This is a genomic window from Sphingobium sp. L-44 (assembly GCF_056859495.1).
Window position 1 is genome coordinate 1 of the sequence record NZ_JBSXOQ010000032.1, and the last position, 56,925, is coordinate 56,925.

Below are 56,925 nucleotides of genomic sequence, written 5' to 3' on the forward strand. Positions count from 1 at the left end.
TGCCAAGGGCTGAAATAGTGGCTCCCCGAGTAGGATTCGAACCTACGGCCATTCGATTAACAGTCGAATGCTCTACCGCTGAGCTATCGGGGAGCAGCCCCGCTTGCGCCGGGCAGGCCGCGCATATGCAGCGGCTTGTCCTAAATGGCAAGCGTGAAATTGCAGAAAATTACGCGATGAATTGTTCGGCCGCGATCCGGTCGTCCAGTGTATGTTCGGGGTCGAACAACAAAGTCAGCGGCGTGGCGCGGTCGATCTTGACCTCCACCTGGGCGACGTCGCGAACTTCGCGCTGGTCGGCGACGGCACTGACCGGGCGCTTGACCGGATCGAGCACGGTAAAGCGAATCGCGGTATTTTCCGGCAGGATGGCGCCACGCCAGCGGCGCGGCCGGAACGGGCTGATCGGGGTCAGGGCAACCAGGGCGGAGCCCAGCGGCAGGATCGGGCCATGGGCGGACAGATTATAGGCGGTGGACCCGGCGGGGGTGGCCACCAGCACCCCGTCACATACCAACTCCGGCAGGACGGGGCGATCATTGACCTGCACTTCCAGCTTGGCGGTCTGGCGGGTTTCGCGGAGCAGCGAGACTTCGTTGATCGCCGGAATGGAGAAACGCTCACCATCAACCGTGTCGACCACCATGCGCAACGGGTTGACCTTGAAGCTCTTGGCCTTCTCCAGCCGCTGTTCCAGCCGTTCCAGACGCCATTCGTTCATCAGGAAGCCGACCGTGCCGAGGTTCATGCCGAAGACCGGCAATATGCGGCGGGATTCCAGCATGGCGTGCAGCGTCTGCAGCATGAAGCCGTCGCCGCCCAGCGCAATGACCGTGTCCGCCTGTTCCAGCGGCACGAAATCATAGGCGGCGCGCAACCGCTCTTCCGCTGCCCGTGCAGCCTGGGTCGGGGACGCGACGAGGGCGCGCCGGGGTTCGCTGTTCATCCGCCGGTGACGCTCATATGTCGCTGGACCGCCGCAGTCGGAGCGCCGGCGCCGATCCGGAAATCATGGGCGGCAGGCTTGCGCCGCAGTGCGCGATCGACCAGCGGCTCGACCGCGGCGAGACCGCCGCTGCGCAGCGCGGCCTTGAAATCGACATGGTCGTCATGGCCCAGGCACATGTAGATCTTGCCCTCGCAGGTCATGCGCATGCGATTGCAGTCGGCGCAGAAATTGCGGGTGAGCGGGGTGATGAGGCCAAGGCGGATGCCCAGCCCCTCGACATCATGATAGCGCGCCGGACCACCCGTGCGCGCCGCGATCGGGGTGAGGGCATGATGGGCGTCGATCGCCTGCGCGACATACGACAGCGGCAGATAATGGTCGGTGCGATCCTCGCCGGTTTCGCCCAGCGGCATGGTCTCGATCAGGGTCAGGTCGAAGCCCTGGCTGTCGCACCAGCGCAGCATCGGCAGGATCTCGTCGGCATTGATATCCTTGAGCGCGACCATGTTGATCTTGACCGCAAGGCCCGCCGCGCGCGCGGCATCCAGTCCGCGCAGCACGGCCGTCAGGTCGCCGCCACGGGTGATATGGGCGAAGCGATCGGCCTGCAGGCTGTCGAGGCTGACATTGATGCGGCGGACGCCGGCGTCGTGCAGCACCTCTGCATGATCGGCCAGGCGCGTGCCGTTGGTGGTCAGCGTCAGTTCCTGAAGGCCGGCATCCAGATGGCGACCGATTCGACGGATCAGGTCGATGATGTCGCGGCCCACCAGCGGTTCGCCGCCAGTCAGACGGATGCGGCGCACGCCGCGCGCAATGAAGAGATCGGCGAGCAGCGCGATTTCCTCCAGCGTCAGAACCTGATTTTTCGGCAGGAACTGCATTCGCTCCGCCATGCAGTAGCGGCAGCGCAGGTCGCATCGATCCGTAACGGAAATCCGCAGATAATCGATCCGGCGGCCAAGGCCGTCGGTCATGGAAGTTGCGGCAGGATCGACCATGGCCATGTCCCTAGCTAGGCCATGGGCATGGCGGGCGCAAGCTGGCCGGTTGCGGGGCGGTGAAGAGGTCGGTAACCGGTTGCTGTTACAAGAGCGGCATGCGCCTTGTCAGGGAGTCGATAAAAGAGTGAGCGGGCAGGCCGCCCCGGACGGGCAGCGCAGCATCTTCATCCTGTCGCCCGGCGACCGCGACCCCCTGTGCCGTGCCGCGCAGGAGGTGGGCTGGCGTGCGATCGGCGCGCGGCGTGCCACGGATGCGCCGCAACGTTTTCTGCGCAGCGATGCCCAGATCGCGCTGGTCGACATGCGCGGTGGGACGGCGGCCAAGCTGATCGCGCCTTTGGTGCCGGCGGTGGATGCGGGTGGCTGCGCGCTGGTGGTGCTGGTCGATGCGGCGGCGGTCGCGTCGCTGCCGCAATTGTTCGATGCCGGCGCGACCCATTTTCTGGTGGCGCCGGTGACGCAACCCCTGTTGCAGGCGACGCTGGCATCGGCGCAGCGACTGGTCGAGCGGCTGGGCGGTGGCGCGATGCAGAGCCAGCGGGCGCAGCGCATCCGCCGGGGCGACGCGCTCTATTGGGAGATGGACCGCGACGGCGCAGGACTGCGGCTGAGCGAGAGTCTGGCCCGGAATCTGGGCATAGAGGCGTGGCAGCCGACGCCATCGACCTTGATCCACCGGCTGGCGCGCAATGAACGCAAGGCGGTGCTGAACGCGCTGGAGGGGATGATGCAGTCGGGGCGTCCGGCGGCATTCGCCCATGCGGTGCCGGGGCGGCCGGGCAATCGGCTGGTGCATCATCTGCGCTTCGTCGACGGCACGGTGGCGGCCGATGTGGAGTGGCTGTCCGACGCGCAGGACCAGGATGTGGCGAGCCGCGACAATCTGACCGGGCTGCGTTCGCGCCAGGCGGCGCTGGACTGGCTGGATCGCCGGTCGGGGCTGCCGACGACGGTGGTGCTGTTGTCGATCAGCCAGTTCGATCGCATGAATGCGGCCTATGGCCAGGTGGTGGGCGACGCGCTGCTGGGGCGCATTGCGCGACGGATCGAACAGATTGTCGACAGCGTGGCGGGCCATGCGATGGTCGCGCGGATCGCCGGGACGGAGTTTCTGGTCGGCCTGACCGGCGAGCCGGCGGCGGCGGAGCGGGCGACCTATCTGGCGCGGCAGCTGATCGAGGCGATCAGCCGGCCGTTCAGTGCGGGCGACCATCTGATCCGTTTGATTGCGCGATGCGGTATCGCGCAGGCGCGGGCGGAGGATGATGCGACCCAGTTGCTGCGGCGGGCCGGGGCTGCACTGGCCGATGCGCGACAGGGCGGGGGTGAAGGCATTCGCATCTTTTCCGCCGAGAAGCGCAGCCGCCAGCTCGACGCCGACCAACTGGAAACCGACCTGCGGCTGGCGCTGCACCGGGGCGAGATCGGCATCGTGTTCCAGCCGCAATATCCGGTCTATGACCATCGCATCAGCGGGGTCGAGGCGTTGGCGCGGTGGAACCACCCGATCTATGGTCCGCTGGGGGCCGGCATATTGTTCGGCACGGCGGAACGGTCCGACTATATGCTGCCGCTGTCGGCGCATATTCAGGCCGAGGCATTGCGGCAGGCGGCGGCCTGGCCGAGCGCGCTGTCCAATCTGCGCCTGTCGATCAACGTCACCGCGGCGGATATTTCGCAGCCGGGGTTCATGGCTGATTTCCTGGGCCAGGTGGATCGCAGTGGTTTTCCCCGGTCGCGGCTGACGGTGGAGATTACCGAAAGCGGGCTGATCCATGATGTCGACGCGGCGGCGGCGCTGCTGACGGCATTGCGGTCCGAAGGGCTGGCGGTGGCGATCGACGATTTCGGCACCGGCTATTCGAGCCTGGCCTATTTGAAGGGCCTGCCGCTCGACTATCTGAAGATCGACTCCAGCCTAGCCCAGGATATCGCCGGGTCGGCGCGCGACCGGATCATCGTGCGCGGGGTGATCCATATGGCGAAGTCGCTGGGCCTCAACGTCATCGCCGAAGGGGTGGAGACGGAGCAGCAGCTCGACCTGCTGGCACGGGAAGGCTGTGATTATTATCAGGGCTTCCTGCGCTCGGCCGGCGTCTCCACGCCCGAACTCATATCCCTGGTGCTACAGGGTTAGGCCGACCTTCCCGATGAGGGCCGAGCCGGCGTGGCGCGCGTCGCGGTCGGCGATGTCGGTGTCGCTGTAGCGCAACTCCGCCGACCAGCGGCCGCGATACCAGACGATGGCAGCGCCATAATCCCAATAATCGCCGCCCGGCCGCAGCCGTTGCGATGCGATCGGATCGCGATCCGACCCGGAACTATGGCCGACCCGTGCCGAGGCGGTGAGCGGCGTGCCCGGAATGGCGAAGGAGGCGGCGGAGGACAGATAGAGATTGTCGCCGCCGATCGCCGACTGGCGCGGCGCAAATTGGGCGCCGATGTCGATGCTGGCGGGACCGATCAGGAAGCCGGCGCCGGCGCCCAATTCGCCATAGCCCTGATGATCGGCGCCGGGAAAGAGATGGTAGCGCGCGTCGAGCGACAGCCGCCACCCGCCCAGTTGATGGACATAGGAAGGGCCAAGATCGATCACGGCGTTGGCGCCGCCATGGCGATCGCTGCTCCAGAGGCTGGTCGCGGCGCCATCGAGCGACAGGCCCTGCGCGACCGGCACGGACAGGCTGCCGCGCAGCACCGGATCGCCATCGCTCCAGCTCAGACCGCGGCGGCGCTCGTCGCTGGCGACCTCGACCGTGGCGCTGGGGCCGCTGGCATATTGGGCGGCGGCCGGTACGGCATGGAGGGCGAGGCCAAGCCCGCCCAGCCATGCCAGGCCGATGGTCCGATCAGTTCGATGCAAGATTGCGCACCGAGTCCAGTTCGGCCAGCAGCGGCGCGCGATCGGCTTCTGCCACGGCGATCAGGTGGGCTTCGATCTTGTCCTGATACTGGGCCATGTTGCGTTCGCCCGACTGACGGCCGGTGGTGCAGGCGCCAGCCTCGCTACCCGAAAAGCGCTTGTCGCTCGACACGGTGCGGGCGAGCGCCGGGCCATGGTCCAGCTTGCGGTCGACGACGATCGTCGCGGTCCACTGGCAGCGCTGATTGTCCATGCGGTTGGGCGTCCTGGCGCCGATGGTCTTTGTGCGGATGTCGGCACGGGCGGTGTAGGTGGCGCCGACCTGGTTGCCATGATGCTCGACCGACACATTGTGGGTCGCGGCGGCGGCAAGCGCCATAAGGATCAAACTCATTTCATTCTCCTGCTGTGACGCCGCGCTTTGTTGCCCGGTCGTCACGAAGGCATGTAGGTTTCTACTGTTGCTGCTTCTTTTCCGGTTGATGATGAATGGCGACATGAGGGTCGGATGGGGAGGCAGCCGACGCGACAGTTGAAAGTACATAGTGTCGATGCCGTGCGCATTTGGGCGTTTTTTCCCGAGAAGGCGACAGCCACGCGCCGACGAAGCGACAGTGGCGCGCCTGTAACGCAGCTGTGACGCGACAGTGAAGCGACAATGAGGCGACAGCAAAGCGACGATCATGGGCGATGATCTGGTGTGTTGCGGGGGTGGCGGGACCGGGTCGGTAATGCGGGCAAGGCGATGGGCGTGTGCTGTTTCATCCGACAGGATAGAGCAGGGAAAATCCAAATAGGAAAGATGTGGTCGATGGCCTGGCTGGCCGGGCGGGAGGGAAGCTGCTAGGCGCGCTCATTCCAAATTCGAGGCGGGAAACCATTGATGATTCAACCGGGTGTGACGTTCAAAGACAATCTCCAGCTGCTGCCGCCGATTGACGGCATTGCCCGCATCGACCTGAAAGACGCGAGCGGCAAGGTGGTCGCCAGCATCGAGAACCAGCCGGGCAAGCAGGGCTCGCTGGCGGTCTATCATTATCTGCAGAAGGTGTTTGGCACGCTCGACGCGGCCGCTGCCGAACATGGGCTGGCGGTGTTTGCCGAACATACGGCGGACGCTCGCAACCGGCCGGGCGCGCACCCCAATGTCGATCGGCTGATCGCGATCGTGGAAGGTGGCGACGCGCTGGCGATCGGGGTGGTCGCGGGCTGAACAAGGCGGGTAAATCATTTCCTTGATGCGCCATTTCTTTTGCCGCTGTCGGGGCATGGCGCAGGGCCTGCCAAGTCGGGCGGGTGAAATCGGATGAGGACAGACTGATCCGAAAGACCCTCACCCTCCCACGCCTGCGGCGCGGGGCCCTCCCTCTCCCGTGAACGGGAGAGGGTAATTGGCAATGGCCGGGAGGGGTGGATTGCGGACAGTCCGCCAATGCAGCAAAATGTAAAGAAGCCGCCACTGCCGGATAAGGATTTAGCGTGCTTCCTACATTCAATCAGGGCCGAGCCGCAGTTAGACGAGCAACAATCTTTGCTACTATCATTTTTGCGTTGTCGACAGTCATGCTGTTGCTGGGACTATGCTCACGATTTGGCCCCGTGGTTGCCCGTGCGGTGATCCATCCGATAGCAGTGACAATGGGCCTTCAAGACGGCGACGAAGGCCTAATAGTGCTTGCTATAATCGCTGCGGTCAGTGCGTCCCTAACGCTCATTGGCTGGGCGGCGGTTCGCATTTTCACGGAACGGTGATTATTGTCTGCGTCTAACGAAACGACCAGCACCGATTTCCGGCAAAAAATGGTCGCTTCTTGCTGGGCAGCTTTTCCACCCAGGAGCGGACCGACCGCTATCGGGTGTGCCTGGCGCCGATCGGCGCGATGAGTGTCTATCAGGGGCGGTTTCCTGCCATTCCCCTCCCGTTTACGGGAGGGGCGCGAGACTTAGGCGCGAAGCGCATTAGTCGCAGCGGGGTGGGCTCTCGCAACGTCCAACCCACCCCCTAACCCCCTCCCGTTTACGGGAGGGGGAACATGTCTGTTTTTGATCGTTTTCAGGCCATCCTCCCTTGCAAGGGGAGTTCAAGGGAGACCCGTGTTTCCCTTGAACTGGCCCAAGGCCAGACGGAGGGGTATCTCCCTCTCGATAGGGCGACACCCCTCCACCACTTCGTGGTCCCCCTCGCAGGGGAGGAATTTACAGCCGCTGCTGGTCGTTTTCTCCCCGCAGGGTGGGGGCAGGATGCGGCTTACCCTGCCGCCTTGGCCAGCCCTTTCGACAATTGCAGCGCGCCGTTGAGGCGGGCGGCGGGATCGGGCCAGGCGCGGGTGACAACCACCTTGCTGTCCGGGCGCAGGCGGGCGACGCCGTCGAGGCGCTGGACATAGGCGACCAGGCCTGCGGGGTTGGGGAAGCGATCCTCGAAGAAGCTGACCAGCGCACCCTTTGGCCCGACATCGATCTTGGCAATATTGGCCTTGAGGCAATTCTGCTTGATCTCGATGATCTTGAGCAGGTTCTGGGTCGGGGCAGGCAGCTTGCCGAAGCGGTCGATCAGTTCGGCGGCGAAGGCCTCCAGACCCTGGCGGTCCTCCAGTTCGTTGATGCGGCGATAGAGACCCATGCGCAGGTCGAGATCCGGCACGAATTCTTCTGGGATCATGATCGGCGCGTCGACGCTGATCTGGGGCGAGAAGCTGTCGCGGCGCGCTTCGAGGCCGGCGCCGCCGGCCTTGGCGTCCATGATCGCGTCCTCCAGCATCGACTGGTACAGCTCGAAGCCGACTTCCTTGATATGGCCCGACTGTTCGTCGCCGACGAGGTTGCCGGCGCCGCGAATGTCGAGATCATGGCTGGCGAGCTGGAAGCCGGCGCCCAGCGTGTCGAGATCGGACAGAACCTTGAGCCGCTTTTCCGCGGTCTCGGTGATGATGCGGTTGGCGGGCGTGGTGAAATAGGCATAGGCGCGCGTCTTCGACCGGCCGACGCGACCGCGCAGCTGGTAGAGCTGGGCGAGGCCGAAGCGGTCGGCGCGGTGGATGATGAGGGTGTTGGCGCTGGGGATGTCGAGGCCGGATTCGACGATGGTGGTGGAGAGCAGGACATCATAGCGCTTGTCGTAGAAGGCGGACATGCGCTCCTCGACATCGGTGGCGCTCATCTGGCCATGGGCGACGATCGGCTTCACCTCGGGCACTTCGGTGCGCAGATACTCCTCGACCTCGGTCAGGTCGGAGATGCGCGGCACGACGAAGAAGCTCTGGCCGCCACGATAATGTTCGCGCAGCAGCGCCTCGCGGATGACGACGCCGTCCCAGGGCATGATGTAGGTGCGCACCGCCAGGCGATCGACCGGCGGGGTCTGGATGACCGACAGTTCGCGCAGGCCCGACATCGCCATCTGGAGCGTGCGCGGGATGGGCGTGGCGGTGAGGGTCAGGACATGGACGTCGGTCTTCAGGGACTTCAAGCGTTCCTTGTGGGTGACGCCGAAACGCTGTTCCTCGTCGACGATGACGAGGCCGAGGCGCTTGAACTCCAGCCCCTTGGCCAGCAGGGCGTGGGTGCCCACGACAATGTCGATCGTGCCGTCGGCCAGGCCCGCCTTGGTGGCCTTTGCCTCCTTGTCGGGGACGAGGCGGGAGAGGCGGGCGATTTCCAGCGGGAAGCCGCGGAAGCGCTCGACGAAATTCATGTGATGCTGGCGCGCGAGCAGGGTGGTGGGGCAGATCACCACCACCTGCATCCCGGCCATGGCAGCGACGAAGGCGGCGCGCAGGGCGACCTCGGTCTTGCCGAAGCCGACATCGCCGCAGACGAGCCGGTCCATCGGGCGGCCGGCGCCGAGATCCTCGATGACATCGCCGATCGCGCGGTCCTGATCGTCGGTTTCCTGATAGGGGAAGCGGTCGACGAAGGCGGGATAGCCGGCGGCGTCGGGCTCGGCGATCTCGGCCGGACGCAGGGCGCGTTCGGCGGCGGTCTTGAGCAGTTCGCCCGCAATCTCGCGGATCCGCTCCTTCATCCGCGCCTTGCGCCGCTGCCAGGCTTCGCCGCCCAGCTTGTCGAGGCTCACGCCCTCGCTGTCGGAGCCGTAGCGCGAGAGGACTTCGAGATTTTCGACCGGCACATAGAGCTTGTCGCCGCCGGCATAGGAGAGGGCGACGCAGTCATGCGCGGTCTTGCTGACCGGGATCTGCGTCAGCCCCTCATAGCGGCCGATGCCATGGTCCATATGGACGACGAGGTCGCCGGGCGAGAGGGTGGCGAGTTCGGCGAGGAAGGCGTCGGCGCTCTTCTTGCGCTTGGCGCGACGGACCAGGCGATCGCCCAGCATATCCTGTTCGGTGAGGACGGCGACGTCGGGCGCGGTGAAGCCATGGTCGAGGCCGAGCACGGTGAGGACGGCGCTGCCGCCGGCCGCGGTGCCGAGTGCTTCCTGCCAGCTGTCGGCGGCAGCGAGGCGGGCGACGCCATGATCGGCGAGCAGGCCCGACAGACGCTCGCGCGCGCCGGCCGAATAGCTGGCGATCACCACCTTCTTCTTCGTGCGGCGCAGGGCGTCGATATGCTTTCCGACCGCCTCATAGACATTGACGTTCTGCGCGCGTTCGGGCGCGAAATCGCGCGGGCCGTCGACGGCGAAGTCGAGGACGGTGGCGCTTTCGGGCTCGTGGAAGGGGGTGGTGGCATGCATCGGCCAGCTGGCGGCGGCGGCGTCCCACTCGATGGCGTCGAGATAGAGGGCGTGCGGCGCGAGCGGGCGATAGGCGCCGGGATCGGCCGATTTTGCGGCGATGCGGTTGGCATGATAGTCGCGGATCGCCTCGAACCGGGCGTCGGCTGCGCCGACCACGCCATGGTCGCGGACGATGATCGCGTTTTCGCCCAGATGCTCGGTCAGCGGAACCAGCTTTTCCTCGAACAAAGGCAGCCAATGTTCCATGCCGGCGAGGCGCCGGCCCTCGCTCACCGCCTGATAGAGCGGGTCGCCGGTCGCGGTCGCGCCGAAGGTCTCGCGATAGCGGCCACGGAAGCGCTTGATCGTGTCTTCGTCCAGCAGCGCCTCGGACGCCGGGAGCAAGGTGAAGCCGTCGACGCTGCCGGTGGTGCGCTGGTCGGTCGGGTCGAAGCGGCGGACCGTCTCGATCTCGTCGCCGAAGAAGTCGAGCCGCAGCGGCTGGTCCTCGCCGCCGGGGAACAGGTCGACGATGCCGCCGCGAATGGCGAACTCGCCGCGATCATGCACCGTGTCGGTGCGGACATAGCCGTTGGATTGCAGCATGTCGGCGAGGCGCGTGATCGCGATCCGCTCCTTGGGGGCGAGGCGGGCGACCAGCTGGCGGACGCGGAACGGGGTGAGGGTGCGCTGGGTCAGGGCGTTGAGGGTGGTGAGGACCAGCTGCGGTCCCTTTGGTTTTGCCTGCAGCGCATGGAGGCCGGCGAGGCGCGCCGACGCGGTGCGCAGCGAGGGGCTGGCCCGGTCATAGGGCAGACAGTCCCAGGCGGGGATTTCGATGAGCTCGATCTCTGGCGCGAAATAATGGGCGGTGTCGGCGACCGCGCGCATCAACTGTTCGTCGGAGGCGACGAAGACGGCGCGGGTGGTTGCCGCGCGGGCGATGTCCGCCAGCAGCCAGGGCTGGAAGCCGGCCGGCACGCCGGACAGAGTGAGCGGCGCCTTCGCCTTCAGGATTTTCTGGAGATCGGTCATTGTCGTCTCTGTTCCCCTCCCGCAAGCGGGAGGGGCTAGGGGTGGGCAAATGCAACAGAGGTGGCGCAGGCCCACCCCTAACCCCCTCCCGCTTGCGGGAGGGGGAACTTGTCAGTTCTCGATCTTGACGAAATCGAGCTTGAGGAACTGGTCCATCATCGGGCCCTTCCATTCGTCCGGCACGGGGATGGTGCCGAGCGCCCAGCCGATGATGTCGGCATCCTGTTCGTCCATGAAACGCTCGAACCAGGCGATCTGCTCCTCGTTCCAGCTCGCATGATAGCGTTCGAAGAATCCGCCGACCGTATAATCCGCCTCGCGCGTGCCCCGGTGCCAGGCGCGGAATTTCAGGCGACGCATCAGCGGGTTGTCGTTCACAATTTGTTCCTTTAACGGACGTGCCGAAACAGCCGATCGGATATTTGAATGACCGTCCCGGCTGCGTTAGAGAAGCCTCAGATAGCCATGCGACCCGATATTCTCAATCCGCTCTTTGCCGAAATCTCCGCGCTCAAGGGCATTGGCCCGGCGCTGGCCCGTCCGCTCGAACGGCTGGGGCTGGCGCGGGCGGTCGATGTCGCCTTTCACCTGCCGGTCAATTATGTCGACCGGAAGCTGATCGACGAACTGGACATGGCGGACGCCGGCAAGGTGATCGGCATCATGCTGACACCGGTCGATTATCGCGCCAGCGGCAATGCGCGCGCGCCGTTCCGGGTGCAGGCGGTGGACGCCCATGGCAACGCCGTCTCCCTTGTCTATTTCGGTCGCAACAGCGCCTGGCCGCGCAAGCTGCTGCCGCTCAACGAACCGAAATTCGTGTCGGGCAAGCTGGAAGCCTATGGCGACAATCTGCAGATGGTCCATCCCGACTATGTGCTGCCGCCCGAGGAAGCCGACACGGTGCCGGCGCGCGAGAGCGTCTATGGCCTGTCGGAAGGGCTGACCAACAACCGGATGCGCGACCTGGTGGGGCAGGCGCTGGCGCGTGCGCCCGAACTGCCAGAATGGATCGAGCCGAGCCTGCTGGCGAGCAAGGGCTGGCCGGCCTGGCGCGCGGCGCTGGAGCGCTTCCACGCCGACCCGACCGACGCGCAGGCGCGCGAGCGGCTGGCCTATGACGAGATTTTCGCCGGGCAACTGGCGCTGATGCTGGTGCGGCAATCGTCGCGGCGGCGGCGCGGCGTGCCGATCAGCGGCGACGGGCGGCTGCGCGCGATGCTGAAGCTGCCTTTCGCCCCGACCGGTGCCCAGCGCCGCGCGATCGGCGAGATCGAGGGCGACATGGCGCAGGCGACGCCGATGCTGCGGCTGCTGCAGGGCGATGTCGGATCGGGCAAGACGCTGGTGGCGCTGATGGCGCTGCTGAATGCGGTCGAGGCCGGGATGCAGGGGGCGATGCTGGCGCCGACCGAAATATTGGCGCGGCAACATTATGAGACGCTGCGCAAGATGGCGTCGGGTCTGCCGATCGAGATCGCGATCCTGACGGGCCGTGAAAAGGGCAAGGTGCGCGAGGCGACGCTGATGGGGCTGGCCGATGGCAGCATCCACATCCTGGTCGGCACGCATGCGATTTTCCAGGAGAAGGTGCAGTATAAGGCGCTGGGGCTGGCCGTGATCGACGAGCAGCATCGGTTTGGCGTGGCGCAGCGGATGATGCTGGCGAGCAAGGCCGAGCGATCCCCGCATCTGCTGGTGATGACGGCCACGCCGATCCCGCGCACGCTGACCCTGACCTATTATGGCGAGATGGACGTGTCGCGGCTGGACGAGATGCCGCCGGGCCGCCAGCCGATCCAGACGCTGGTGATGTCGGCCAACCGGCTGGACGAGGTGGTCGAGGGGCTGGCCCGCCATGTCGAGGGTGGCGGGCAGGCCTATTGGGTGTGCCCGCTGGTCGAGGAGAGCGAGACAAGTGACCAGGCGGCGGCCGAGATGCGCGCCGAGACGCTGCGCCAGCGCTTCGGCGACCGGGTGGGGCTGGTCCATGGCAAGATGAAGGGGCCGGACAAGGATGCGGCGATGGAGGCCTTCGCCGCCAATCGCACCCAGATATTGGTCGCGACCACGGTGATCGAGGTCGGCGTCGACGTGCCCAATTCCAGCCTGATCGTGATCGAGGGGGCGGAGCGCTTTGGCCTGGCCCAGTTGCACCAGTTGCGCGGCCGCGTGGGGCGCGGCGACAAGCCGTCGGTCTGCCTGTTGCTGCGCGGCAATGCGCTGGGCGAGACGTCGCGGGCGCGGCTGGCGCTGATGCGCGAGACCAATGACGGTTTCCGCATCGCCGAGGAGGATCTGAAGCTGCGCGGCGCGGGCGAGGTGCTGGGCACGCGCCAGTCGGGCGAGGCGGAACTGAAGATCGCGACGCCCGAACATGTGTCGGCATTGGTGGACGCCGCGCGCGACGACGCCCATCTGCTGATCGACCGCGACGGCGGGCTGGACAGCGAACGCGGGCAGGCGGCGCGCACCTGCCTCTATCTGTTCGAGAAGGATGCGGCGGTGGGGTTGCTGCGCGGGGGGTGAGCGGCGCGGCCGTTCCCTTGACAGTATTGCTCGCATAGGACACCCCGTGGCGATGACGCCAGAACCGATCCGAAAGATGAGCCGACGCGGCATTGTGGTCGAGATCGTGGCCTTTGTCGGCTTCGCGCTGTTGGCCAAATATGGGATGAGCCTGATCTTCTGGCGCTACGCTGGCCCCGTGTCGCTGCTGCTGACGCTAGCCTTGTTGACGCTGTATATGCGCGGTCGGGGCCTGCGCTGGTCGGCGATGGGGCTGATCCCGTTGCCCGGGTGGAAGGCCAAGCTGATGGTCCTGCCCAAGGCGGGGCTGACGCTACTAGCCTTTGCGCTGGTTGTCGCGCTGGTGACGATCGTCGGGCCGGCGATTGGACTGGCGTTCCTGGCGAAGGAATCCGCTGGCGTAGCCGATCGCTGGGGCGCGGTGGCGGGGAGCCTGCCGCATTTTCTGTTGTGGATCGGTATCGTGTGGAGCGCGGCGGCCTTTGGTGAGGAGATGTTTTTTCGCGGCTATCTGATCACTCGGTTGCAGGCGCTGTTTCCAGCCGGCCGCGTGGGCGCCATGCTGGCTGTCCTTCTGTCCGCACTGATCTTTGGCTATGGCCATTTCTATTATCAGGGATGGCGAGGGGCATTCGTGACGGGCGGGATCGGGCTGGCGTTCGGGACGATGTTCCTGCTGTTCAGGCGCAATCTGTGGCCGTTGATCCTGTTGCACGGCGTCATCGACACGCTGACCTTCACCGCCATATTCATGCGATGGAAGTAGCGAGCGACCAGGGCTTCATCCTGTAGGGCGTAGCGACAATCTCTGCTGCATCTGCGAAACAAAATGCAGGGCGGTCGCGTTGCCTTTGGCATGACCGACATCAGCCTGACCCATATCACACCGATGGCCGCGCTTTCGATCGCGCTGTCGGTGGTCGTCGCCTTCGTCGTCCATTGGGCGCTTTACTGGATCGCGCTGCGGCTGGTGAAGCGCGCGCGGATCGAGCCTTTGTTGTTGCCGGCCATCTTCCAGCCGACGCGCTGGCTGGTGGTGCTGCTCGCGCTGGGGGCTGGGCTCAAGTCGATCGAGATGGGGCCGCGGATCGAGGATATCTGGTCGATCGGGGCGCGGATGATATTCGCGCTGCTGGTCGGCTGGCTGATCTTTCGCGCAATGCGGGCGGGCAAGGCGATGCTGGAGGCGCGCGCCGATATCAGCGTCGAGGATAATCTGAAGGCGCGGCGGCAGCGCACCAAGATCAGCATCCTCTATCGCATCTGCCAGTGCATCGTCGGCTTCTTCGTGATCGCGATGATGTTGATCGCCATTCCGGGCGTGCGGACGATCGGCGTGTCGCTGATGGCGTCGGCGGGCCTCGCCGCGCTGGCCGTGGGCGCGGCGGCGCAACCGGCGCTCAAAAATCTGATCGCGGGCATCCAGATGGCCTTTTCAGAGCCGATCCGGCTGGACGATGTCGTCATCATCGAAGGGGAATGGGGGCGGATAGAGGAGATCAGGCTGACCTATGTGATCGTGCGCATCTGGGACGACAGGCGCATGGTGGTGCCGGTATCCTATTTCCTGGAAAAGCCGTTTCAGAACTGGACCACGAAGACGTCGGACCTGCTGGGCACCGTCTTCCTCTATGTCGATCCGACCGCCGATATCGAGCGGATCCGCGCGCGTTTCGTCGAGGCGGTGAAAGCTAACGGCCGCTGGGACGGGCGGGTGGCGATCCTGCAGGTGACCGATCACCGCGCCGATGCGCTGGAACTGCGCGGGTTGCTGTCGGCGCGCAATGCCGGGATCGCCTTTGACCTGCGCTGCGAGGTGCGCGAGGCGATGCTGACCTTCCTGCGGACGGAGATGCCCGAGGCGCTGGTGCGCGGGCGTCAGACGCTGGAGAGGGATGAGGCCTTTACCAGGCGGTCCGGCGTGGCGGGATGAGCGCCATCATGGCGTCATAGCCCGCGGTCGGGATCGGCTCGACAAATTCGAGCCCGATGCGGCCTTCCTCGCTCCAGCGGACGAGGGCGCGACGATCCTTGAGCACCGGCAGCCAGATCAGCACCCGGCCGCTCAGCGTGAGCAACTCTTCCGTGCGGCACATCAGGCCGAGTGGCGAGATGTTGATGATCCGCACGCCATGGGTGCGGCCGTCCGCTGTGATATGGCTGACCATGTCGACCAGGTCGCGCGCCACCCGCCGCTGATCGACGGACGGGTCGCGCGACCGCATGACATGGCCGAGATTGGCGAAAACCGAGGGGGACATGGGTTTCAGCCTAGCGGGCGGAAAGTGGAGGCTTTCCTACCTGGTAGCGTTAACTAGGCTGAAACCCTGTTTGTCCTCAGGCGGTGACGAGACCGTGCTTCTTGGCGCCGAAGCTGAGCTTGTCGCCGGCCTTGAGCGTGGCGGCCGGGTCGGTGACGACTTCGCCATTCACCTTGATCGCGCCCTCGGCCAGCTTGCGGCGGACTTCCTTGTTGGAGGTCGCAAAGCCAAGACCAGTGGTCGCCTGGATGACGGTCAGCCCCTCGGCGCCCAGCGCAACGGTCGGCAGATTGGCGTCCGACGCGCCTTCCTCGAAAGTCTTGCGCGCGGTTTCGGCGGCCAGAGCGGCGGCTTCGACGCCACGGCAAAGCGCTGTCGCCTCGTTCGCCAGGATCTTCTTGGCCTCGTTGATCTCCGCGCCCTGCAGCGCGGCGAGGCGGTTGACCTCGTCCATCGGCAGGTCGGTGAACAGGCGCAGCCGGTTGAACACGTCGGCATCGGCGGTGTTGCGCCAGAACTGCCAATAATCATAGTCGGACAACTGATCCTGGTTCAGCCAGACGGCGCCGCCCACGGTCTTGCCCATCTTGGTGCCGTCGGCATTGGTCAGCAGCGGCGTAGTGAGGCCGAACACCTGCGTGCCATCGACGCGGCGGGCCAGTTCGACGCCGTTGACGATATTGCCCCACTGGTCCGATCCGCCCATTTGCAGGCGGCAATCGCTGCGGCGCGACAGTTCCAGGAAGTCATAGGCCTGGAGGATCATGTAATTGAATTCGAGGAAGCTCAGCGACTGCTCACGGTCGAGGCGCAGCTTGACGCTATCGAAGCTCAGCATTCGGTTGACCGAGAAATGCTGGCCGATGTCGCGCAGGAAGGGGATATATTCGAGCTTGTCGAGCCAGTCGGCATTGTCGACCATGATCGCGTCGGTCGGGCCGTCGCCGAAGGTCAGGAAGCGTTCGAACACGCGCTTGATGCTGGCGACATTTTCCTGGATCAGGTCGACGGTCAGCAGCTTGCGCGCTTCATCCTTGAAGCTGGGATCGCCGATCTTGCCGGTGCCGCCGCCCATCAGGACGATCGGCTTGTGACCCGCCTTTTGCAGCTGGCGCAGCATCATGATCGACACGAGATGGCCGACATGGAGCGACGGCGCGGTCGGGTCGAAGCCGATATAGCCCGGCACCACCTGTTTGGCGGCCATGGCATCAAGCCCTTCCGCGTCGGTCAGCTGGTGGATGTAGCCGCGTGCTTCGAGCAGGCGGAGGAGATCGGACTGATAGTTGCTCATGACGCGCGCCTGTAGCATTGGGGCAGCAACTGGAAAAGAGGCGGAGTTTTCGATCATGTTGGCAATCGGTCTGATGTCCGGCACCTCGCGCGACGGGATCGACGCCGCGCTGATCGAGACGGACGGCGAGGGGCAGGCCGAGGCAATCATTTTCCACGCCCAGCCCTACAGCGATGATTTTCGCGAGCGTCTAGCCGCCGCCTGCGCGCGGGCGATGGCGATGGACGCGCCGGGCGAGGATCCGCTGATCCGCGCGGTGGAGATGGACCTTACCAATTTCCACATCGATGCGATTGCCGACATGCTGGGCCGCAGCGGCCATGTGGCGGAGGATATCGGGGTGATCGGCTTTCATGGCCATACCGTTGCCCACCGGCCTGAGCGGCGCTGGACCTGGCAGATTGGTGACGGCGCGGTGCTGGCCGGCGCGTTCGGCATTCCCGTGGTCGCCGATCTGCGCAGCGCCGATGTGCGCGCGGGTGGGCAGGGCGCGCCGTTGATGCCGGTCTATCATCGGGCATTGTCCGACGGGCTGGCAAAGCCGGTCGGCATTCTCAACCTGGGCGGGGTGGCTAACATCACCGCGATTGGATCGGACGGCAGCCTGGTCGCTTTCGACACCGGGATGGCGAGCGGCCTGATCGACAACTGGATGCAGGCGCATGGGGACGCGGCCTATGATGCGGGCGGCGCGACCGCTGCGCGGGGCCAGGTGGACGAGGCGCGGCTGGCGGCGATGATGGCCGATCCCTGGTTCGCGGCGCCACCGCCCAAGAGCATCGACCGCGAAGCCTTCACCATCGCGCCGGTCGAGGGATTGTCGCTGGCGGACGGGGCGGCGACGCTGACCGCCTTTTCCGCGCAGGCTGTGGCGCGCGGCGTCGACCATCTGCCCGAACGGCCGGCGCGCATCTATGTGGCGGGCGGCGGGCGTCATAATGCGACGCTGATGGCGATGCTGGCGGCGCGTACTGGCGCCGATGTCCGGTCGGTGGACGAACTGGGCTGGGATGGCGACGCGCTGGAGGCGCAGGGCTTTGCCTATATGGCGGTGCGGCACCTCAATGGCCTGCCGATCAGCTTTCCCGGCACCACCGGCGCGCCTGAGCCGATGACCGGCGGCGTGCTGTTCCAGCCCTGAGAAAGGGGGATGGGGCGGCTGGGCGCCGCCCCTGATCCTTATTGACGCAGGCGCTCGATCGCCTGGGCAAGGGCGACATAGAGCTTGCCCATGTCGGACGAGAGGATGGCGACGCCCAGCGCATTGCCGTCACGCGCCGACAGGATGATCCGCAGCATCGCCTCGAAATCGTGGATGTAGCGGTTCACATGCTCGCGGAAATCGGTGTCATTGTCATAATGGAGCGCGATTTCACGGGACTCGCCGGCGTCGAGTAGCTTGACCGCGCGACGGGTGAAGACGCCGCGATCGCCCTTGAGATAGGCCGACCAGTTGGTGTCGGTCACATCGTTGGACAGGATCTTGGCGACGTCGATCGCGGTGCTGTTGAGCGATTCGATCAGCAGCGCGGAGCGACGCGAGAAATGGTCGCGATCGCGTTCCTCGGCGGCACGGCCGGCTTCCTCGATCCGCTGTTCCAGCCCAGCGCTGGTATCGGCGATCGTCATCAACTGGCGGGTCAGCCGGTCCGAGGCATTGTGCGCGGCGCGCACGGCCTCTTCCGCGACATCGGCCAGCTTCTCGATCTGGGCCGAAACCTGATCGCCGACCGCCTGCTGCATTGCCTGTTCGCTGGCTTCGGCCAGGTTCTGCACCGCGTCGGGGATGGCGCGGCCGAGCGCCTGACGGGCGCGCTCTGCGGCCTGTTCGGCTGTGTCCTTGACGCGCAGCAGCGCGGTGATGAGCAGCGGGCCGGCACCTTCGGTGATGCGGGTCGTGTCCTCATGCGCGGCGTCGAGCGCAGTGCGCAGCTTCTCCACCAGTTCGCGGTTGGATTCGATGCCGCTCTGGGTGCTTTCCAGCCACTCGGAGAGGCGACGCCCCTGGCCGCGCAGCATCTCTTCGGCTTCCTGCGTGCGACCGACGAGCGCTTCCGAAATGGCTTCCAGCCGTTCCAGTTCCGGCGTCGCGGCGCCCAGCATGGCGCGGCTGGTTTCCAGCCGGGCGTCGAAGCGGGCCAGCGCACCGGGATAGGTTTCGTCCAGTTCGCGGACGCTGGAGTCGAGCGCGACCATCAGCGTTTCGGCGTTGCCGATCAGCTTTTCGGCGGTGGTGCCGCCGTCATGCAACGCCGTGTCGATCCGGCGGGTTTCCTCGGTCAGGCGGGTCAGCGCGTCGGTCAGCTTCTGGCTGCGGGCGAGGGCATTATCCTCCAGCGCGGCAAAGCGCGCCTCGGCCTGATCGATCGTCTGGTTGAGCGTGCCGTGCAGCCCGGCCATCAGGCTGCGCTGCCCTTCGACCAGATCGTTGATCTGGTGCAGGCGGCTTTCGACCTCGCCAATATCGTCGGCAAGGCCGGCGACGGTATCGGTGCCGATCGCGGCGATACTGTCACGCGACCGGGTGATGAGGCTGTCGAGCGCGCCGGCCTGATCGCGCAGCCCGGCATCGGTGAGGGCCAGCGTTTCGCGGGCCTGGAGCAGGGTGGCGTCGAGCCGCTGGCGCAGATCATCCTCGATCGAGCCAAGATCCTGGCCCAGCGCGGCGAGCGCATTCTGGCTGGTGGCGGTGATGCTGGCCTGGGCACGGGCGACCAGCGCCTCCAGCGTGGCGCGCTGGGTCGAAAGCCCTTCCTGCGCGCGCTCCATCGTGTCGCGCACCTGATCCATCGAGGTTTCGAGGCGACCGCGCAGCGATGCCTCGACCAGATCGAGATCCTGGGTGAGGGCGCGAACGGCGCCATCGCTGGTTTCGCCGAGCGATACAGCGACACGATTGACCAGCGCCTCCAGTGCGGCGGATTGCGCATCGATATCCCGTTGGGTCAGGACCATGGCGGCGCGTGCGCTCTGCGCCGATGTCTCGATCCGCCCGGCGGCGATGTCGGCGAGGCCGTTCACCTCGTCGGTGGCGCTGCGGGTCGTTTCCTGCAACTGGCCTAGCTGGCTCGACAGGCTCTTGGTCGCGGACAGGGTGCGGGTGCGGGTGTCGTCGGACAGTTCGCCCAGCGCATGGAGGCGCGCTTCGAGCGTGTCGATCCGTTCGGCGAGCGCGTGACCATTGTCCATGATCTGCGCGGCCATGCGCACGGCCCGTTCTTCGAGCTGCGGCATGGCGGCGATCAGCGCGTCCATCCGCGCGACCAGAGCGGTGCCGGCACGCTCGGCGCTTTCGGCGCGATCGGCGGTGGTCTGGGCGCGGCCGGCGATCAGTTCGGCCGATGCCTCCATATTGCTGCTGGCGGCGGCGCCATAGCTGTCGAGCAGTTCGGCCTGGTCCTGCATCGTCTGGCGCGCGGATTCGAGCCGGTCGGCGATCCGGCCGAGGCGCAGTTCGAGCAGTTCGGCCTCGGTCCGCAGCGCATGGGCGGTGTCGAGATAGCGGCGCGATTCGGCGCGGCTGTTGCGCACGATCAGCAGGTAGGCGATGCCGAGCAGGCTGATCGGCACCAGCAGCGTGGCGACGAGTGCGGGCCAGGCGGCCGGGCCGGCACGCCACTGATCCGACACGATCGTTGCCCAGAGCGCGAAGCCGAGCCAGAGCGCGGCCAGCAGGCCGAGGCCGATCCGGGCGTTGCGCACCAGCTTTTCGCCTTCCCCCTGCGCGTCGTCAGGGGCATCATCAATGTCCAGTACGGCCTGCTTCAATAGCAGGATGTCATCCGCGGCCGGCGCGTTGCCGGTCGCGTTTCCCTCGTCTCGCCAGAATTCGACGATTGTGCTGCCCCCATTCATGGGTGTGATCCTATCATCTTTTCCGTCTGCGCAAATGCCTTGTTACCAAAACTTAACGCAATTTCGATAGCTTCCGTCCCGATGTCCTATGATCCTGGCGCTCTTAATGCGGCATTGGCCGCCGCCGTCGGCGAAGACGCGGTGCTGATCGCCGATCTGCGCGTGGCTTTCCTTGAAAGCGCGGAGCGCCATCTCGACCTGATGAGCCGGGCGCGCTGCGACGCCAATTGGGAATTGGCGGCCTGGCGTTTGAAAGGCCTGGCGGCGAGTTTCGGCCTGACCAGCCTGATGGCGCTGGCGGACGAGGCGGTCGAGGCCGCGCCGGGCGATCCGCGCGCCTTGCAGCGTTTGCGCAGCACGATCGCGCTGCTCCAGCAGGGCTGAAACCGGTGATTTGAAAGCGCCTGCTTGCGCTGCGTCGTTCGGCTTGCAAGAAGATCGTCGCAATCAAAACGGGTCGGTTTCCAGACAATATGACATTCGCGGCCATTCTCAGTGCCAGCCGGGCTTCAAGTGATTCGCCTGCAGCGCTTCGCGCCACCCTGCATTTCGCCGGCCAGACGCTGGTCGAATATCAGGCGCGACAGGCGGTCCGGGCCGGTGCGGACCGGATCATGATCCTGGTCAGCGTCATCACGCCGGCCATTTCGCAGGCGGTCGACCGGCTGAGCGCGGACGGCATTGCCGTCGCCCTGATCCGCGACATGGTGTCGATGGTGCGCGATGCGCCGCGCGACGCCGATGTGCTGCTGGTGGCCGATGGCGCCGTGGTGGCGCAGGGCCATTATGATGCGCTGGCGGGGCAGGCGGGCAATGCGCTGCTGGTTACCGACGACAGTCGCGCCAGTGCGCCGTTCGAGCGCATTGACGCGGGCCAGCGCTGGGCCGGGCTGGCGCGGATCAATCCGGCGCTGCTGTTCGGCACGCTGGACATGATCGGTGACTGGGATCTGGCGCTGACGCTGGTGCGATCGGCGGTGCAGGGCGGTGCGGTGCGAATCACCGTGCCGCAGGATGATTTGCTGGAAGGCCGAGTCGCGCTGGTCGACGGGCAGGAACAGGCGGACCTGGCCGCGCAGGCGGTGATGTCGACCGGGACGCGGTCGGGATCGTCCAGCCGCGGCGGGATCGAACATTATCTGTTCGGGCCGCTCGCCCGCCTGCTCGCCCCTGCATTGATGCGCAGCCAGGTGCCGGCGATGCAGGTGCGGATCGGTTCGATCGCGCTGGCCGGCATTGCGCTGATGCCGCTGGAACTGGGCTGGCCGGGCACCGGGATCAGCCTGTTGCTGCTGGCGCTGCTGCTGGCGGAACTGGCCGATCGGCTCGATGAAATGGCGCTGCGCCGGCCGCCGAGCGGCTGGATCGCCTTTCTGGCGCCGGGGCTGGCGCTGATCGGCGTGATGCTGTCGGGCAGCGGGATGGTGCCCAACTATCTGGCGTTGTTGCTGGGTATCATCACGGTTGCCGATCGCTGGCGCCGGACCGGGGCGGCGCGCGCCTGGATGATCTTCACGCCGGGCACCGCGTTGCTGGTACTGCTGGCAGCCTTGTTGACGGGGGCGGAGGCATTTGGTTTCGACGTTGCCATGCTGGCGGCGATCGGATCGATCGGGGCGATCATCCTGTCGCGTCGGGGCGGATGATTTTTGTCGCACCGAGAGCGTTGATTTTGCTGTCAGGGTTTAGTGCATTTTAACGACGTGGGGTTATGCTGCCTTGCATGAGCGCCCACACGTCCCTTGCCGGATCCATCATGGCGGACAGCTGGCCCATGGCACATGTCATGGCCGGCATGTCGGCCGTGCCCGTTGGCCATGCGATTGATCTCGCCTTTTTCTTTCCGGTCGAGGACCGGGCGCGCCATGATGCGCTGATCGCCGAGACCCGCCGTCATCTGGGCGGATGCCTGACTGCGATCGAAACCGCACTGCGGCTGAGCCTGGCGGGCGATCCTGCCATTGCCGCGGCGCTGGGGCGCTGGCCCGATGGGCTGTGCTGGCCGACCATCTGTGCGCAGCCGACGCTGCTGGGGCCGGCCTTGCTGGCGCATATGCAGATGCGCGCGGGGGTGAGCCTGTTGCTGCGGCAGATCGGGCGCCCCGATGGCGAGCCGCCGGAACAGCCCGAGGCCGAATCGATCCTGTCGTCGGACGATCCCGAAATTGGCGACGCGATCGTCGCGCTGGCGCTGGCCGAGGGGCAGTGGCAGGCGATGGGGGGCGAGGATCAGCCGATGCGGCCCGATCTGCCGGCCGAACATTTCGCCGAACTGGTATGGACTGCGGCGGCCTGTCTTGCGGCGGTGGTGCAGCGGACCGCGCTGGAGCCGGACAATCAATTGCTCGGCGCGTTCGAGCGGGCGGGCTGGGCGCTGCTCGCCAGCCATGACGAAAGCAATGGGCCGATCGCGGCGGCCGACCACCTGGTGCGCCGGCTGGGGCCGCAGGCCGATGCGCCCGACCTTCTGGGCGCGGCGCTGGGGCAGCGGCGTTTCCTGCTGTTTGCGGCGCTGGCCGGGCGACGGCTGCGCCTCGGCACCGCGCAGGTGACGGACATATTGATCATGGGACCGGTGATGCAGGTGGCGACCCTGTGCCGGGCGCTGGGCGGAACCGGGGCGGATTATCGCCATCTGCTGCTGGCGCTGCGGCCGGTGCGGCCGGGTCTGTCGGACGCGGTGATCGTGGCCGAGGCCGACCAATATCAATTGCTGAGCGACGTGAAGGCGGAAGCGGTGGTGGGCGCCCTGCGCGCGCCGGCCGCCTTCCGCGCGAAGCTGGATCATTTGCGGCGCGTCACCGGATGAACATGACGCTCCACCCCTCCATCGTCCGGGCAACGGCATCGGCGGACGGCACGCTTCTGAGTGCCGATGCGCCGCTGCTCGCCTTGCAGCGGGAGGCGGGGAGCGATCTGCTGGGGCCGCTCGCCATTCCGCAACTGGCCGCAGTGGTGCGGCTGGCGGCGCGGCTGGGTGTCACGGTGTCGCGGCCGGTGGTCGCGGCGGCGGAGCGGGGCGACATCGACATGTGGGTGCGGGCGCGCAGCGACGAAGGGCCGGACGGGCGGATCGTGTCGTTGGCGGTGGTCGACTGGAGCGAGCGACCGCCGCTGGCCAATGCCGGCGACCATAGCCGGCGCGAGGCCGATCTGGCGGCGCTGGCCGATGGCTGGACCTGGCAGATCGATACCCAGTTGCAGTTCCAGATGGCGATTGCCGGGACCGACCGGCAGGGCGCATTGCCGACGCAGCCGCCCCTGCCGGGCAGTCGTTTCTCCAGCTATTTCGAGCTGCAGAGCGATGGCGAGGGCGACATGGCGATCCTGCGCGGCTTCACCCAGCGCCGCGCCTTCCGCGATCAGGTCGCGACATTGGTGCATGATCCCGAACAGCATGTGCGGCTGGCGGGCTTCCCGCTGTTCGACCTGGCCGGCCATTTGGTCGGCTATCGCGGCAAGGCCTGTCCGATCGAGCGACCGCCGGCGCTGGCGCGGGCGGATACGACGCAATTGTCGCTCTATCCCGGCGAGTTCGGCAAGCGGCTCGACCGGTCTCTGCGCCAGCCGTTGGGACGGATCATTGCCAATGCGGACACGATCGGCGCGCAACTGGAAGGGCCGTTGCGGCCCGATTATGCCGATTATGCCAATGATATCGCGACCGCCGGTCGTCACCTGATGGCGCTGGTCGACGATCTGGCGGATCTGCAGGCGATCGACCGGCCCGATTTCGGCGTGATCATCGAGGATGTCGACCTGGCCGATCTGGGACGGCGGGCCGGCGGCTTGCTGACGGTCAAGGCGCTGGATCGGCACATCAAGATCCATTGTCCGGATGTCGACCAGATATTGATGGCGAGGGGCGAGTTCCGCCGCGTGCTGCAGATACTGGTCAATCTGGTCGGCAATGCGGTGCGCTATTCGCCCGAGGGATCGCACGTGCGCATCGTCGTCGAGCGCGAGCATCGGCAGGCACGGGTGCTGGTGATCGATCAGGGTGCGGGCGTGGCGCTGGAGGATCGGGAGAAGATTTTCGACAAGTTCGAGCGGCTGGGACGTGACGATCCGGGCGGTAGCGGGCTGGGCCTCTATATCTCGCGCAAGCTGGCGCGGGCGATGGGCGGCGACATCAGCGTCGGCGGCACGCCGGGCGAGGGTGCGCGCTTCATCCTGACGCTGCCGGTGCTCGACTGACGGGCGCGCGATCGCGCTTATATGAGATAAAGAGCGCTTGTTTGTCCGGCCGATGCCGCCCCGATAGGGTGGCGGCATGGACAGATCGCATTGCCTGGCCACCTATGGCACGCTGGCGCCCGGACGGGCCAATCATCATCAACTGGCGGAATTGCAGGGCAGTTGGCAGGCGGGGCATGTGACCGGCCATCTGGTCGCGCATGGCTGGGCCGCGTCGATGGGCTTTCCCGCCTTCATTCCCGACGAGGGCGGCGCGGAGGTGCCGGTCCAACTGTTCCGCTCGTCCGACCTGCCGGCGCATTGGGCGCGGCTCGATGCGTTCGAGGGGACGGATTATCGCCGTGTCGCGATCGATGTCGTTACCGATCAGGGGTGCGTGCCGGCCTGGATCTATGTCCATGCAGGGGTAGGCGGCTGAGCCCTAAACGAAAAACGGCGCCCGATGGGGCGCCGTTCCTCTTGTCTCTGTGACCGCGTCTTAGCGCTTGTCGACGGCGACATAGTCGCGCTGCGTCGGGCCGGTGTAGAGCTGACGCGGACGGCCGATCTTCTGCGCTGGGTCCGAAATCATTTCGTTCCACTGCGCGACCCAGCCGACGGTGCGGGCGAGGGCGAAGAGCACGGTGAACATTTCGGTCGGGAAGCCGATCGCCGAGAGGATCACGCCCGAATAGAAGTCGACATTCGGGTAGAGCTTCTTCTCGATGAAGTAGGGATCGTTGAGCGCGATCTGCTCCAGTTCCTTGGCGACGTCGAAGATCGGGTCGTTGACGCCCAGCTTCTCCAGCACGTCCTTCGCGGTCTTCTGCATCACGGTCGCGCGCGGATCGTAATTCTTGTAGACGCGATGGCCAAAGCCCATCAGGCGGAACGGATCGTCCTTGTTCTTGGCGCGGGCGATATATTCCGGGATGCGATCGACGGTGCCGATTTCGCGCAGCATGTTGAGCGCGGCTTCGTTGGCGCCGCCATGCGCCGGGCCCCAGAGGCAGGCGATGCCGGCCGCGATGCAGGCGAACGGGTTGGCGCCCGACGAACCGGCGAGACGGACGGTCGAGGTCGACGCGTTCTGCTCATGGTCGGCATGTAGGGTGAAGATCTTGTCCATCGCGTCGACGACGATCGGATCGATCTTATACTCTTCCGCCGGGACCGAGAAGGTCATGTTCAGGAAGTTGGCGGTGTAGCTGAGGTCGTTGCGCGGATAGACGAAGGGCTGGCCCACCGAATATTTGTACGCCATCGCAGCGATCGTCGGCATCTTGGCGATCAGGCGGTGGCTCGCAATGCGGCGCTGTTCCGGATCGTTGATGTCGGTCGAGTCATGATAGAAGGCCGACAGGGCGCCGACAACGCCGACCATGATCGCCATCGGGTGGGCGTCACGACGGAAGCCGCGGAAGAAGGCGGTCAGCTGTTCATGCACCATGGTGTGGCGCGTGATGGTGTTGGTGAACTCGGCCAGTTCTTTGGCCGACGGCAGTTCGCCGTTCAGCAGCAGATAGCAGACTTCCATGAAGCTGGACTGTTCGGCGAGCTGGCCGATCGGATAGCCACGGTGCAGCAGTACGCCGGCGTCGCCATCGATATAGGTCAGGCCCGACTCGCAGCTGGCGGTCGAGGTGAAGCCCGGATCGTAGGTGAACATGCCGGTGTTGGCGTAGAGCTTGCGAACGTCGATGACCTGGGGACCGACGGTGCCATCCATGATGGCATAGTCCTTGGCCTCTCCGCCAACGGTCAAACTGGCATTATTATCCGACATGTTTTTCTCCTTAACTGCCGTCAACCGGCCACCACGTGCCCCGCAGCGGTCAGTCGCTTCAAGCTTTCCTCTTTCCCCAGAAGGAAGAGGACATCAAAAATACCCGGCGAGACCGTGCGCCCGGTGAGCGCCGCACGAAGCGGTTGTGCCACCTTGCCCAGGCCAAGCCCCGCATCCTCTGCCACGCGGCGTATCACTTCATCGATCGCTTCAACCGTCCAGGACTGGACGGGCTGGAGAGCGTCGGCTGTCTTTTTCAGCAGCTCACGCGCGGGTTCATCTAGCAGAGCAGACGCCTTCTCGTCAAAATCGAGCGGGCAAGATTTGAATAGAAACTCCGCGCCTTCTGCAATTTCGTTAAGCGTCTTGGCCCGCGGCTTGAGGGAAACCATCGCCTGGGTCAAAATATCGCGCTGAGCGTCATTCAGTTGCGTATCAAGACGCGACTCAACGCGCGGGGCGACCAGGGCGGCCAGGCGCGCCTCGTCGGCCTCGCGCAGATAATGGCCGTTCAGATTTTCCAGCTTCTTGATGTCGAAGCGCGAGGGCGAGCGGCCGACGCCGTCGATGTCGAACAGTTCGATGGCGCGCTCGATCGAGATGATCTCCTCGTCGCCATGGCCCCAGCCGAGGCGCAGCAGATAGTTCAGCACCGCTTCGGGCAGCATCCCCATCTCGTCGCGATAGGCGTCGACCCCGAGCGCGCCGTGGCGCTTCGACAGCTTCGCGCCGTCCGACCCGTGGATCAGCGGGATATGGCCATAGACCGGCTCTTCCCAGCCCATCGCCTTGATGATGGCGAGCTGGCGGAAGGCGTTGTTGAGATGGTCGTCGCCGCGGATGACATGGGTGACGCCCATGTCATGATCGTCGACCACGACGGCCAGCATATAAGTGGGGGTGCCGTCCGACCGGAGCAGGATCATGTCGTCCAGCTCGGCATTCTGCACCACGACGCGGCCCTGGACCGCATCCTCGATTACCGTTTCACCGCTCCGAGGGGCCTTGATACGGATGACGAAGGGCGCGCCTTCGGGCGCTTCCTCCGGCGAACGGTCGCGCCAGCGGCCGTCATAGCGCATCGGCTGCTTGGCGGCGCGCTGCTGTTCACGCAGCTCGGCCAGCTCTTCCTGCGTCGCATAGCAGCGATAGGCATGACCATTGGCGAGCAGCTGGTTGGCGACCTCGGCATGGCGCGGGGTGCGCTCGAACTGGAATACGGCGGGCTCATCGCCGCCCAGGTTCAGCCATTCCAGGCCGTCGAAAATGGCTGCCACGGCTTCCTCGGTGGAGCGGGCGCGATCGGTATCCTCGATGCGGAGCAGGAACTTGCCGCCATGATGGCGCGCGAACAGCCAGTTGAACAGCGCGGTGCGGGCGCCGCCAATATGCAGGAAGCCCGTTGGCGACGGGGCGAAACGGGTCACCACCTGCTTGTTCAATCCCGTTGCACTTGCCGTCATATTCGCTGACATTCTTCCTGCCTGATCCATGGATGCGACGCCCCCTAGCATGGCTTTTGAGCCACGACAAACGTCCGTTGGGCGCAGGACGGTGCGTATTGCGCACAATGGATTTGCGCGGATCGAACAATGGCTGGAGGTGGAGCGCGAACAGCTCGCCTTGTGGGTGCCGGTGGCGCTGGGCGCGGGCATTGCCGGCTGGTTCGTGCTGCCGGGGCCGGCACACTGGCTGGCCTGCTGCTGCGGGGCGCTGGGGCTGGCCTGTCTGGCGCTGTTGCTGCCGGTGGGCGCGCGATTGCGGCATATGCTGGTGGCAGCGGGATTGCTCGGCTGCATCGGTTGCCTGCTGGTCTGGGGCAAGGCGACATGGCTGGGGCAACCGCCGCTGGCCCGTCCCATATTCGCACAGGTGACCGGCACGGTGACGGCGGTGGCCAAGCTGCCGGCGCAACAGATGGTGCGGGTGGGCTTGCGGCCGATCGCGGCGCCGGCGCTGCCTGCGGCGATCCGGGTGAATATCGTGGAGGCGGATGTGCCCGATGGGCTGGGCAAGGGGGCGGTGCTGCGCTTTCGCGTGCGGCTGATGCCGCCCGCGCCGCCAAGCGTGCCGGGGGCGTTCGATTTCGCGCGGCGCGCCTATTTCCAGGGGATCGGGGCGACCGGGCGGGCGCTGGCGCCGGTCGAAATGGTGGAGCAGGCGCGCGAGGGGGCGACGCTGCGGGCGCGGCTGTTCGATCATATCAGCGGACAGGTGGCAGGCGCACCGGCGGGGATTGCGGTGGCGCTGGCGACCGGCGACCAGGGCGCGATTGCCGAAGCGGATGCGGAGGCGATGCGGCGCAGTGGCCTTGCCCATCTTCTCTCGATCAGCGGCCTGCATGTGACGGCGCTGATCGGGGCGGTGATATTCCTGCTGTTGCGCTTGCTGGCGCTGATTCCGCGCGCGGCGCTGGACTGGCCGCTGATGCTGATCGCGGCGGCGGGGGGCGCGCTGGCGGGGATCGGCTATACGCTGCTGACGGGCGCGGAGGTGCCGACGGTGCGATCCTGCATCGCGGCCCTGCTGGTGCTGGGCGGGCTGGCGCTGGGGCGCGAGGCGATCACATTGCGGCTGGTCGCGACCGGGGCGCTGGTGGTGCTGGTCTTCTGGCCAGAGGCGCTGATCGGCCCGAGCTTCCAGATGAGCTTTGCCGCCGTGGTCGCGCTGGTGGCGTTGGGCGAGCATCGGCGGTTCAAGGCGTTCGCGATGGCGCGGGACGAGCCTTGGCTGCGCAAGGCCGGGCGGACGGTGGCGGCGATGCTGATGACCGGCCTTGCCATCGAACTGGTGCTGGCACCGATCGCCCTTTTCCATTTTCACAAGGCAGGTTTGCTGGGCGCGGTGGCCAATCTGGTCGCGATCCCGCTCACCACCTTCGTCATCATGCCGCTGGAGGCGCTGGCGCTGCTCTTCGACCTCGTCGGGCTGGGCGCGCCGTTCTGGTGGCTGACCGGCAAGGCGATCGCGCTGTTGCTGGCGGTGGCGCATGGCGTGGCGGCGAGCCCGATGGCGGTGATGCTGGCGCCGGCGGTGCCGGGCGGGCTGTTCGCGATCATTGTGGTGGGAGGCCTTTGGTGCCTGCTGTGGCGCAGTCGCTGGCGCTGGCTGGGGTTGGGGCCAATCGCAATCGGCCTGGCCGGCATCGCGCTGCTGGCGCCGCCCGATATCGTGGTGACGGGCGATGGGCGGCATGTCGCGGTGCGGACACCGACGGGGACGATGGCGCTGCTGCGCGAGGGGGCGGGAGACTATGTGCGCGACGTGCTGAGCGAGAGCGCGGGCTATGACGGGACGCTGGAGGCGATCGCGAAGATGAAGCAGGCGCGCTGCTCGACTGATCTATGTGCGGTGACGTTGCCACGGGACGGGCGCGACTGGCATTTGCTGGTGACGCGCAACGCGATGCTGGTCGACCGGCCGATATTGGAGCGGGATTGCGCGGCGGCCGATATCGTCATCAGCGACCGGGGCCTGCCCTGGTGGTGCCGGCCGTGCTGGATGAAGATCGACCGCCGGCTGCTGTCGCGCACCGGCGGCCTGTCGATTGGCCTTGAAAGCGGCAAAGTTCACACCGTCCATCGGCCCGGAGACGCGCATCCGTGGATCGTGCGCCGCCGGCCCCGAACAGCCGGTCAGTTGTAGCGGCGCAGCAGGCCGGCGAGCTTGCCCTGGATGCGGACCTGACGCGGATCGTAGATTTGCGGTTCATAGGCGGCATTGGCGGGATCGAGCCGAACCCGGCTGCCTTCGCGGCGGAAATATTTGAGCGTCGCTTCGGCGTCATCGATCAGGGCGACGACGATCTGGCCTTCGCGCGCGACATCGGTGCGCTGGATCAGCGCGAAGTCGCCGTCGAGAATGCCGGCCTCCATCATCGAGTCCCCCGACACTTCGAGCGCATAATGATCGCCCGAGCCGAGCAAGGCGGCGGGGACGGAGAGCATGGTGTGGCTTTCCATCGCCTCGATCGGGACGCCGGCGGCGATGCGGCCGTGCAGCGGGATTTCGATCACGTCATTGGCGGCGGTCGGCAACAGCACGGCGGGCGCCGATACCTTGGGCGTCGGAATGGCCGGCGCGGGCGCGCGGTGCATCGCGTCGGGCAGCTTGAGCACTTCGAGCGCGCGGGCGCGGTTGGGCAGGCGGCGGATGAAGCCGCGTTCCTCCAGCGCATTGATCAGCCGGTGGATGCCGGATTTGGAGCGCAGGTCGAGCGCGTCCTTCATCTCCTCGAACGAAGGGGACACGCCGCCTTCTTCCAGCCGGGTCTGAATGAAGCTCAGCAATTCCTGCTGCTTGGGCGTCAACATCGGCGGTCCTCCATGGAACGAATGAAGAACGCATAGGAAACGGAAAGGGGCAAGTCAAGCGCGTTAAGCCATGCGCCGCTTTTGCCGGTCAGGCGGCCAGATAGTCAGGCAGTGAGCGGGATGATGTCGACCATGTCGCCGGCAATGGCGGGGGCTGAACCGGCCGGGCGGCGGATCAGACAGTCGGCCAGCGCCATGGCGGCGGTGGCGGCGCTGTCCTGCGCGGTGACGGAAACAATACCGTCGGCGGCGCGATAGGCGCGCAGATAATCGTCGCGTTCCGCCGTCGCGCCGAGTGGGGCGGCAAGGCGGGCCTGCACGACCGGCGGCAGCGGCGCGCGTGATCCGGCGAGATGGCGGACCAGCGGGCAGAGGAAGAGGGTGCCGGTGACGAAGGCGGAGACCGGATTGCCCGGCAGGCCGATGAAGGTGGCGTTGCCGAGGCGCCCGGCCATCAGCGGTTTGCCCGGCCGCATCGCGATCTTGTAGAAATCGAGCGTGCCGCCAGCAGCCGCAAAGGCGGGGAGGACATAGTCATGGTCGCCGACCGAGGCGCCGCCGGTCGAGACGATGATGTCGGCCTGGGCCGCCTGTTCCAGCGCCTGCGTCATGGCGGCGAGATCGTCGGGCACGATGCCGAGGTCGATCACGTCGCAGGGCAGGGCGGCGAGCAGGGCAGCGAGCATCGGCGCGTTGGACGAGGGGAGATACCCAGGCGGCGTCGGCGCGCCGGGGGCAACCAGTTCATTGCCGGTCGAGAGCAGGGCGACACGCGGGCGGGTGCCGACGGGTAGGCTGCCATGGCCGCCAAGGACGGCAAGCGCGATCTGGCCCGGCGTGAGGCGGCTGCCGGCGTTGACCAGCAGCGTGCCGGCGCGGAAGTCGGAGCCGAGTGGCCGGACATGCCTGCCGGGCGACAGGGTGCCGTCATGCGCGGTCAGTTTGTCGCCGTTGCGCGTGGCATTTTCCTGGATCAGGATCGCATCGGCGCCGGCCGGCAAGGGCGCGCCGGTGAAGATGCGGCAGGCCTGGCCCGGTTGCAGGGCCGGGATATCGGAGTCGCCCGCGCTGCTGGTGGCGACCAGCTGCCACGGCCCGGCGCCTTCGGATGCGCGCACGGCATAGCCGTCCATCGCTGAGAGATCGGCCCAGGGCTGGTCGCGGAGTGCGCTGATGTCGGTGGCGAGCCAGCGGCCGGCACAAGCGGCGACGGACACAAGTTCGGCCGGCAACGGATCGGCAAGGGCAAGGAGCCGCGCCTGCGCGTCCGCGACCGGCATCAGGCTCATCAGCCGGCATGCTCCGGCGCGGTCCAGTCGCCCGACTTGCCGCCGCGCTTGGCGAGCAGGCGAACATCGCCGATTATCATGCCCTTATCGAGCGCCTTGGCCATGTCATAGACGGTGAGCAAGGCGGCAGTCGCGGCGGTCAGCGCCTCCATCTCCACCCCGGTCTGGCCGGCGGTGCGCGCGGTCGCGGTGACGGTGACGCCATCGTCGTGCAGGGCAAAGTCGATGGTGACGGCGCTCAGCGGGATCGGATGGCAGAGCGGGATCAGTTCGGCGGTGCGCTTGGCCGCCATGATGCCGGCGACACGGGCGACGGCCAGCACATCCCCCTTCTTGACGAGGCCGGCGGCGATCGCCTGCGCGGCGTCGGCCGCCATGGTGATGCGGCCGGCGGCCACCGCCTCGCGCGCGGTCACGGCCTTGGCCGAGACATCGACCATGCAGGCGGCGCCATCCTCGTCCAGATGGGTGAGGCCGGTCATGCGCCGGTCAGCAGGTTGCGGGTCGCCGCTTCGACATCGGCCTGGCGCATCAGGGTTTCGCCGACTAGGAAGCAGCGCACGCCATGATCGGCCATGGCGGTGAGGTCGGCATGCGAGCCAAGGCCGCTTTCGGCGACGAAGGTGCAGCCGTCGGGCGCCTTGCCCACCAGTTCATAGGTGCGGGCGAAATCGACGCTGAAATCGCGCAGGTCGCGGTTGTTGACGCCGATCAGGCGCGAGCGCAGCTTGAGTGCGCGTTCCAGTTCGGCCTCGTCATGCACCTCGATCAGGGCATCCATGCCAAGGCCGAGCGCGGCGTCCTCAATCTCCTGCATCTGGCTATCTTCCAGCGCGGCAACGATGATCAGGATCGCGTCGGCGCCGAGCGCACGGCTTTCGAGGATCTGCCAGGGGTCGACGATGAAATCCTTGCGCAGCACCGGCAACGCGCAGGCTGATCGGGCGGCCATCAGATAATCGTCATGGCCCTGGAAATAGGGCTCGTCGGTCAGCACCGAAAGGCAGGCGGCGCCACCGGCGGCATAGGCGACTGCATGGGCCGGCGGATCGAAATCGGCGCGGATCAGCCCCTTGGACGGGCTGGCCTTCTTCACCTCGGCAATGAGGCCGAAGCCCGAGCGGGCGGCATCGTCCAGCGCCCTGCGGAAACCGCGCGGCGGGGTCTGCTCGCTGGCACGGGCGTGGAGCGATGCGATCGTGGTCGCGGCCTTGCGGCGGGCGACGTCCTCGCGCTTGAAATCGCAGATTTCGATGAGCTTGTTGGTCATTGGTAGGCAATCCAGCAATTGAGGAGCGCGTTGGCAAGGCCGTTGTCGATCGCTTCGGCGGCCTGTTCGACGCCTTCCTGGAAATCATGGGCGGCGTCGGCCACCATCAAAGCGGCGGCGGCGTTGAGCAGCACGGCGTCGCGATAGGCGCCGGCCTCGCCCTGGAGCAGGGCACGGAGCGCCGCGGCATTATGGGCGGGGTCGCCGCCGCGAATGGCGGTGACGGGATGGGTCGAGAGGCCGAGGTCCGCGGCGGTCAGGCGGCGCATCGCGACCACGCCGTCGGCCGTCACCTCGGCAATGTCGTTGCCGCCGGCGAGCGAGAGTTCGTCGAGGCCCTCGTCGCCCGACACGATCATCGCATGGGTGGCGCCCAGCTGGCCCAGTGCGTCGGCATAGATGGGGACATAGGCGGGGCGAGCGATGCCGACGAGCTGGCGACGGACATTGGCGGGATTGGCGAGCGGCCCCATCAGGTTGAAGATGGTGCGTTCGCCGATCGACCGGCGGATCGGGCCGAGACGCTTGAGCGCAGGATGATAATTTTGCGCGAACAGGAAGCAGATGCCCAGATCCTTGAGCGTCGCTTCCGCCGTGGCGGCGGCGCGATCAAGATCAAGGCCGAGCGCTTCGAGCGTGTCGGCGGCCCCCGCCTTGGACGAGGCGGCGCGATTGCCATGCTTGGCGACCGGCACGCCGGCGGCCGCGACCACCAGGCTGACGGCGGTCGAGACGTTGAGCGTATGATGGCCGTCGCCGCCGGTGCCGCAGACGTCGATCGTGCCTTCGGGCGCGTCGACCGGGATCATCCGGGCGCGCATCGCGCGGGCGGCGGCGGCGATTTCCGTCGCAGTCTCGCCGCGCCGCGCCATGGTGACGAGGAAGCCGGCAATCGCCTCGTCCGACAGGTCGGCGTCGAACAGCAGGTCGAAGGCGCGGGCGGCTTCGTCGGCGGCCAGGGGCGCGCTGGGATCGGGCAACAGGGTCATGGGCCAAGCCTTTAGTCCCGGCCGCGCGCGAAAGTCGAGGGCGACATGCTATTTGCCCGCCAATTGGAATTTTGTTGCGTGGTCCGGCAATCGGCTTGACGTGTGGGGCTTGACGCGGGCGCCAAAGGGGCGTTGTCGGGAAAACCATGCGCCGATCCTGGTCGACCCTGTTCTGGAGCCTTGCCATCCGCCAGCGCCGCCGGTTGCGCGAGAGCGAGGCGGCCTTCATCCTGCTCGCCATACTGGCGGGCGTAGCGGCGGGGCTGATCACCAACCTATTGCAGCTGATGGCGCACGGCATTCAGGAACTGCTCTATGGCGTCAGCATCAACCGGCTGAGCGCGTTGGGCGAGATCCGTCATCCCTGGCGGCTGCTGGGCCTGCCGCTGGGCGGGCTGGCGCTGGTGTTGCTGGCGCGGCTGCTGCGCCGGCGGCAACGGCCGCTGATCGACGTGGTGGAGGCCAATGCGCTGCATGGCGGGCGCATCCCGATGGCCGACAATCTGGTGATCGCCGGGCAGACGGTCTTGTCGAACGGGGCGGGCGCCTCGGTCGGGCTGGAGGCGGCCTATGCGCAGATGGGCGGCGGCGTCGCGTCGCTGCTGGGGCAATGGCTGAAGCTGCGGCGCAATGATCTGCGCACTTTGGTCGGCGCGGGCGCGGGGGCAGGCGTGGGCGCGGCCTTCGGCGCGCCGCTGGCCGGCGCCTTCTATGCGTTCGAGATCGTGATTGGCCATTATACGCCGGCCGCGATCGCGCCGGTGGTGGCGGCGGCCTTGAGCGCGGCGTTCGTGACGCGCGCGCTGGGCGTCGAGCCCTGGCTGATCGCGACCACGGCGGACCGGATATTGGGAACGGCGGACTATCTTCTCTATGCGCTGCTCGGCCTGCTCTGCGCGGGGCTGGGCATCCTCATCATGCGGATGGTGACCTTTGCCGAGCTGCGGGTGCAGGGCTGGACCTGGCCGGGGCGGTGGAAGCCGGTGATCGGCGGCATGCTGCTGATGCCGCTGGCCTGGCTGACGCCGCAGACGCTGTCGGCCGGGCATGGCGCGTTGCATCTCAACCTCATCCTGCTGCCCGACTGGACGGTGCTGCTGATGATCCTGTGTCTCAAGATCGCGGCGTCGGTGATCTCGCTGAGCTTCGGCTTTCGCGGCGGGCTGTTCTTCGCGTCGCTATTCCTGGGATCGCTGGCGGGGCAGATTTTCGCGCAGATCGTCGACCTTGTCGGGATCGGCTGGTCGCTCGATCCCAATGATGCGGCGCTGGTGGGGATGGCAGCGCTCAGCGTCGCGATCGTCGGCGGGCCGATGACTCTGGGGCTGCTGATGCTGGAGACGACCCATGATTTCCAGCTGATGGGCGTGGTGCTGACCGCGTCGCTGCTGTCGAGCGCGGTGACGCGGGAAATGTTCGGCTATTCCTTCTCCACCTGGCGGCTGCATCTGCGCGGATCGACCATTCGCAGCCCGCGCGACATTGGCTGGGTGATGAACCTGACCGCCGGGCGGATGATGCGGCGCGACTGGGTGTCGGTGCCGGATACGATGAGCGTCGGTCAGTTTCGCGCGCTGGTGCCGCTGGGGTCGGCGAGCAAGGCGATCATGATCGACGGCGCTGGCGGATATCGCGGTATCGTGCCGACGGCGGCGGCCTATCGCCCCGAACTGGCGGAAGATGCGCCGATCGCGCCGCTGGCAACGATGGCCGATATCTCGCTGCGGGCCGACGCGGATATCCGCGCGATCCTGCCCCTTTTCGACAAGGCGGCGGCGGACGAGCTGGCGGTGGTCGACGAAAGCGGGCTGGTGCTGGGCGTGCTGACCGAGAAACATGCGCGGCGGCGCTATTTCGAGGAGATTGAAAGCTCGCAGCGGGCGCTGTTCGGCGAGGGATAGGGCGCGCAGGTCGGCGCGGGGTTGCATTGGCGGGGCAGGGCTGTAGAAGGCCGGCATTCGCATGGACCCGGTGAAATTCCGGGTGGCTATTCCGGCCGCCGATCCGCCGGACAACATCACACATGTTTATCGAGACTGCGCCCGCGTCGGCGCCATGTGCATTGATGTGGATTTTCGACATGACCCAAATTTTCAGCCGCTATCGCCGCCAATGGTTCAGCGACGCCCGGACGGCGCGCCATGACATCATGGCCGGCATCGTCGTCGCGCTCGCCCTGATCCCCGAAGCGATCGGCTTTTCCATCATCGCCGGGGTCGACCCGCGTGTCGGCCTCTATGCCTCGGTGGCGATCGCCATCACCATCGCGCTGATCGGCGGGCGACCGGGGATGATTTCTGCCGCGACCGCCGCCGTCGCTGTGCTGGTCGGGCCGCTGGTGCGCGAGCATGGCGTCGAATATCTGTTTGCCGCGACGATCCTGATGGGGGTGGTGCAGATCATCGCCGGGCTGCTGCGGCTCGACCTGTTGATGCAGTTCGTGTCGCGATCGGTCATCACCGGCTTTGTCAATGCGCTGGCGATCCTGATCTTCATGGCGCAGCTGCCGCAGCTGACGAATGTCGGCTGGCAGACCTATGCGATGGTGCTGGGGGGGCTGGCCATCATCTATCTCTTTCCCCGGATCACCAAGGCGGTGCCGGCGCCGCTGGTCGCGATTTTGCTGCTGAGCGCGCTGTCGATCGGCCTGGGCCTGCCGGTCCATACGGTCGGCGACATGGGGCGGCTGCCCGAAGGACTGCCGAGCCTTGCCCTGCCGCAGGTGCCGCTGACCTGGGAGACGCTGCGCATCATCTTGCCCTATTCGGTGACGATGGCGGCGGTCGGCCTGCTCGAATCGCTGCTGACCGCGCAGATCGTCGACGACATGACCGACACCGACAGCGACAAGCAGCGCGAATGCATGGGGCAGGGCGGGGCGAATATCGTCGCGTCCCTGTTTGGCGGCATGGGTGGCTGCGCGATGATCGGCCAGTCGGTGATCAACGTCACGTCCGGCGGGCGCGGGCGGCTGTCGACCTTCGTGGCCGGCGCCTTCCTGCTGTTCCTGCTGGCGGTGCTGGGGCCTTGGGTCGGGCGCATCCCAATGCCGGCGCTGGTCGCGGTGATGGTGATGGTGTCGATCGGCACCTTCAGCTGGGCCTCGATCGCCAATCTGCGACGCCATCCGCCGACATCTTCGGCCGTCATGCTGGCGACGGTGGTGGTCGTGGTGGCGACCCGCGACCTGTCGCTGGGCGTGCTGACCGGCGTTCTGCTGTCGGGCATCTTCTTCGCCGCCAAGGTGCAGCGCATGTTCGCGGTGGAGCGCAGCGAGGCCGATGGCCGGGCGACCTATCGCGTCACCGGCCAGATCTTCTTCGCCTCGGTCGACCGCTTCACCCGCGCCTTCACGGGCGAGGAAAGCGCGACCCATATGCGGATCGACGTGTCGGGTGCGCATTTCTGGGATATTTCGGGCGTCGGCGCGCTCGACAAGATCATCGCCCGGCTGCGGCGCGAAGGGCGCATGGTCGAGGTGGTCGGCTATAATCGGGCGAGCGCCGACATCGTCGACCGCTTCGCCCTGCACGACAAGACCGGGGTGGAGACGGGGGCGGTGCCGCACTGACATGCGGCCTGTCCCGCCGTCATCCTGACGGAAGTCAGGATCCATTCGGCGCTACGCGGGCGAGCGAGCGCTGAATGGATCCCGGATCAAGTCCGGGATGACGGCAGTGAAATTGGGCAAAAGCGGCCTTACGCCGCTTCGCGCTCGCGGACCGGGATGCCGGCGATCTTCATGAAATTGGCCAGCATGTCATGGCCATGTTCGGTCGCGATGCTTTCCGGGTGGAACTGGACCGAATGGATCGGCAGGGTCGCGTGGCGGAAGCCCATGACCGATCCATCCTCGCTGGTCGCGTTGACCACCAGGTCGGCCGGAATATCCTCGACGATCAGCGAGTGATAGCGGGTCGCGGTGAAGGGCGAGGGGAGGCCGGCGAACAGGCCGGTGCCGTCATGACGCACCGGCGAGGTCTTGCCGTGCATCAGCCCGCCGCGCACCACTTTGCCGCCGAAATGCTGGCCGATCGCCTGATGGCCCAGGCACACGCCCAGCAGCGGCGCGCCGGCATCGGCGCAGGCCGCGACCAGATCCAGGCTGACACCCGCCTCATTGGGGGTGCAGGGACCGGGCGACAGCAGGAAGGCCTTGGCCCCGCTCGACAGGGCCTGGCCCGCCGAGATGGCGTCGTTGCGCACGACCTCTACCTTGGCCCCCAGCTCCATCAGATAATGGACCAGGTTCCAGGTGAAGCTGTCATAATTGTCGATGACGAGGATCATGGGGCACAGCCTATAGGCGCGGATGACGATGGGGGGAAGGGGGCGAACAACGCCTGATCTTAGTGGACTAACATGTAAATTGCCCCTGGCGCGGCGAGCAAGCATATGACTGACCAGTGCTTCCAAGTCAGGCGGTCGATTTTTCTGAAAGCCAAGCCCGCCGCGAACGCCAATGTGCCAAACACCAAAAGGGCGCTTCGCAGAAGAATGGCATCGCCAGAGTCCGCCAGGATGCTGAGGACGATGGCTGAACAGGCAGCCATGAAGGCGCTGAGAAACAGACAGCCGACGACCATGATACGTATCATGGAATCCCAAGCCTGAGCTTGCGCATATTCGTTTGGCTTCATGCAGTCTGACTACACATAATTGATGGCACGGAAAAGCAGACCGCTATCATTTGACTTTCGTCATTCCCGCGAAAGCGGGAAGCCATCACCGGATATCGCTGCTGGGGTTATGGTGGGAGATGGATCCCCGCCTTCGCGGGGATGACGGTAAAAAAAGCGGGGATGACGATGTAGGCAGAGGCGGCAACGCTCCGCCGCCCACCCTTTAGCGTTTCTTGTGCTTGCCCCGGCTGCTGCCGATGTGGCGGATGTTGGTGGGGCGGCCGCGGTGGATTTTCGGGCGGGTGCGGTCGCGTTTCAGCGGACTGCCGCGCGGGGAAGGATTGTCGGGCAGCTCGAAGCGCAGCGCGCCGTTGATCGGATCGGCTTCGGCGAGACGCAGTTCCAGCCGCTGGCCGACAGTATAGCGGTCGCCGCTTTCGACGCCCTGCAGCGCCTTGCCCGCTTCGTCGAAGAAGAAATGTTCGGCGCCCAGCGTCGATACGGGCACGAGGCCGTCGCCGCCCAGCCCCTCGACCGTGGCGAAGAAGCCGAAATTCTGGACCCCGGTGATCCGCGCCTTCACCACCTCGCCGACATGGGCCGACAGGAAGGCGGCGACATAGCGGTCGATTGTCTCGCGCTCCGCCTCCATCGCGCGGCGTTCATGGCCCGAGATCATCTCGCCGACCCGGCCCATATTCTCATAATCCTCCTGGCTGAGGGAGGAGCGGTCGGGGATCGCCTTGTCCTTGGGCGCGGGCAGTTCGAGATCATAGGCGCCGACCAGCGCGCGATGGACCAGAAGGTCGGCATAGCGGCGGATGGGCGAGGTGAAATGGGCGTAGCTGCCCAGCGCCAGGCCGAAATGGCCCATATTCTGCGGCGCATAATAGGCCTGGGTCTGGGAGCGCAGGATCTGGGTCATGATCTGCTCCTTCTCCTCCGACTCGCCGACCTTCTTGATCAGCTGGTTGAAGGTGGACGGGCGGATCACCTGGCCCAGCGCGAAGTCGATGTCGAAGGTGGCGAGATATTCCTTGAGCGCGACCAGCTTGTCGCGGCCCGGCGTTTCATGGACGCGGTACATGACCGGCGCCTTCTTCGCCTCCAGCGCCTTGGCGGCGGCGACATTGGCGGCGATCATATAATCCTCGATCAGCATATGGGCGTCGAGCCGTTCGCGCACCGCGACGCTGACGATCTTGCCCCATTCGTCGAGGACGACGCGCCGTTCGGGCAGGTCGAGCGCAAGCGGATCGCGCTTTTCACGGGCCTTGCGCAGCAGCGCCCAGCAGGCCCAGAGCGGTTTCAGCGCTGGTTCGAGCAGTTCATTATCCTGCTCGCCATCGATCGCCGCCTGCGCATTTTCATAGGCGAGGACGGCGGCGACGCGGATGATGGCGCGGGAGAAGCGGAAGCTCTTCACCTTGCCCTGCGCGTCGATCACCAGATGGCAGGCCATGGCGGCGCGGTCCTGCCCGGCGCGCAGCGAGCACATGTCGGACGAGAGCTGGTGCGGCAGCATCGGCACGACCAGGTCGGGGAAATAGACGCTGTTGCCGCGCTTGCGCGCCTCGCGGTCGAGCGCGCTGCCGGGGCGGACATAATAGCTGACATCGGCGATCGCGACGATCGCCTTGAAGCCGCCTTCATTGGCCGGGTCTTCGTCCGGCGCGGCCCAGACGGCGTCGTCATGGTCGCGGGCGTCGACCGGGTCGATCGCGACGATCGGCAGATGGCGCAGATCCTCGCGCTTGTCCTCATGCAGCGGCAGCTTCGACGCGGTGACCGCTTCCTCCTCCACCGCTTCGGGGAAGACATGGGGGATGCCATGTTTGTGGATCGCGATCAGGCTGAAGCTGCGCGGGGCGAAGGGATCGCCCAGAATGTCGGTGACGCGCGCGCTGATCCGCGGCGGGCGGCCGGTCGGCTCGGCCAGGACCAGGTCGCCCTTCTTCGCGGTGCCGATGTCGCTGATCGGCGTATCCTTGCGGATGCGCTTGTCGACCGGGCGCAGCCACAGCTTGCCGTCGGCCATTTCCTCGACCACGCCGAGCAGCATCTCGGTCGCCTTGGCGAGCTTCTTCATCGGATGGGCGAGCCAGCCCTTGCCCGCTTCCTCGGTGCGGGCAAGGATGCGGTCACCGATCGTCAGCGCGCCGCGCTTGCCCCGCTCTACCACGCGGATGCGCGGCGCGGGCTGGCCTTCGGCCTCCCAGCGTTCGGGGGTGGCGATCAGGGTGGTGTCATCGACATCGACGATGCGCAGCACCGTCACCTTGGGCACGCCGCCCATCTTGTGGAAGGCGCGGGCCGGGCCGATGTCGAGTAGGCCCTCGTCCGCCATGTCCTTGAGCAGCGCCTTCAAGGCGATCTTTTCCTGCCCCTTGAGGCCGAACGCCTTGGCGATTTCGCGCTTGCCGGCGGGGGTGTCGGACTCGGTGATGAAGTCCATCACCTGCTGCCGGGTCGGGAACCCGGCGGGACGGACTTTCGCGCGGGCCGGGGCCGCCTTCTTCTGCTTCTGGGTCGATGCCATGGCTCCGCTATAGGGGGCAGGCCGCATGGGCGCCAGTGGCATGGCGGGATGGGGGTGGCCGATCGTTGGGACGGGCATGACGATATTGCTTCTCCCCCTGTTGCTCGCTGCCGCGCCTGATGCCCCGATCGCGCCGATCGATAAGACCAATGCCGAACATTATGTCTGGGGTGGCAGCAATGATGGCTGGCATCTGGTGAAGCGTGACGAGATGTCGGTGATCCAGGAACGGATCGTGCCGGGCGGGGCGGAGGTGCGCCATTATCATCAGCGAGCGCAGCAATTCTTCTATGTCCTGTCGGGCGAGCTGACGCTGGAGGCGGGCGGGGTGACCCATGTGCTCAAAGCGGGCCAGGGGCTGGAAGTGCCGCCGGGCGTGCCGCACCGGGCGCAGAACAGCAGCAGCGCGCCGGTCGATTTCCTGGTCAATTCGACGCCCAAAAGCCATGGCGACCGGGTCGATGCGCCGGCGGAAAAATAGGAAATCCCCCGCTTAACTTCGCATATTTCCCGCACATTCTGATATTTTGGAACAGAAGTAGGAAATCTTGTTGCGCGCCGGCCCGCTTGCCTTTGTGCGCCGTTCAACGAGGACTGTGCGGGCCATCAATCGGGCTGATACCAGTAGATGTCATGGCCGATCTTGGAGAAGTGTGGGCCTGACGGCGGACCTTTCCGGCTATCATGCGTGACGAAATAGCCCCAGCCGCCGTCAAAATAGGGCTTTGTCAGAATATCGACGCCATCGGGGGAAATCGTGACGCTCATGGGATCGAGCTGCGCAATGTGATGTGGCCAACGGCTTTTGGGCACGAATTGCTGGCTGGCGGGCGTTCGCGCAGCCAAGGCTTTGGCTTCTCGTTCAATCGCCTGCAGGGTTGCAGTGTCGTGAACTGGCTGCTGGCACCCGGTGAGCGAGGCAAGGATGGCCATGATGGCGAGACCGTCAATGCGATTTGCGTGCATATACTCCCCCGATGCGGAATGCTGGCGCTTATGAAGTGGGTCTAGCGGATCGCACCGCTGTAGGACAGGCTTGCAGCATGGCATGGCTGCGGTAGAGGGGCGGGATGCAGCTTCTTATCGATGGTCAGCTGGTCGATGGCGCGCGCGCGATCGACCTTGTCAATCCGGCGGACGGGCAGGTCTTTGCCGCCGCGCCCTGTGCCGATGCGGCGCAGGTGGAGCGGGCGGTCGCGGCCGGGCAGCGGGCCTTTGCCGGCTGGCGCGCGCTGGACTTTGCCGCGCGTGGCGCGCGGATTGCGGCGCTGGCCGATGCGCTGGAGGGCCGGGCCGAGGATTTCGCCACGCTCCTGACGCAGGAACAGGGCAAGCCGCTGGCCGAGGCGCGGGGCGAGATAGAGGGGGCGGTGGCGGCGCTGCGCTATCATGCCGGGCTGCGGCTGGAGCCGGTGGTGCTGAAGAACAGCGCGACCGAGCGCGTGGTCGAGCAGCGCCATCCGCTGGGCGTGGTGGCGGCGATCGTGCCGTGGAATTATCCGCTGCTGCTGCTGGCGCTCAAGCTCGCGCCGGCGCTGATCGCGGGCAATGTGGTGATCGCCAAGCCGGCGCCGACGACGCCGCTGACGACATTGATGTTGGGCGCGCTGGCGGCCGACATCTTCCCCGCCGGGGTGGTGCAGATGCTGGGCGATGCCGGCGATGTCGGGCCGATGCTGACGGCGCATCGGGGAATCGCCCATGTCAGCTTCACCGGATCGACCGCGACCGGGCGGCGGGTGATGGCGGCGGCGGCCGACACGGTGAAGCGCTTCACGCTGGAGCTGGGCGGCAATGATCCGGCGATCCTGCTGGACGATGCCGATGTCGCGGCGGTGGCGCCGATCCTGTTCGACGGGGCGATGGGCAATGCCGGGCAGGTCTGCCTGGGCGTCAAACGCATCTATGCGCCGCGCGCGCTGATGCCGGCACTGGGCGCGGCGCTGGTCGAATGCGCGGAGCGGGCGGTGGTCGGCGACGGGCGGGCGGCCGGCACGACGATCGGCCCGGTGCAGAATGCGGCGCAATATGCGCGGCTGGTCGACCTGCTGGCGGAGGTGCGGGCGCAGGGGCGGGTGCTGCATGGCGGCGCGGCGATCGAGGGGGACGGCTATTTCGTCCCGCCGACCATCGTCACCGATCTGCCCGACGCGGCGAGGCTGGTGCAGGAGGAACAGTTCGGGCCGATCATCCCGCTGCTCGCCTATGACGACGAGGCGGAACTTGTCCGCCGGGTGAATGATGGCCCCTATGGGCTGGGCGCGTCGGTATGGACCGCCGATGCGGCGCGCGGGCAGGCGATGGCGGCGCGGATCGACAGCGGGCTGGTCTGGGTCAACCGGCTGTTCGACCTGCCCTTCGACGTACCGATCGGCGGCGCCAAGCAATCGGGCATCGGCCGGCACCAGGGGCTGGCCGGGGTGGAGGAATTCACCCAGATCCGCATCGTCAACGCGGCCCTGGGCTGAGCGGAGGAGGTGTGGCGATGACCGAGATATTGCTCTTTTCCTATGGCACGCTGCGGCTGGCGGAGGTGCAGATGGCGCTGTTCGGCCGGCTGGTGCAGGGCGAGCCGGATGCGATGCCGGGCTATCGCCAGCGCATGATCGAGATCAGCGACCCCGACGTCATCGCCAAGAGCGGCACGCGCTGGCACCCGATGGTCGAGCCGAGCGATGATCCCGAGGATGCGGTGGAGGGGACGCTGTTTCGCCTGACGGAGGCGGATGTCGCCAGCGCCGACGCCTATGAGGTCGACTATGTCCGGCGCGAAGTGCTGCTGCGGTCGGGACGGCGGGCCTTTGTTTATGGGGACAAGGGGGCTTAGCCAGGCGGGGGCTGAATTGGCGTGGAAGCTGGCCACCTGTTTCATGACGTCATCCCCGCGGAGGCGGGGATCCATCTCACCAGCGTTGGACCAGATACAAGGTCAGGAGATGGATTCCCGCCTACGCGGGAATGACAAAAATGGGTGGGAAGTGGAATGTCAGGTTTCGGGCTGCGCATTCGGTTAGCGGTCTATCCCGGTCTAATTCCATAGCCAGTAAATCAAGCCGATTACTACAAGCAGTAAGCTCAACGAGCCCAGTGCTGGCCTAAACAAGCCAAGTTCGGGTTGATGCCCATTACGGATTATAGTCGGTCGAACGACTGGTGGGATTGCGCATCCTGCTCCCGTCGAAACGCTTGCCCAGCGACCATCAATCTGGAGTTGCACCTCAGTCCAATATGGCTTTGACCATCCGATTGCCCGATAGAGAGCGAGCCTTGCATCGCCCGTTATCAACCCTTCGACCAATTGAACAATCAAGTCCCATTTATACTCGTCATCGGCTGGGAAAATGGTCGCATACCATTGTTTTCCGGAACAAACGAACTCGTCGCCTTGCAAAGAAAGCCAGAGGTCAAAATCGAGGCCCTCTTGAATGGGGTAACTGCAAGCTACTTCAACCGGAGATGTCTCATCCCAAGTATATTCGAGATTAAAGCGATGTGCGGTATCGGCAAATAGGTTGCGGGCGCGTTCGATCAGCGCGTCATCCCAACCAGTGTTTAGCTCGGAACTTCCCATTCGGCCGGATATAACTACCTATCCAACGTCCGCAAATGGGCTCTTTCCTAGGCCAGTCGAACGGCAAAAAATGGTCGTTCAGGACGGTTGCAAGTATCGCCGTCATTAGGCCACCGGCCAATGGAAGGGGATGCGGCTGTCGCCGGTGACGTTGCCGTCCGCGTCGAAGCGGCGTTCCAGCGCCAGGCCGGTGCCGTCGGGCGCGATGGCGAGGATGCTGCTGCAGCGGGTGCCATAGACGGGGTTGCGGATGAAGATGGGGGAGAGGGGCGGCTCCAGCGGGGCGTCGGACGGTGTGGCCGGGGCGATGCCGGTGGCGGGCAGGGTCTCGCGGCGCAGGGCGTCGAACAGGTCTTCGGGATCGGTCGCGCCGGCGACCAGCCATTGCAACATCGCCTCCTTGAGCGCGAGTGTCTTGGGCCAGGGCTGGTCGAGCGGGCCGTTGGAGAGGCCATAGAGGCCGGGCGCGAGCAGGCTGCGCTGGGGTTCGGGGCGATTGGTGAGGAAGACGAGCCGGTCGCGGTCGGCGAGCAGCAGGTTGAACGGGTTGAAATCGTCGAGCGCCGCCGCATGGGGATCGGCATAGGTGCCGCTGCCGGTCAGCAGGTCGGTCACCAGCGCGCCGCGTGAGGCGCGGTCGGGCAGGGGATCGCCATAGCCGCGCAAATTGGTGATGACGGCGGCCCGGCCATCCTCGTCCGCGCCGAGCCAGGTGCCGCCCGATTGCAGGTCGCGCCCGGCGATCAGGCCCGGCCGGTCGTCCCAGCGCGCCATCGCGGCGGCGGGACGGGCATGATATTCGTCGCGATTGCCGATCAGGACAAGCTGCCAGCGGGGGTGCGTCCGCCAGGCCAGTGCCACGATACACATAATGCCGCCTCCATCCTGCAACACCGGCTTGATAAATGGCGCGGCCGCCGCCATATAGGGGGTGCCGGGCTCGCCCGGCTATGGTGATAAATCGTGTCGTATAATAGACGCAGCGGACCCGGGGGCAGTACCCGGCGGTTCCACCACATGTCCCGGATGACCTTTGGTCTGGCGGGGTGTCTGATGGGGCCGAACTAGGATCGACGTGTGTTCAAAGGCGATGCTTTTACCCGGCCCGTGTAAGCCGTTAAACTGTGCAAAACTCACAAGTGCCAACGATAACGAAGCACTCGCCATTGCAGCGTAATTGAGGGCCTCACGGCCTGACATTACTCTAAAATAGCGCGGTTGAACCCACCGGGCAACAGAAGGGAATTCAGCGGCCCCCGGAGGCGCCGGGCAACAGAAGCCTCCGGACCCAATCCATCAGACGATGTTTTTTCAGGCCACGCCGCTTGCGGCGCATGGCCTTTTTGCGCGTCCATGATGCGATTCGAATCGGATGAAATTTGCATGCCGCATTCGATTTCACTTTTATGACAATGATATGAAAAACACATAAGGCAATGAAATTACGTCGATATAAAATGGAATTGGCGCCCATGCCTGATCTTGTGTCGATGTCATCAAGGTGAAATAATTCCGGCTATGCTAAAGAGTTTTTTCGGAGAAAATCGATGTTCAAGGCTGCGGCAGTTGCGGGCTTTCTTCTGGCTTCGGCGGTGCCGGCCATGGCGTCGGCGGCGGATGACGTGATCGTCAGCGTCGTGCCGGATGCGGGTCTGGCCGCGTCGGCGCTGCTCGCCCATGATTTCGACAAGGCCGCCCGCAAGCTGCAGGCGGTCTGGCCCGACACCATCAACGATCCGGCGCGCCTGATCAACCTGGGCAATGCCTATGCGGGCATGGGCCGCACCAGTGACGCGCGCGAAGCCTATGCCGCGGTTGCGCGCGTGCCCGACATGACGCTGGTGCTGGCCGATGGCAGCGAGGAATCCTCGCGCTCGATCGCGCAGCGCGCCTCGGCCCGCCTGAATACGAGCTATGCGATGCGCTGAACGCCCTGTTTCAGTGGCTCGCGCAGGGGCGTCGTCCGGTGGACGGCGCCCCTTTCTGTTGGCTGTGGCGGTTGGGTCACTGTCTTTGAACTGTAATTTTATCGACCCCGATATGTCATAAAAGGAAAATGAGGCTGTCATTTACCGCGCCTACCTGCCGCTTCCGAGGGCGACAGGGGGCGTTGTCCGATTCGCTTTTCCCCCTTGCGCTCCGCATCGCAACAAACCCGGCAGAAGCCGGAGCGGAGACGACATGGCCAAGATCAACCGTATCCATAATATCCTGATGGCGGGCTGCGCCTGCGCGGCGCTGGCTGCCTGCGGCGCGGACGATATCGCTTCGCCCGGCACCGGCGGCGACGTCATCATCAACCCGACGCCGACCCCCACGCCGACCCCGACCCCCACGCCGACCCCGGCCGCCGTCACTCCGGCTGCGGGCTGCCCGACGATCGCCGATCCCAAGGGTCTGACCGACGAGGGCACCATTTCCAGCGCGAACGGTGATGCCTGGCGCGTCTGCACGCTGCCTTCGATCATCGCCAAGAGCATCACCCTGCCCAAGATTGCCGGCCTGGTCTATCAGATGAAGGGCCGCGTCGACGTCGGCTGCGACAGCGGCTTCGCTGCGCCCACCGCCTCGGCGCCCGTCACCAGCTCGACCGTGGGCTGCACCACCGCCAACGGCTTCACGCTGGTCGGTGGCCAACTGACCGCCGACACCAACGTCACCCTGACCATCGAGCCGGGCGTCATTGTCTATGGCGGCACTGGCACGAGCTGGCTGGCCGTCAACCGCGGCAACAAGATCAATGCCGTCGGCACCGCCAGCGCGCCGATCATCTTCACCAGCCGCGACAATATCAACGGCAACTCGACTGAAAACTCGATGGGCCAGTGGGGCGGCGTCGTGCTGATGGGCCGTGCGCGCGTCACCGACTGCAACAGCGGCGGTTCCGTTGGCGCAGACACTTGCGAGCGCCAGACCGAAGGTTCGGCCGATCCGGCCGTCTATGGTGGTCGTGACGACACCTATAATGCGGGCACGATGAAATATGTGCAGATCCGCTATTCGGGCTATGTTCTGGGCTCCAACTCGGAGCTGCAGGCGCTGACGACCGAAGGCACCGGCAGCGCCACCACGCTGGACTATATCCAGAGCTTCAACAGCTCGGATGACGGCGCGGAATTCTTTGGCGGCACAGTCCACATGAAGCATTATGTCGCCACCGGCGCGGATGACGACAGCCTCGACGCCGACACCGGCATCCAGGGCCGCTTCCAATATGTGCTGATCGTGCAGCGTCCGGGCCAGGGCGACGCGCTGATGGAAGTCGACAGCAATGGTCTGGAAAGCGATACCCCGCGCCAGAACACCATCGTCGCCAACTTCACCGCGATCCAGTCGCAGGTCAGCAGCAACAACGAAGCCAATGACCAGGCATCGATCCTGAACCGCGGCAACAGCGACCTGTCGCTGGTGAACGGCATTGTCGTGTCGCCCAACAACGAGTGCGTCCGCCTGCATGGCACCGGCACTGCCGCGACCCGCGCCACGCTGACCGCCCGTTCGGTGCTGATGCAGTGCAACGCGGCGAAGTATATCGGTTCGGGTAGCGGCGCGACCGCCTACACCGCCGCCGATGTCGCCGCCATCTTCAGCGGCAACAACAACAATGATGCCTACACGGCCTCGCTGAGCGCGGTGTTCATCAACGGTGCGGCCGAAACCGCCGCCACCGCGATCGACGCCAAGACGCTGGACAGCTTCTTCGACACGACGACCTATGTCGGCGCGGTCAAGGATGCCAACGACACCTGGTTCGCCGGCTGGACCTGCAACTCGGCCTACGCGCCGTTTGACAGCACCAGCACCGCGCGCCGCGCCTGCACCTCGATCCCGCTCTAAGACGGGACGGACCTGATGCGGGGCGGGACGCGGCCATAATCGGCCGCATCCCGCCCCGAAACGTGCAATGACCTTATCTAGGGGATATTCGATGGCGACGCCGCTCAAGTTCGCGGGCCTGCTGCTGCTTTCCACTGCGCTGGTCGCGCCGGCCGCGCTGGCCCAGGAAGTGCCCGCGCCCGCCGATGCCACCACGTCCGATCCGCAGGCGGTCGATCCTGCTGCCGCTGCCGGTCGTTCGACCGCCGAGGATCCGGAGGCGGCGCCCGACATTTCGGTCCCCGGTTCCGACATCATCGTCACCGGCCGCCGCAGTGCCAACGTCCAGAAGAATATTCCGGCGGTGGTTTCGGTCCTGTCTTCGGCCGATATCGCCCGGACGGGCGACGGCAACATCGCCGGCGCGCTGGGCCGCGTCACCGGCCTGTCGGTGGTCGGCAACGGCTATGTCTATGTCCGAGGCCTGGGCGATCGCTATTCGCTCGCGCTGCTAAACGGTTCGCCGCTGCCCAGCCCCGAGCCGCTCAAGCGCGTCGTGCCGTTGGACCTGTTCCCGACCAACATCGTCTCGTCCTCGATGGTGCAGAAGAGCTATTCGGCCAATTATCCCGGCGAGTTCGGCGGCGGCGTCATCAACCTGACGACCAATGCGGTGCCGGCGGAAAGCTTCCTGACGATCAGCGGCGGTATCGGTGCCAACACCGAAACCACCTATCAGATGGGCTATAGCTATTATGGCAGCAAGAGCGACTGGACCGGCTTCGACAATGGCAGCCGCGACATTCCGCCGGCACTCGCCGCCTTCTTCGCCAGCGGCGAACGGATCAGCTCGGGCAATGTCGATACCACCGCGATCGCGGCGGAAATGGTGCGCTTCAGCAAGGGCACCGTCCAGCGCATCAAGGATATCGACCCCAATTATTCGGCGACCATCTCGGGCGGCACTTCGTTCGACCTGGGCGGCTCGACCCTGGGCCTGATCGCCACCGCGGGCTACAGCAACAAGTGGACCACGCGCGACCAGCGCCAGCAAAATTCGATCACGCCCGACCTGTCGGCGCTCAATTCGGATTTCCAGCGCGTCACCACCGACAATCGCATCGTCGTCAACGGCCTGCTGGGCCTGGGCCTGGAGTTTGGCGACAACAAGATCCGCTGGACCAACCTCTATATCCGCGACACGCTCAAGCACACCCGCATGGGTCTGGGCAACACCCAGACCCAGCCGACGTCGGACATCATGGAGCAGGATACCGCCTGGTATGAGCGCCAGCTGATCGACACGCAGGTGGTGGGCGAGTTCAAGCTGAGCCCGGCGTTCAGCCTGGACGTGCGCGGCGGCTTCGCCAATTCGCAGCGCGAAGCCCCCTATGAACTGTCGTTCGAATATATCCGCACCAATGCGGCGGCCGACCCCTATGGCAATCTGTTCGTCAACCGCCTGAACGGCAATACCGGCCAGACCGCGACGGTGAGCTTCTCCGACCTCAACGAAGATCTGTGGTCGGGCGGCGCGGACCTGACCTGGAAGCCGTCGGCCGACATGGCGCTGACCGCCGGCTATGCCTATGTCGACACCAACCGCACCAGCTCGCGTCGCGACTTCCAGTTCCGCGCGTCGAGCGACATGCCTGAAGGCGTGGGCGTGCTGCGCCCCGACCTGCTGCTGGCACCGGGCATCGTCAACGCTTATGACATTGCCCTGATCGAGACCAACGAAGGCAATCCCGCCTTCCGCGCGACGCTCAAGAACCATGCCGGCTATGGCAAGCTGAACTGGCAGATCCTGGACGACCTGTCACTCGACGCGGGCGTGCGTTATGAAACGGCCAAGCTCAATGTGTCGCCACTGCAGGTGTTCAGCACGCCAGGCGCTGGCACGGCCTCGACCCAGCTCGACAACAATTACTGGCTGCCCAGCGGCACGCTGACCTGGCAGATGCGCGACGACATGCAGGTGCGCCTGAACGCGTCGAAGACCATTGCCCGGCCGCAGTTCCGCGAGCTGATCTATCAATTCTACTTCGACCCGGACACCAACCGTCGCTATCAGGGTAACCCCTATCTGCAGGACAGCAAGCTGTTCAACGCGGAAGCGCGCTATGAATGGTATTTCGCGCGGGATCAGCGCTTTACGCTGTCGGGCTTCTACAAGACGATCGACAATCCGATCGAAACCTTCATCTCGCTCAACAGCGACGCGTTCATCACCAGCTTCGCCAATGCCCCCAAGGCCGACCTTTATGGCGGCGAAGTCGAGCTGCAGAAATATTTCGACCTGTCGTCCATGTCGGACAGCGCGTTCTTCTCGACCCGCCGTCTGGTGACGATCGCCAACTATACCTACACCAAGTCGAAGCTGAAGGTGAAGGATGGCGATACGACCGCCGTGTTCGGCGCGTCGTCGACGCTGGCGACCGACTATTTCCGCAACGGTTCGCCTTTGACGGGCCAGTCGGACCATCTGGTCAACTTCCAGTTCGGCCTGGAAGACCAGGACAAGCTGTCGCAGCAGACGCTGATCCTGTCCTATGCCAGCAAGCGCGTGACCAGCCGTGGCCTGGCCAACCAGGATCAGCCGGACGTCTATGAACATCCCGGCATCAACCTGGACTTCGTGGCGCGCCAGGGCGTCTATGTCGCAGGGCGCCAGTTCGACGCCAAGTTCGAGGTGCGCAACATCCTGGGCAACGACTATGAGGAAAGCCAGTCGAACGGCACCAACAAGGTCATCTACAACGCCTATAATTATGGCACGACCTTCAACTTCTCGCTGTCGACGACCTTCTGACGTCAGGCACAGCCGAAACGGAAAGGGCGCCCGATCGGGCGCCCTTTTGCGTTGGGGGATCGGCGGTGCGGGCTCATTTCTCCATCAGCAGCTTCACGATCCGGCGCTTGCCGAAGCGCAGCGGGTCGGCGAACCAGGTTATCTCCACTTTCTGCCCTTCGCGCAGATAGGGCGGACCGCCGGCAAAGCCGCAGAAGGTCGCCACCGGACAGCGGCTGCCCTCGTGCCAGGAAAAACTCTCCCCGCCGATGTCGAAGCCATGGGTTATATTGGTCTGATGTTTCTGGAAGGAGAGGGGGTCGGTATTCCGGCTGCGCGTGCGGATGTCCCATAATTTGCTGATCCGCCCCTTGGTCACGCTCATCTGGTCCATGTCCATGGTGCCGACCCGCAACTGGTCGAATAGCGGCAGGCCGCCGAACCACAGGCCGGCAAGCAGGATCGCGGCCGGCATATGGCGCGGCATCCGTCGCCCGGATCGCTTCCACCAGCGGGCGCCCAGGAACAATAGGGCAAAGAAGATCAGATAGAGGATCGCCGTCCAGTCAAACGGCGCCATGCTCCTGTCATAGGCTGTAATCACGCGAGGCCCCCCAGCGCATTTCTTCCATCATGCCATGACGGGTGCGAAAGGAAAGAGCCTGGCGGTGCGCGCGGGCGCTTCACAGGGTTTTCCCCGATACCCCGTTGCCAGGCGAGCATGCAGACACAGGCGACCCAATTCCTGTTCATGCGAAGGGAAAGCGCCATGGCCGACAAGAAACCCAATATCCTCGTCATCTGGGGCGACGATATCGGGATATCGAACCTCAGTTGCTACACCGACGGGGTGATGGGCTATCGCACGCCCAATATTGACCGGATCGCCAGGGAGGGGATGAAGTTCACCGACAGCTATGGCGAGCAGAGCTGCACCGCCGGCCGTTCTTCCTTCATCACCGGACAGAGCGTGCTGCGCACAGGCCTGTCCAAGGTCGGCATTCCCGGCGCGCCGGTGGGCATGAGCGACAAGATCATCACCATCGCCGCGCTGCTGAAGGAACAGGGCTATGCCACCGGCCAGTTCGGCAAGAACCATCTGGGCGACCTCAACCATATGCTGCCGACCAATCACGGCTTCGACGAATTTTTCGGCAATCTCTATCACCTGAACGCCGAAGAAGAGCCGGAGATGGAAAATTATCCGCTCAACGAACCGGACATGCCGCATTTCAAGGAACGCTTCGGCCCGCGCGGGGTGATCCATTCCTTCGCGACCGATGTCGACGATGCCACCGAAATGCCGCGCTGGGGCAAGGTCGGCAAGCAGAAGATCGAGGATACCGGCCCGCTGACGGCCAAGCGTATGGAAACCTGCGACGATGAATTCGTCGAACGCGCGTCGAAATTCATCAAGCAGGCGGAGGCCGATGGAAAGCCGTGGTTCGTATGGGTGAACACGACCCATATGCACATGTTCACGCACCCCAAGCCGGGCAGCAAGGGCCAGGCCGGCCGCTGGCAGTCCGACTATCACGACACCATGATCGACCATGACAAGAATGTCGGCCAACTGCTCGACCTGCTGGACGAACTGGGCATCGCCGAGGACACGCTGGTCCAATATTCGACCGACAACGGCCCGCATCGCAACAGCTGGCCCGATTGCGGCACCACGCCGTTCCGCAGCGAAAAGAACACCAATTGGGAAGGCGCCTTCCGCATTCCGATGATGGTGCGCTGGCCGGGCAAGGTGCCGGCCGGATCAGTTTCCAACGGCATCGTCCAGCATCATGACTGGCTGCCGACCTTCCTGGAAATGGCGGGTGAGCCCGATATCATCGAGAAGGTGAAGAAGGGCTACAAGGCGATCGGCCGGACCTACAAGAACCATATCGACGGCGTCAGCCTGGTCGGCCACATCACCGGCAAGGAAGAGAAGAGCCCGCGCAACGCCTTCTTCTACATCAGCGACGATGGCGACATCCTGGCCATGCGCTACGACAATTGGAAATGCGTGTTCCTGGAACAGCGCTGCGCCGGCACGATGAAGGTCTGGGGCGAGCCGTTCACCCGGCTGCGCATTCCCAAGCTCTTCAACCTGCGGATCGATCCCTATGAGTTCGCCGACATCACATCCAACACCTATTATGACTGGGTGTTGAAGAACACCTTCCTGCTCTATGGCGCACAGGCGGGCGCGGCCCAATTTGCCGACACCTTCAAGGAATTCCCGCCGATCCAGAAGCCCAACACCTTCACCATCGACGACGCCATCAACGCGATGGGCGATGCGGCGGGCGGCGCGAGCTGAACCATGAAAAAAGCGGCGCGGGATACTGTCCCGCGCCGCTCCTGATAATCGCTGTCCTGATGCCGCCGCCCGATCCTGCGATCGGGCGGCGGTCTTGATCAGGCCGCCTTGGGCGGGGCGAACTTGGTGAGGTCGATGCCGACCACGGCCTTCTTATATTCGTCCATATTGGGCGTGCGGCCCAGGATGGTCGAGAGCACCACCAGCGGGGTCGAGGCGAGGAGGGATTCGCCCTTCTTCTCGGCCGTGTCTTCCACCACGCGGCCCTGGAACAGGCGGGTCGAGGTGGCGAGGACGGTGTCGCCCTTCGCGGCCTTTTCCTGGTTGCCCATGCACAGGTTGCAGCCCGGACGCTCCAGATAGAGGGTATTCTCATATTCGGTGCGGGCGGCGTTCTTGGGGTGGCTGTCGTCGAACTCGAAGCCGGCATACTTCTTGAGCACGTCCCAGTCGCCTTCGGCCTTCAGCTCGTCGACGATATTGTAGGTCGGCGGAGCGACGACCAGCGGCGCCTTGAACTCGACCTTGCCCTCGGCGGCTTCGATGTTCTTGAGCATCTGGGCCAGGATCTTCATGTCGCCCTTGTGCACCATGCACGATCCGATGAAGCCCAGATCCACCTTCTTGGTGCCGCCATAATAGGAAACCGGGCGGATGGTGTCGTGGGTGTAGCGCTTCGACACGTCGGCATTGTTGACGTCCGGGTCCGCGATCATCGGTTCGTCGATCTGATCGAGGTCGACGACGACTTCGGCATAATATTTGGCGTTGGCGTCGGGCGACAGGGCCGGCTTCTCGCCCGAGCGGATCTCGGCGATGCGCTTGTCGGCCAGAGCGATCAGGCCACGGAGCGTGCCGGCGGCATTTTCCATGCCCTTGTCGATCATGATCTGGATGCGCGACTTGGCGATTTCCAGCGACTCGATCAGCGTTTCGTCCTGCGAGATGCAGATCGACGCCTTCGCCTTCATCTCGGCGGTCCAGTCGGTGAAGGTGAAGGCCTGGTCGGCCAGCAGCGTGCCGATATGGACTTCGATGATGCGGCCCTGGAAGACATTTTCGCCAGCGAACTGGTGGAGCATCTGCGCCTGGGTGGCGTGGACGACGTCGCGGAAGTCCATATAGGGCGCCATCTGGCCCTTGAAGGTGACCTTGACCGACTGCGGGATCGGCATGGTGGCCTCACCGGTGGCCAGCGCCAGCGCGACCGTGCCCGAGTCCGCGCCGAAGGCGACGCCCTTCGACATGCGGGTGTGGCTGTCGCCGCCGATGATGATCGCCCAGTCGTCCACGGTGATGTCGTTCAGCACCTTGTGGATGACGTCGGTCATCGCGTGATAGACGCCCTTGGGGTCGCGCGCGGTGATGAGGCCGAAATTGTTCATGAAGCTCATGAGCTTGGGAATGTTGGCCTGGGCCTTCTTGTCCCACACCGACGCGGTGTGGCAGCCCGACTGATAGGCGCCATCGACCAGCGGCGAGATGACGGTGGCGGCCATCGCCTCCAGTTCCTGCGCGGTCATCAGGCCGGTGGTGTCCTGCGAGCCGACGATGTTGACCTTCACGCGCACGTCCGAACCGGCATGCAGCACCTTGCCCGGCGTCACGCCCACGGCGTTGCGGTTGAAGATCTTCTCCACGGCGGTCAGGCCCTGGTCCTCGACCGTGATTTCCTTGTTCGGCGCGAACACCTTGGGCGCTTCGATGCCCAGCGTCTCGGCAGCGAAGGTCTGGAGCTTCTTGCCGAAGACGATGGCGTAGCTGCTGCCCGCCTTCATGAATTCCATCTTCTGGGGCGTGAAGGCGGCGGCGACGTCGACCAGTTCCTTGCCGGCCTCGTCGGTCAGCTTCTTGTTCTTGACGTCGATCTTCAGCACCGTGCCAGTCGCGACCGAGAAGGCCTCCTCCAGCACCGGATTGCCGTCATTGTTGATGATCGCCTTGCCCTCGCCATCGGTCTTCTTGACCCAGTTCTTGAGGTTGAGACCGATGCCGCCGGTGACGTCCACGGTGGTCGCGAAGATCGGCGAGATGCCGTTGGTGCCCGCGACGACCGGCGCATAGTTGACGAAGGGGACATAGGGGCTCTGCTGCTTGCCGGCCCACAGCGCCACATTGTTGACGCCCGACATGCGCGAGGAGCCGACGCCCATCGTGCCCTTTTCGGCGATCAGCATGACGCGCGCGTCGGGATGCTGGGCCTTCAGGGCAACGATTTCCTGCTGCGCTTCGGGCGAGATCATGCACAGGCCGTGCAGTTCGCGGTCCGAGCGCGAGTGCGCCTGGTTGCCCGGCGAGAGAAGGTCGGTCGAGATATCGCCTTCGCCGGCGATGAAGGTCACGACCTTGATCTCGTCCTCGACCTCGGGGAGCTTGGTGAAGAATTCGGCCTTGGCATAGCTTTCCAGCACATCCTTGGCGACGGCATTGCCGGCGGCGAAGGCGTCGCGCAGGCGGAACATGTCGGCGTCGTAGAGGAAGACCTGGGTTTTCAGGACTTCGCCCGCCTGGACGGCGAGCGCCGCGTCATCGCCGAGCGCGATGTCGAGCAGCACGGCGATCGAGGGGCCGCCCTTCATATGGCTGAGCAGTTCCAGCGCGAAGGCGGGGGTGATTTCCGCAACGGTGACGTCGCCCAGCACGATCTTCTTGAGGAAGTCGGCCTTCACGCCCGCAGCGCTGGTGGTGCCGGGCAGGGTGTTGTAGATGAAGAATTCGAGCGCGTCGGCGCGATGTTCGCTGCCCGCGTCCTGGATCAGGGTGATGAGTTCGGCGACGAGGGCGCCGTCGTCGATCGGCTTGGGTGCGAGCCCCTGGACTTTCCTGCTGTCGATTTCGGCCAGATAATCCAGGTAGATGCTCATTATAAATCCAATGCCATAAAGTGTATGAATCCGGGCGTGGCACCACCGGACGGCTTTATGGACCGACCTGGGGCGGTGACGGGTCGCGCGTAGGCCAAGATCGCCCGGCTTGCAAGC

General features: G+C 65.5%; 46 protein-coding genes, 1 tRNA gene, 1 other RNA gene and 1 other annotated feature. Of the genes, 22 read left to right on the forward strand and 26 right to left on the reverse strand.

Annotation, left to right across the window (positions count from 1 at the left end):
* Positions 1 to 18 precede the first annotated feature (18 nt).
* From AC13EK_RS02055 to moaA, 3 genes are all read right to left on the reverse strand, one after another.
* Positions 19 to 93 (reverse strand) — tRNA-Asn (locus AC13EK_RS02055).
* Positions 94 to 169: 76 nt separating this feature from the next.
* Positions 170 to 946: an NAD kinase gene (locus AC13EK_RS02060; protein WP_004207502.1), complete on the reverse strand. Its 777-nt coding sequence runs from the start codon at positions 944 to 946 to the stop codon at positions 170 to 172.
* Positions 943 to 1,956 (reverse strand): GTP 3',8-cyclase MoaA, encoded by a 1,014-nt coding sequence (gene moaA / locus AC13EK_RS02065; RefSeq protein ID WP_069337261.1) that lies wholly within the window; start codon positions 1,954 to 1,956, stop codon positions 943 to 945. Before moaA ends, AC13EK_RS02060 begins: the two co-directional genes overlap by 4 nt.
* A gap of 121 nt (positions 1,957 to 2,077) precedes the next feature.
* Between moaA and AC13EK_RS02070 the strand changes: the two genes are divergently transcribed.
* Positions 2,078 to 4,090, forward strand: a complete 2,013-nt coding sequence (locus AC13EK_RS02070; protein ID WP_483022002.1) for a putative bifunctional diguanylate cyclase/phosphodiesterase — start codon at positions 2,078 to 2,080, stop codon at positions 4,088 to 4,090.
* Here the strand turns inward: AC13EK_RS02070 and AC13EK_RS02075 are convergent.
* Both AC13EK_RS02075 and AC13EK_RS02080 read right to left on the reverse strand, forming a co-directional pair.
* Positions 4,079 to 4,816 carry a TorF family putative porin gene (locus tag AC13EK_RS02075; RefSeq protein ID WP_069337263.1) on the reverse strand — a complete coding sequence of 246 codons (738 nt, stop codon included), beginning with the start codon at positions 4,814 to 4,816 and terminating at the stop codon, positions 4,079 to 4,081. The two genes, AC13EK_RS02070 and AC13EK_RS02075, sit on opposite strands and share 12 nt — an antisense overlap.
* Positions 4,803 to 5,210: a hypothetical protein gene (locus AC13EK_RS02080; RefSeq protein WP_069337264.1), complete on the reverse strand. Its 408-nt coding sequence runs from the start codon at positions 5,208 to 5,210 to the stop codon at positions 4,803 to 4,805. Before AC13EK_RS02080 ends, AC13EK_RS02075 begins: the two co-directional genes overlap by 14 nt.
* A gap of 489 nt (positions 5,211 to 5,699) precedes the next feature.
* Here AC13EK_RS02080 and AC13EK_RS02085 point away from each other — a divergent pair, with 489 nt between their 5' ends.
* Positions 5,700 to 6,029 carry a DUF2322 family protein gene (locus AC13EK_RS02085; protein WP_069337265.1) on the forward strand — a complete coding sequence of 110 codons (330 nt, stop codon included), beginning with the start codon at positions 5,700 to 5,702 and terminating at the stop codon, positions 6,027 to 6,029.
* 1,035 nt (positions 6,030 to 7,064) lie between these two features.
* On the opposite strand, the gene mfd is transcribed toward AC13EK_RS02085, so the two are convergent.
* Positions 7,065 to 10,529 carry a transcription-repair coupling factor gene (mfd, locus tag AC13EK_RS02090; protein WP_069337266.1) on the reverse strand — a complete coding sequence of 1,155 codons (3,465 nt, stop codon included), beginning with the start codon at positions 10,527 to 10,529 and terminating at the stop codon, positions 7,065 to 7,067.
* A 111-nt stretch (positions 10,530 to 10,640) separates the two neighbouring features.
* Positions 10,641 to 10,907, reverse strand: coding sequence for an FAD assembly factor SdhE (locus tag AC13EK_RS02095; protein ID WP_037511799.1), 267 nt, complete (start codon positions 10,905 to 10,907; stop codon positions 10,641 to 10,643).
* Between the two features lie 87 nt (positions 10,908 to 10,994).
* On the opposite strand from AC13EK_RS02095, the gene recG reads away from it, so the two are divergent.
* The 3 genes from recG to AC13EK_RS02110 all read left to right on the forward strand — a co-directional run bounded on the left by recG (position 10,995) and on the right by AC13EK_RS02110 (position 14,991).
* Complete coding sequence (recG, locus tag AC13EK_RS02100) at positions 10,995 to 13,058, forward strand: ATP-dependent DNA helicase RecG (RefSeq protein WP_010338015.1); 2,064 nt, start codon at positions 10,995 to 10,997, stop codon at positions 13,056 to 13,058.
* Between the two features lie 52 nt (positions 13,059 to 13,110).
* Positions 13,111 to 13,824 (forward strand): CPBP family intramembrane glutamic endopeptidase, encoded by a 714-nt coding sequence (locus tag AC13EK_RS02105; protein ID WP_069336624.1) that lies wholly within the window; start codon positions 13,111 to 13,113, stop codon positions 13,822 to 13,824.
* Positions 13,825 to 13,914: 90 nt separating this feature from the next.
* On the forward strand, positions 13,915 to 14,991 hold the full coding sequence (locus AC13EK_RS02110; RefSeq protein WP_234792176.1) for a mechanosensitive ion channel family protein: 1,077 nt from the start codon (positions 13,915 to 13,917) through the stop codon (positions 14,989 to 14,991).
* On the opposite strand, the gene AC13EK_RS02115 is transcribed toward AC13EK_RS02110, so the two are convergent.
* A complete protein-coding gene (locus AC13EK_RS02115) occupies positions 14,963 to 15,319 on the reverse strand; it encodes a PilZ domain-containing protein (protein ID WP_069336622.1) in 357 nt (118 codons plus the stop codon). The two genes, AC13EK_RS02110 and AC13EK_RS02115, sit on opposite strands and share 29 nt — an antisense overlap.
* A gap of 76 nt (positions 15,320 to 15,395) precedes the next feature.
* A complete protein-coding gene (tyrS, locus tag AC13EK_RS02120; RefSeq protein WP_069336626.1) occupies positions 15,396 to 16,613 on the reverse strand; it encodes a tyrosine--tRNA ligase in 1,218 nt (405 codons plus the stop codon).
* 55 nt (positions 16,614 to 16,668) lie between these two features.
* Between tyrS and AC13EK_RS02125 the strand changes: the two genes are divergently transcribed.
* The gene (locus AC13EK_RS02125; RefSeq protein WP_069336621.1) at positions 16,669 to 17,754 is read left to right on the forward strand and encodes an anhydro-N-acetylmuramic acid kinase; all 1,086 of its coding nucleotides are present in this window, start codon (positions 16,669 to 16,671) and stop codon (positions 17,752 to 17,754) included.
* A gap of 38 nt (positions 17,755 to 17,792) precedes the next feature.
* Here AC13EK_RS02125 and AC13EK_RS02130 read toward each other — a convergent pair whose 3' ends face one another.
* The gene (locus AC13EK_RS02130) at positions 17,793 to 20,468 is read right to left on the reverse strand and encodes a coiled-coil domain-containing protein (RefSeq protein WP_069336620.1); all 2,676 of its coding nucleotides are present in this window, start codon (positions 20,466 to 20,468) and stop codon (positions 17,793 to 17,795) included.
* Positions 20,469 to 20,549: 81 nt separating this feature from the next.
* On the opposite strand from AC13EK_RS02130, the gene AC13EK_RS02135 reads away from it, so the two are divergent.
* The 5 genes from AC13EK_RS02135 to AC13EK_RS02155 all read left to right on the forward strand — a co-directional run bounded on the left by AC13EK_RS02135 (position 20,550) and on the right by AC13EK_RS02155 (position 25,083).
* Positions 20,550 to 20,852, forward strand: coding sequence for an Hpt domain-containing protein (locus AC13EK_RS02135; protein WP_037511783.1), 303 nt, complete (start codon positions 20,550 to 20,552; stop codon positions 20,850 to 20,852).
* An 89-nt stretch (positions 20,853 to 20,941) separates the two neighbouring features.
* Positions 20,942 to 22,114, forward strand: coding sequence for a hypothetical protein (locus tag AC13EK_RS02140; RefSeq protein WP_069336619.1), 1,173 nt, complete (start codon positions 20,942 to 20,944; stop codon positions 22,112 to 22,114).
* A gap of 77 nt (positions 22,115 to 22,191) precedes the next feature.
* Positions 22,192 to 23,277 (forward strand): DUF2336 domain-containing protein, encoded by a 1,086-nt coding sequence (locus AC13EK_RS02145; protein WP_069336618.1) that lies wholly within the window; start codon positions 22,192 to 22,194, stop codon positions 23,275 to 23,277.
* Positions 23,274 to 24,665: a sensor histidine kinase gene (locus tag AC13EK_RS02150; protein ID WP_069336617.1), complete on the forward strand. Its 1,392-nt coding sequence runs from the start codon at positions 23,274 to 23,276 to the stop codon at positions 24,663 to 24,665. The genes AC13EK_RS02145 and AC13EK_RS02150 overlap by 4 nt, the downstream gene beginning before the upstream one ends.
* Positions 24,666 to 24,741: 76 nt before the next feature.
* Complete coding sequence (locus AC13EK_RS02155) at positions 24,742 to 25,083, forward strand: gamma-glutamylcyclotransferase family protein (RefSeq protein ID WP_069336616.1); 342 nt, start codon at positions 24,742 to 24,744, stop codon at positions 25,081 to 25,083.
* Between the two features lie 60 nt (positions 25,084 to 25,143).
* Here the strand turns inward: AC13EK_RS02155 and AC13EK_RS02160 are convergent, their stop codons facing one another.
* Both AC13EK_RS02160 and gltX read right to left on the reverse strand, forming a co-directional pair.
* Entirely contained in the window at positions 25,144 to 26,430 is a 1,287-nt protein-coding gene (locus AC13EK_RS02160) for a citrate synthase (RefSeq protein ID WP_010336542.1), read from the reverse strand.
* 20 nt (positions 26,431 to 26,450) lie between these two features.
* The gene (gene gltX, locus AC13EK_RS02165; RefSeq protein WP_234792175.1) at positions 26,451 to 27,893 is read right to left on the reverse strand and encodes a glutamate--tRNA ligase; all 1,443 of its coding nucleotides are present in this window, start codon (positions 27,891 to 27,893) and stop codon (positions 26,451 to 26,453) included.
* Between the two features lie 49 nt (positions 27,894 to 27,942).
* Between gltX and AC13EK_RS02170 the strand changes: the two genes are divergently transcribed.
* Positions 27,943 to 30,075, forward strand: coding sequence for a ComEC/Rec2 family competence protein (locus tag AC13EK_RS02170; protein WP_170828660.1), 2,133 nt, complete (start codon positions 27,943 to 27,945; stop codon positions 30,073 to 30,075).
* Here the strand turns inward: AC13EK_RS02170 and lexA are convergent.
* The 5 genes from lexA to trpD form a co-directional block, all read right to left on the reverse strand.
* A complete protein-coding gene (gene lexA / locus AC13EK_RS02175) occupies positions 30,066 to 30,743 on the reverse strand; it encodes a transcriptional repressor LexA (protein ID WP_069336613.1) in 678 nt (225 codons plus the stop codon). The genes AC13EK_RS02170 and lexA overlap by 10 nt on opposite strands.
* A 104-nt stretch (positions 30,744 to 30,847) precedes the next feature.
* Positions 30,848 to 32,032, reverse strand: coding sequence for a molybdopterin molybdotransferase MoeA (locus tag AC13EK_RS02180; RefSeq protein WP_069336612.1), 1,185 nt, complete (start codon positions 32,030 to 32,032; stop codon positions 30,848 to 30,850).
* The gene (gene moaC, locus AC13EK_RS02185) at positions 32,032 to 32,514 is read right to left on the reverse strand and encodes a cyclic pyranopterin monophosphate synthase MoaC (protein WP_069336611.1); all 483 of its coding nucleotides are present in this window, start codon (positions 32,512 to 32,514) and stop codon (positions 32,032 to 32,034) included. Before moaC ends, AC13EK_RS02180 begins: the two co-directional genes overlap by 1 nt.
* Positions 32,511 to 33,302, reverse strand: coding sequence for an indole-3-glycerol phosphate synthase TrpC (trpC, locus tag AC13EK_RS02190; RefSeq protein WP_069336610.1), 792 nt, complete (start codon positions 33,300 to 33,302; stop codon positions 32,511 to 32,513). The genes moaC and trpC overlap by 4 nt, the downstream gene beginning before the upstream one ends.
* The gene (gene trpD / locus AC13EK_RS02195) at positions 33,299 to 34,291 is read right to left on the reverse strand and encodes an anthranilate phosphoribosyltransferase (protein ID WP_069336609.1); all 993 of its coding nucleotides are present in this window, start codon (positions 34,289 to 34,291) and stop codon (positions 33,299 to 33,301) included. The genes trpC and trpD overlap by 4 nt, the downstream gene beginning before the upstream one ends.
* 146 nt (positions 34,292 to 34,437) lie before the next feature.
* Between trpD and AC13EK_RS02200 the strand changes: the two genes are divergently transcribed.
* Positions 34,438 to 36,192, forward strand: coding sequence for a chloride channel protein (locus AC13EK_RS02200; RefSeq protein ID WP_069336608.1), 1,755 nt, complete (start codon positions 34,438 to 34,440; stop codon positions 36,190 to 36,192).
* 60 nt (positions 36,193 to 36,252) lie between these two features.
* Positions 36,253 to 36,308 (forward strand) — a sequence feature (sul1 is cis-regulatory element that is thought to sense ions involved in sulfur or methionine metabolism; They are found in Alphaproteobacteria).
* A 63-nt stretch (positions 36,309 to 36,371) separates the two neighbouring features.
* Entirely contained in the window at positions 36,372 to 37,862 is a 1,491-nt protein-coding gene (locus tag AC13EK_RS02205; protein ID WP_081331654.1) for a SulP family inorganic anion transporter, read from the forward strand.
* Between the two features lie 128 nt (positions 37,863 to 37,990).
* Here the strand turns inward: AC13EK_RS02205 and AC13EK_RS02210 are convergent, their stop codons facing one another.
* From AC13EK_RS02210 to rnr, 3 genes are all read right to left on the reverse strand, one after another.
* On the reverse strand, positions 37,991 to 38,581 hold the full coding sequence (locus AC13EK_RS02210) for an anthranilate synthase component II (RefSeq protein WP_007708936.1): 591 nt from the start codon (positions 38,579 to 38,581) through the stop codon (positions 37,991 to 37,993).
* A gap of 59 nt (positions 38,582 to 38,640) precedes the next feature.
* Entirely contained in the window at positions 38,641 to 38,931 is a 291-nt protein-coding gene (locus AC13EK_RS02215) for a hypothetical protein (protein WP_234792173.1), read from the reverse strand.
* 205 nt (positions 38,932 to 39,136) lie between these two features.
* Positions 39,137 to 41,452 carry a ribonuclease R gene (gene rnr / locus AC13EK_RS02220; protein WP_069336606.1) on the reverse strand — a complete coding sequence of 772 codons (2,316 nt, stop codon included), beginning with the start codon at positions 41,450 to 41,452 and terminating at the stop codon, positions 39,137 to 39,139.
* Positions 41,453 to 41,528: 76 nt separating this feature from the next.
* Here rnr and AC13EK_RS02225 point away from each other — a divergent pair, with 76 nt between their 5' ends.
* Positions 41,529 to 41,933 carry a cupin domain-containing protein gene (locus AC13EK_RS02225; RefSeq protein ID WP_234792172.1) on the forward strand — a complete coding sequence of 135 codons (405 nt, stop codon included), beginning with the start codon at positions 41,529 to 41,531 and terminating at the stop codon, positions 41,931 to 41,933.
* A 125-nt stretch (positions 41,934 to 42,058) separates the two neighbouring features.
* On the opposite strand, the gene AC13EK_RS02230 is transcribed toward AC13EK_RS02225, so the two are convergent.
* Positions 42,059 to 42,385 carry a hypothetical protein gene (locus AC13EK_RS02230; RefSeq protein ID WP_483022003.1) on the reverse strand — a complete coding sequence of 109 codons (327 nt, stop codon included), beginning with the start codon at positions 42,383 to 42,385 and terminating at the stop codon, positions 42,059 to 42,061.
* A gap of 137 nt (positions 42,386 to 42,522) precedes the next feature.
* Here AC13EK_RS02230 and AC13EK_RS02235 point away from each other — a divergent pair, with 137 nt between their 5' ends.
* Complete coding sequence (locus AC13EK_RS02235) at positions 42,523 to 43,920, forward strand: aldehyde dehydrogenase family protein (RefSeq protein WP_069336603.1); 1,398 nt, start codon at positions 42,523 to 42,525, stop codon at positions 43,918 to 43,920.
* A gap of 17 nt (positions 43,921 to 43,937) precedes the next feature.
* A complete protein-coding gene (locus AC13EK_RS02240) occupies positions 43,938 to 44,279 on the forward strand; it encodes a gamma-glutamylcyclotransferase family protein (protein WP_069336602.1) in 342 nt (113 codons plus the stop codon).
* A gap of 201 nt (positions 44,280 to 44,480) precedes the next feature.
* On the opposite strand, the gene AC13EK_RS02245 is transcribed toward AC13EK_RS02240, so the two are convergent.
* Positions 44,481 to 45,023, reverse strand: a complete 543-nt coding sequence (locus tag AC13EK_RS02245) for a hypothetical protein (protein ID WP_139149969.1) — start codon at positions 45,021 to 45,023, stop codon at positions 44,481 to 44,483.
* A 105-nt stretch (positions 45,024 to 45,128) separates the two neighbouring features.
* Positions 45,129 to 45,893 carry an NRDE family protein gene (locus tag AC13EK_RS02250; RefSeq protein WP_069336601.1) on the reverse strand — a complete coding sequence of 255 codons (765 nt, stop codon included), beginning with the start codon at positions 45,891 to 45,893 and terminating at the stop codon, positions 45,129 to 45,131.
* A gap of 24 nt (positions 45,894 to 45,917) precedes the next feature.
* On the opposite strand from AC13EK_RS02250, the gene ssrA reads away from it, so the two are divergent.
* Positions 45,918 to 46,272: a transfer-messenger RNA gene (ssrA, locus tag AC13EK_RS02255) on the forward strand.
* Here ssrA and AC13EK_RS02260 read toward each other — a convergent pair.
* Positions 46,270 to 46,497 carry a hypothetical protein gene (locus AC13EK_RS02260; protein WP_170828659.1) on the reverse strand — a complete coding sequence of 76 codons (228 nt, stop codon included), beginning with the start codon at positions 46,495 to 46,497 and terminating at the stop codon, positions 46,270 to 46,272. The two genes, ssrA and AC13EK_RS02260, sit on opposite strands and share 3 nt — an antisense overlap.
* Before the next feature lie 73 nt (positions 46,498 to 46,570).
* Here AC13EK_RS02260 and AC13EK_RS02265 point away from each other — a divergent pair, with 73 nt between their 5' ends.
* From AC13EK_RS02265 to AC13EK_RS02275, 3 genes are all read left to right on the forward strand, one after another.
* Positions 46,571 to 46,951, forward strand: coding sequence for a hypothetical protein (locus AC13EK_RS02265; protein ID WP_004207460.1), 381 nt, complete (start codon positions 46,571 to 46,573; stop codon positions 46,949 to 46,951).
* Between the two features lie 253 nt (positions 46,952 to 47,204).
* Entirely contained in the window at positions 47,205 to 48,860 is a 1,656-nt protein-coding gene (locus tag AC13EK_RS02270; protein ID WP_277788110.1) for a hypothetical protein, read from the forward strand.
* Positions 48,861 to 48,951: 91 nt separating this feature from the next.
* A complete protein-coding gene (locus AC13EK_RS02275) occupies positions 48,952 to 51,651 on the forward strand; it encodes a TonB-dependent receptor domain-containing protein (protein WP_277788111.1) in 2,700 nt (899 codons plus the stop codon).
* Between the two features lie 73 nt (positions 51,652 to 51,724).
* Here the strand turns inward: AC13EK_RS02275 and AC13EK_RS02280 are convergent, their stop codons facing one another.
* Positions 51,725 to 52,210 carry a hypothetical protein gene (locus tag AC13EK_RS02280; RefSeq protein WP_069338840.1) on the reverse strand — a complete coding sequence of 162 codons (486 nt, stop codon included), beginning with the start codon at positions 52,208 to 52,210 and terminating at the stop codon, positions 51,725 to 51,727.
* A 189-nt stretch (positions 52,211 to 52,399) separates the two neighbouring features.
* On the opposite strand from AC13EK_RS02280, the gene AC13EK_RS02285 reads away from it, so the two are divergent.
* The gene (locus tag AC13EK_RS02285; protein WP_069338844.1) at positions 52,400 to 53,944 is read left to right on the forward strand and encodes an arylsulfatase; all 1,545 of its coding nucleotides are present in this window, start codon (positions 52,400 to 52,402) and stop codon (positions 53,942 to 53,944) included.
* Positions 53,945 to 54,042: 98 nt separating this feature from the next.
* Here AC13EK_RS02285 and AC13EK_RS02290 read toward each other — a convergent pair whose 3' ends face one another.
* Positions 54,043 to 56,808 (reverse strand): bifunctional aconitate hydratase 2/2-methylisocitrate dehydratase, encoded by a 2,766-nt coding sequence (locus AC13EK_RS02290; protein ID WP_069338841.1) that lies wholly within the window; start codon positions 56,806 to 56,808, stop codon positions 54,043 to 54,045.
* Positions 56,809 to 56,925 lie beyond the last annotated feature (117 nt).

Excerpts from the sequence above, each read along its gene's own strand:
- AC13EK_RS02140 (WP_069336619.1), top strand. The coding sequence starts at position 20,942 with ATGACATTCGCGGCCATTCTCAGTGCCAGCCGGGCTTCAAGTGATTCG.
- AC13EK_RS02290 (WP_069338841.1), bottom strand. The coding sequence starts at position 56,808 with ATGAGCATCTACCTGGATTATCTGGCCGAAATCGACAGCAGGAAAGTC.
- mfd (WP_069337266.1), bottom strand. The coding sequence starts at position 10,529 with ATGACCGATCTCCAGAAAATCCTGAAGGCGAAGGCGCCGCTCACTCTG.
- AC13EK_RS02235 (WP_069336603.1), top strand. The coding sequence starts at position 42,523 with ATGCAGCTTCTTATCGATGGTCAGCTGGTCGATGGCGCGCGCGCGATC.
- moaC (WP_069336611.1), bottom strand. The coding sequence starts at position 32,514 with ATGACCGGCCTCACCCATCTGGACGAGGATGGCGCCGCCTGCATGGTC.
- AC13EK_RS02265 (WP_004207460.1), top strand. The coding sequence starts at position 46,571 with ATGTTCAAGGCTGCGGCAGTTGCGGGCTTTCTTCTGGCTTCGGCGGTG.
- trpC (WP_069336610.1), bottom strand. The coding sequence starts at position 33,302 with ATGACCAACAAGCTCATCGAAATCTGCGATTTCAAGCGCGAGGACGTC.
- tyrS (WP_069336626.1), bottom strand. The coding sequence starts at position 16,613 with ATGAGCAACTATCAGTCCGATCTCCTCCGCCTGCTCGAAGCACGCGGC.
- AC13EK_RS02260 (WP_170828659.1), bottom strand. The coding sequence starts at position 46,497 with ATGGGCGCCAATTCCATTTTATATCGACGTAATTTCATTGCCTTATGT.
- AC13EK_RS02125 (WP_069336621.1), top strand. The coding sequence starts at position 16,669 with ATGTTGGCAATCGGTCTGATGTCCGGCACCTCGCGCGACGGGATCGAC.
- AC13EK_RS02270 (WP_277788110.1), top strand. The coding sequence starts at position 47,205 with ATGGCCAAGATCAACCGTATCCATAATATCCTGATGGCGGGCTGCGCC.
- rnr (WP_069336606.1), bottom strand. The coding sequence starts at position 41,452 with ATGGCATCGACCCAGAAGCAGAAGAAGGCGGCCCCGGCCCGCGCGAAA.
- AC13EK_RS02200 (WP_069336608.1), top strand. The coding sequence starts at position 34,438 with ATGCGCCGATCCTGGTCGACCCTGTTCTGGAGCCTTGCCATCCGCCAG.
- recG (WP_010338015.1), top strand. The coding sequence starts at position 10,995 with ATGCGACCCGATATTCTCAATCCGCTCTTTGCCGAAATCTCCGCGCTC.
- AC13EK_RS02180 (WP_069336612.1), bottom strand. The coding sequence starts at position 32,032 with ATGAGCCTGATGCCGGTCGCGGACGCGCAGGCGCGGCTCCTTGCCCTT.
- AC13EK_RS02275 (WP_277788111.1), top strand. The coding sequence starts at position 48,952 with ATGGCGACGCCGCTCAAGTTCGCGGGCCTGCTGCTGCTTTCCACTGCG.
- AC13EK_RS02285 (WP_069338844.1), top strand. The coding sequence starts at position 52,400 with ATGGCCGACAAGAAACCCAATATCCTCGTCATCTGGGGCGACGATATC.
- lexA (WP_069336613.1), bottom strand. The coding sequence starts at position 30,743 with ATGTTGACGCCCAAGCAGCAGGAATTGCTGAGCTTCATTCAGACCCGG.
- AC13EK_RS02230 (WP_483022003.1), bottom strand. The coding sequence starts at position 42,385 with ATGGCCATCCTTGCCTCGCTCACCGGGTGCCAGCAGCCAGTTCACGAC.
- AC13EK_RS02210 (WP_007708936.1), bottom strand. The coding sequence starts at position 38,581 with ATGATCCTCGTCATCGACAATTATGACAGCTTCACCTGGAACCTGGTC.
- AC13EK_RS02135 (WP_037511783.1), top strand. The coding sequence starts at position 20,550 with ATGTCCTATGATCCTGGCGCTCTTAATGCGGCATTGGCCGCCGCCGTC.
- AC13EK_RS02080 (WP_069337264.1), bottom strand. The coding sequence starts at position 5,210 with ATGAGTTTGATCCTTATGGCGCTTGCCGCCGCCGCGACCCACAATGTG.
- AC13EK_RS02110 (WP_234792176.1), top strand. The coding sequence starts at position 13,915 with ATGACCGACATCAGCCTGACCCATATCACACCGATGGCCGCGCTTTCG.
- AC13EK_RS02225 (WP_234792172.1), top strand. The coding sequence starts at position 41,529 with ATGACGATATTGCTTCTCCCCCTGTTGCTCGCTGCCGCGCCTGATGCC.
- AC13EK_RS02240 (WP_069336602.1), top strand. The coding sequence starts at position 43,938 with ATGACCGAGATATTGCTCTTTTCCTATGGCACGCTGCGGCTGGCGGAG.
- AC13EK_RS02115 (WP_069336622.1), bottom strand. The coding sequence starts at position 15,319 with ATGTCCCCCTCGGTTTTCGCCAATCTCGGCCATGTCATGCGGTCGCGC.
- trpD (WP_069336609.1), bottom strand. The coding sequence starts at position 34,291 with ATGACCCTGTTGCCCGATCCCAGCGCGCCCCTGGCCGCCGACGAAGCC.
- AC13EK_RS02250 (WP_069336601.1), bottom strand. The coding sequence starts at position 45,893 with ATGTGTATCGTGGCACTGGCCTGGCGGACGCACCCCCGCTGGCAGCTT.
- moaA (WP_069337261.1), bottom strand. The coding sequence starts at position 1,956 with ATGGCCATGGTCGATCCTGCCGCAACTTCCATGACCGACGGCCTTGGC.
- AC13EK_RS02205 (WP_081331654.1), top strand. The coding sequence starts at position 36,372 with ATGACCCAAATTTTCAGCCGCTATCGCCGCCAATGGTTCAGCGACGCC.
- AC13EK_RS02155 (WP_069336616.1), top strand. The coding sequence starts at position 24,742 with ATGGACAGATCGCATTGCCTGGCCACCTATGGCACGCTGGCGCCCGGA.
- AC13EK_RS02170 (WP_170828660.1), top strand. The coding sequence starts at position 27,943 with ATGGCTTTTGAGCCACGACAAACGTCCGTTGGGCGCAGGACGGTGCGT.
- AC13EK_RS02060 (WP_004207502.1), bottom strand. The coding sequence starts at position 946 with ATGAACAGCGAACCCCGGCGCGCCCTCGTCGCGTCCCCGACCCAGGCT.
- gltX (WP_234792175.1), bottom strand. The coding sequence starts at position 27,893 with ATGACGGCAAGTGCAACGGGATTGAACAAGCAGGTGGTGACCCGTTTC.
- AC13EK_RS02245 (WP_139149969.1), bottom strand. The coding sequence starts at position 45,023 with ATGGGAAGTTCCGAGCTAAACACTGGTTGGGATGACGCGCTGATCGAA.
- AC13EK_RS02105 (WP_069336624.1), top strand. The coding sequence starts at position 13,111 with ATGACGCCAGAACCGATCCGAAAGATGAGCCGACGCGGCATTGTGGTC.
- AC13EK_RS02085 (WP_069337265.1), top strand. The coding sequence starts at position 5,700 with ATGATTCAACCGGGTGTGACGTTCAAAGACAATCTCCAGCTGCTGCCG.
- AC13EK_RS02130 (WP_069336620.1), bottom strand. The coding sequence starts at position 20,468 with ATGAATGGGGGCAGCACAATCGTCGAATTCTGGCGAGACGAGGGAAAC.
- AC13EK_RS02280 (WP_069338840.1), bottom strand. The coding sequence starts at position 52,210 with ATGGCGCCGTTTGACTGGACGGCGATCCTCTATCTGATCTTCTTTGCC.
- AC13EK_RS02160 (WP_010336542.1), bottom strand. The coding sequence starts at position 26,430 with ATGTCGGATAATAATGCCAGTTTGACCGTTGGCGGAGAGGCCAAGGAC.
- AC13EK_RS02145 (WP_069336618.1), top strand. The coding sequence starts at position 22,192 with ATGAGCGCCCACACGTCCCTTGCCGGATCCATCATGGCGGACAGCTGG.
- AC13EK_RS02215 (WP_234792173.1), bottom strand. The coding sequence starts at position 38,931 with ATGAAGCCAAACGAATATGCGCAAGCTCAGGCTTGGGATTCCATGATA.
- AC13EK_RS02150 (WP_069336617.1), top strand. The coding sequence starts at position 23,274 with ATGAACATGACGCTCCACCCCTCCATCGTCCGGGCAACGGCATCGGCG.